The organism is Rhizobium leguminosarum, from assembly GCF_010668065.1.
In the GTDB taxonomy this organism is placed as follows: domain Bacteria; phylum Pseudomonadota; class Alphaproteobacteria; order Rhizobiales; family Rhizobiaceae; genus Rhizobium; species Rhizobium leguminosarum_S.
The window spans coordinates 401,435-458,522 of sequence record NZ_WUEN01000005.1 but is presented as its reverse complement, the minus strand read 5'-3'; the positions used below and the strand labels follow the sequence as shown (position 1 = coordinate 458,522).

The 57,088-nt window shown below is 61.6% G+C and carries 53 protein-coding genes and 1 riboswitch (2 of these 54 cut by a window edge); of the genes, 18 read left to right on the top strand and 35 right to left on the bottom strand.

Going from position 1 to position 57,088, the window contains the following annotated elements; genetic code table 11:
* Positions 1 to 2,710, top strand: partial view of a translocation/assembly module TamB domain-containing protein gene (locus GR198_RS17445; RefSeq protein WP_164069345.1) — the end only. The gene continues 3,392 nt to the left of window position 1, outside the view; 2,710 of the gene's 6,102 nt are visible here — the last part of the coding sequence; the start codon falls outside the window, past its left edge; it ends in the stop codon at positions 2,708 to 2,710.
* Between the two features lie 60 nt (positions 2,711 to 2,770).
* On the opposite strand, the gene GR198_RS17440 is transcribed toward GR198_RS17445, so the two are convergent.
* A complete protein-coding gene (locus GR198_RS17440; RefSeq protein ID WP_011653765.1) occupies positions 2,771 to 3,208 on the bottom strand; it encodes an Lrp/AsnC family transcriptional regulator in 438 nt (145 codons plus the stop codon).
* A gap of 124 nt (positions 3,209 to 3,332) precedes the next feature.
* Here GR198_RS17440 and rocF point away from each other — a divergent pair, with 124 nt between their 5' ends.
* The 4 genes from rocF (at position 3,333) to GR198_RS17420 (ending at position 8,298) form a co-directional block, all read left to right on the top strand.
* Positions 3,333 to 4,268, top strand: coding sequence for an arginase (rocF, locus tag GR198_RS17435; RefSeq protein ID WP_003543425.1), 936 nt, complete (start codon positions 3,333 to 3,335; stop codon positions 4,266 to 4,268).
* A gap of 76 nt (positions 4,269 to 4,344) precedes the next feature.
* Entirely contained in the window at positions 4,345 to 5,544 is a 1,200-nt protein-coding gene (rocD, locus tag GR198_RS17430; protein ID WP_029871017.1) for an ornithine--oxo-acid transaminase, read from the top strand.
* A gap of 225 nt (positions 5,545 to 5,769) precedes the next feature.
* Entirely contained in the window at positions 5,770 to 6,246 is a 477-nt protein-coding gene (locus GR198_RS17425; RefSeq protein WP_003543427.1) for a chemotaxis protein CheW, read from the top strand.
* Between the two features lie 291 nt (positions 6,247 to 6,537).
* The gene (locus GR198_RS17420; protein ID WP_029871016.1) at positions 6,538 to 8,298 is read left to right on the top strand and encodes a methyl-accepting chemotaxis protein; all 1,761 of its coding nucleotides are present in this window, start codon (positions 6,538 to 6,540) and stop codon (positions 8,296 to 8,298) included.
* A 93-nt stretch (positions 8,299 to 8,391) separates the two neighbouring features.
* Here the strand turns inward: GR198_RS17420 and GR198_RS17415 are convergent, their stop codons facing one another.
* The 10 genes from GR198_RS17415 to soxR all read right to left on the bottom strand — a co-directional run bounded on the left by GR198_RS17415 (position 8,392) and on the right by soxR (position 19,373).
* A complete protein-coding gene (locus tag GR198_RS17415; RefSeq protein ID WP_029871015.1) occupies positions 8,392 to 10,050 on the bottom strand; it encodes an OFA family MFS transporter in 1,659 nt (552 codons plus the stop codon).
* Positions 10,051 to 10,154: 104 nt separating this feature from the next.
* On the bottom strand, positions 10,155 to 10,400 hold the full coding sequence (locus GR198_RS17410; RefSeq protein ID WP_029871014.1) for a formate dehydrogenase subunit delta: 246 nt from the start codon (positions 10,398 to 10,400) through the stop codon (positions 10,155 to 10,157).
* Positions 10,390 to 11,214, bottom strand: coding sequence for a formate dehydrogenase accessory sulfurtransferase FdhD (gene fdhD, locus GR198_RS17405; RefSeq protein ID WP_029871012.1), 825 nt, complete (start codon positions 11,212 to 11,214; stop codon positions 10,390 to 10,392). The genes GR198_RS17410 and fdhD overlap by 11 nt, the downstream gene beginning before the upstream one ends.
* A gap of 37 nt (positions 11,215 to 11,251) precedes the next feature.
* Positions 11,252 to 14,131 (bottom strand): formate dehydrogenase subunit alpha, encoded by a 2,880-nt coding sequence (fdhF, locus tag GR198_RS17400; RefSeq protein ID WP_029871011.1) that lies wholly within the window; start codon positions 14,129 to 14,131, stop codon positions 11,252 to 11,254.
* A gap of 201 nt (positions 14,132 to 14,332) precedes the next feature.
* On the bottom strand, positions 14,333 to 15,889 hold the full coding sequence (locus GR198_RS17395; RefSeq protein WP_029871010.1) for a formate dehydrogenase beta subunit: 1,557 nt from the start codon (positions 15,887 to 15,889) through the stop codon (positions 14,333 to 14,335).
* Positions 15,886 to 16,365 carry a formate dehydrogenase subunit gamma gene (locus GR198_RS17390; RefSeq protein ID WP_018069026.1) on the bottom strand — a complete coding sequence of 160 codons (480 nt, stop codon included), beginning with the start codon at positions 16,363 to 16,365 and terminating at the stop codon, positions 15,886 to 15,888. The genes GR198_RS17395 and GR198_RS17390 overlap by 4 nt, the downstream gene beginning before the upstream one ends.
* A gap of 135 nt (positions 16,366 to 16,500) precedes the next feature.
* Entirely contained in the window at positions 16,501 to 17,394 is an 894-nt protein-coding gene (locus tag GR198_RS17385; RefSeq protein WP_017995349.1) for a LysR family transcriptional regulator, read from the bottom strand.
* A gap of 188 nt (positions 17,395 to 17,582) precedes the next feature.
* The gene (locus tag GR198_RS17380; RefSeq protein WP_029871009.1) at positions 17,583 to 17,924 is read right to left on the bottom strand and encodes an ArsR/SmtB family transcription factor; all 342 of its coding nucleotides are present in this window, start codon (positions 17,922 to 17,924) and stop codon (positions 17,583 to 17,585) included.
* Between the two features lie 102 nt (positions 17,925 to 18,026).
* Complete coding sequence (locus GR198_RS17375; RefSeq protein WP_029871008.1) at positions 18,027 to 18,797, bottom strand: SDR family NAD(P)-dependent oxidoreductase; 771 nt, start codon at positions 18,795 to 18,797, stop codon at positions 18,027 to 18,029.
* Positions 18,798 to 18,908: 111 nt separating this feature from the next.
* Complete coding sequence (gene soxR, locus GR198_RS17370; protein WP_029871007.1) at positions 18,909 to 19,373, bottom strand: redox-sensitive transcriptional activator SoxR; 465 nt, start codon at positions 19,371 to 19,373, stop codon at positions 18,909 to 18,911.
* Between the two features lie 83 nt (positions 19,374 to 19,456).
* Here soxR and GR198_RS17365 point away from each other — a divergent pair, with 83 nt between their 5' ends.
* The 7 genes from GR198_RS17365 (at position 19,457) to GR198_RS17335 (ending at position 26,127) form a co-directional block, all read left to right on the top strand.
* Entirely contained in the window at positions 19,457 to 20,053 is a 597-nt protein-coding gene (locus GR198_RS17365) for an NADPH-dependent FMN reductase (protein ID WP_164069316.1), read from the top strand.
* 244 nt (positions 20,054 to 20,297) lie between these two features.
* A riboswitch (TPP riboswitch) is annotated at positions 20,298 to 20,411 on the top strand.
* Positions 20,402 to 21,034: a YkoF family thiamine/hydroxymethylpyrimidine-binding protein gene (locus tag GR198_RS17360; protein WP_164069315.1), complete on the top strand. Its 633-nt coding sequence runs from the start codon at positions 20,402 to 20,404 to the stop codon at positions 21,032 to 21,034. (Overlaps the previous riboswitch by 10 nt.)
* Positions 21,035 to 21,124: 90 nt before the next feature.
* Positions 21,125 to 21,931 carry an ABC transporter permease gene (locus tag GR198_RS17355; RefSeq protein ID WP_029871004.1) on the top strand — a complete coding sequence of 269 codons (807 nt, stop codon included), beginning with the start codon at positions 21,125 to 21,127 and terminating at the stop codon, positions 21,929 to 21,931.
* Positions 21,928 to 22,740 (top strand): ABC transporter ATP-binding protein, encoded by an 813-nt coding sequence (locus GR198_RS17350; RefSeq protein ID WP_164069314.1) that lies wholly within the window; start codon positions 21,928 to 21,930, stop codon positions 22,738 to 22,740. Before GR198_RS17355 ends, GR198_RS17350 begins: the two co-directional genes overlap by 4 nt.
* A gap of 68 nt (positions 22,741 to 22,808) precedes the next feature.
* Positions 22,809 to 23,819, top strand: coding sequence for an ABC transporter substrate-binding protein (locus tag GR198_RS17345; protein WP_164069313.1), 1,011 nt, complete (start codon positions 22,809 to 22,811; stop codon positions 23,817 to 23,819).
* Positions 23,820 to 24,001: 182 nt separating this feature from the next.
* Entirely contained in the window at positions 24,002 to 25,222 is a 1,221-nt protein-coding gene (locus GR198_RS17340; RefSeq protein ID WP_164048645.1) for an acyltransferase family protein, read from the top strand.
* Between the two features lie 167 nt (positions 25,223 to 25,389).
* Entirely contained in the window at positions 25,390 to 26,127 is a 738-nt protein-coding gene (locus tag GR198_RS17335) for a sugar transferase (RefSeq protein WP_164069312.1), read from the top strand.
* Positions 26,128 to 26,339: 212 nt separating this feature from the next.
* Here the strand turns inward: GR198_RS17335 and GR198_RS17330 are convergent, their stop codons facing one another.
* The 13 genes from GR198_RS17330 to GR198_RS17270 form a co-directional block, all read right to left on the bottom strand.
* Positions 26,340 to 26,747 (bottom strand): F0F1 ATP synthase subunit epsilon, encoded by a 408-nt coding sequence (locus tag GR198_RS17330; RefSeq protein WP_012759246.1) that lies wholly within the window; start codon positions 26,745 to 26,747, stop codon positions 26,340 to 26,342.
* Complete coding sequence (locus GR198_RS17325) at positions 26,747 to 26,986, bottom strand: hypothetical protein (RefSeq protein ID WP_003543462.1); 240 nt, start codon at positions 26,984 to 26,986, stop codon at positions 26,747 to 26,749. Before GR198_RS17325 ends, GR198_RS17330 begins: the two co-directional genes overlap by 1 nt.
* Complete coding sequence (atpD, locus tag GR198_RS17320) at positions 26,986 to 28,422, bottom strand: F0F1 ATP synthase subunit beta (protein ID WP_012759248.1); 1,437 nt, start codon at positions 28,420 to 28,422, stop codon at positions 26,986 to 26,988. The genes GR198_RS17325 and atpD overlap by 1 nt, the downstream gene beginning before the upstream one ends.
* 23 nt (positions 28,423 to 28,445) lie before the next feature.
* The gene (locus GR198_RS17315) at positions 28,446 to 29,330 is read right to left on the bottom strand and encodes a F0F1 ATP synthase subunit gamma (RefSeq protein ID WP_164069311.1); all 885 of its coding nucleotides are present in this window, start codon (positions 29,328 to 29,330) and stop codon (positions 28,446 to 28,448) included.
* A gap of 28 nt (positions 29,331 to 29,358) precedes the next feature.
* The gene (gene atpA, locus GR198_RS17310; RefSeq protein ID WP_012759250.1) at positions 29,359 to 30,888 is read right to left on the bottom strand and encodes a F0F1 ATP synthase subunit alpha; all 1,530 of its coding nucleotides are present in this window, start codon (positions 30,886 to 30,888) and stop codon (positions 29,359 to 29,361) included.
* The gene (locus tag GR198_RS17305; protein WP_312876454.1) at positions 30,888 to 31,454 is read right to left on the bottom strand and encodes a F0F1 ATP synthase subunit delta; all 567 of its coding nucleotides are present in this window, start codon (positions 31,452 to 31,454) and stop codon (positions 30,888 to 30,890) included. Before GR198_RS17305 ends, atpA begins: the two co-directional genes overlap by 1 nt.
* Before the next feature lie 255 nt (positions 31,455 to 31,709).
* Complete coding sequence (locus GR198_RS17300) at positions 31,710 to 32,099, bottom strand: AGROH133_08824 family phage infection protein (RefSeq protein ID WP_003543471.1); 390 nt, start codon at positions 32,097 to 32,099, stop codon at positions 31,710 to 31,712.
* A gap of 80 nt (positions 32,100 to 32,179) precedes the next feature.
* A complete protein-coding gene (locus GR198_RS17295) occupies positions 32,180 to 34,396 on the bottom strand; it encodes a primosomal protein N' (protein WP_164069310.1) in 2,217 nt (738 codons plus the stop codon).
* Positions 34,397 to 34,502: 106 nt separating this feature from the next.
* Complete coding sequence (locus GR198_RS17290; protein WP_164069309.1) at positions 34,503 to 35,393, bottom strand: ABC transporter ATP-binding protein; 891 nt, start codon at positions 35,391 to 35,393, stop codon at positions 34,503 to 34,505.
* A complete protein-coding gene (locus tag GR198_RS17285) occupies positions 35,390 to 36,424 on the bottom strand; it encodes an ABC transporter ATP-binding protein (RefSeq protein WP_131663225.1) in 1,035 nt (344 codons plus the stop codon). Before GR198_RS17285 ends, GR198_RS17290 begins: the two co-directional genes overlap by 4 nt.
* 4 nt (positions 36,425 to 36,428) lie before the next feature.
* Positions 36,429 to 37,286 (bottom strand): ABC transporter permease, encoded by an 858-nt coding sequence (locus GR198_RS17280; RefSeq protein ID WP_077977821.1) that lies wholly within the window; start codon positions 37,284 to 37,286, stop codon positions 36,429 to 36,431.
* Positions 37,287 to 37,292: 6 nt separating this feature from the next.
* Positions 37,293 to 38,297, bottom strand: coding sequence for an ABC transporter permease (locus GR198_RS17275; protein WP_029870994.1), 1,005 nt, complete (start codon positions 38,295 to 38,297; stop codon positions 37,293 to 37,295).
* Between the two features lie 67 nt (positions 38,298 to 38,364).
* Positions 38,365 to 40,266, bottom strand: coding sequence for an ABC transporter substrate-binding protein (locus tag GR198_RS17270; RefSeq protein ID WP_164069308.1), 1,902 nt, complete (start codon positions 40,264 to 40,266; stop codon positions 38,365 to 38,367).
* Between the two features lie 352 nt (positions 40,267 to 40,618).
* Here GR198_RS17270 and GR198_RS17265 point away from each other — a divergent pair, with 352 nt between their 5' ends.
* On the top strand, positions 40,619 to 42,247 hold the full coding sequence (locus GR198_RS17265) for a GH39 family glycosyl hydrolase (protein WP_164069307.1): 1,629 nt from the start codon (positions 40,619 to 40,621) through the stop codon (positions 42,245 to 42,247).
* 56 nt (positions 42,248 to 42,303) lie between these two features.
* On the opposite strand, the gene GR198_RS17260 is transcribed toward GR198_RS17265, so the two are convergent.
* Both GR198_RS17260 and GR198_RS17255 read right to left on the bottom strand, forming a co-directional pair.
* Entirely contained in the window at positions 42,304 to 42,975 is a 672-nt protein-coding gene (locus tag GR198_RS17260; protein ID WP_017962371.1) for a GntR family transcriptional regulator, read from the bottom strand.
* Positions 42,976 to 43,096: 121 nt separating this feature from the next.
* Positions 43,097 to 44,122 carry a Gfo/Idh/MocA family protein gene (locus GR198_RS17255; protein ID WP_164025503.1) on the bottom strand — a complete coding sequence of 342 codons (1,026 nt, stop codon included), beginning with the start codon at positions 44,120 to 44,122 and terminating at the stop codon, positions 43,097 to 43,099.
* Between the two features lie 237 nt (positions 44,123 to 44,359).
* Between GR198_RS17255 and GR198_RS17250 the strand changes: the two genes are divergently transcribed.
* The 3 genes from GR198_RS17250 to GR198_RS17240 are packed head-to-tail and all read left to right on the top strand — an operon-like array spanning position 44,360 to position 47,888.
* Positions 44,360 to 46,072: an IlvD/Edd family dehydratase gene (locus GR198_RS17250; RefSeq protein ID WP_164069306.1), complete on the top strand. Its 1,713-nt coding sequence runs from the start codon at positions 44,360 to 44,362 to the stop codon at positions 46,070 to 46,072.
* Positions 46,069 to 46,941: an amidohydrolase family protein gene (locus GR198_RS17245; protein WP_029870988.1), complete on the top strand. Its 873-nt coding sequence runs from the start codon at positions 46,069 to 46,071 to the stop codon at positions 46,939 to 46,941. Before GR198_RS17250 ends, GR198_RS17245 begins: the two co-directional genes overlap by 4 nt.
* A 14-nt stretch (positions 46,942 to 46,955) precedes the next feature.
* Entirely contained in the window at positions 46,956 to 47,888 is a 933-nt protein-coding gene (locus GR198_RS17240) for a dihydrodipicolinate synthase family protein (RefSeq protein ID WP_164025498.1), read from the top strand.
* Here GR198_RS17240 and GR198_RS17235 read toward each other — a convergent pair.
* Together GR198_RS17235 and GR198_RS17230 are read right to left on the bottom strand one after the other, a co-directional pair.
* Entirely contained in the window at positions 47,869 to 48,366 is a 498-nt protein-coding gene (locus tag GR198_RS17235) for a GNAT family N-acetyltransferase (protein ID WP_029870986.1), read from the bottom strand. The genes GR198_RS17240 and GR198_RS17235 overlap by 20 nt on opposite strands.
* A gap of 14 nt (positions 48,367 to 48,380) precedes the next feature.
* On the bottom strand, positions 48,381 to 49,331 hold the full coding sequence (locus GR198_RS17230; RefSeq protein ID WP_029870985.1) for a GNAT family N-acetyltransferase: 951 nt from the start codon (positions 49,329 to 49,331) through the stop codon (positions 48,381 to 48,383).
* Positions 49,332 to 49,470: 139 nt separating this feature from the next.
* Here GR198_RS17230 and GR198_RS17225 point away from each other — a divergent pair, with 139 nt between their 5' ends.
* Together GR198_RS17225 and GR198_RS17220 are read left to right on the top strand one after the other, a co-directional pair.
* Positions 49,471 to 50,406, top strand: a complete 936-nt coding sequence (locus GR198_RS17225; RefSeq protein WP_029870984.1) for a tyrosine recombinase XerC — start codon at positions 49,471 to 49,473, stop codon at positions 50,404 to 50,406.
* Between the two features lie 191 nt (positions 50,407 to 50,597).
* Entirely contained in the window at positions 50,598 to 51,674 is a 1,077-nt protein-coding gene (locus GR198_RS17220; RefSeq protein WP_029870982.1) for a TraB/GumN family protein, read from the top strand.
* Between the two features lie 129 nt (positions 51,675 to 51,803).
* Here GR198_RS17220 and lpdA read toward each other — a convergent pair whose 3' ends face one another.
* From lpdA to GR198_RS17185, 7 genes are all read right to left on the bottom strand, one after another.
* Entirely contained in the window at positions 51,804 to 53,210 is a 1,407-nt protein-coding gene (gene lpdA / locus GR198_RS17215) for a dihydrolipoyl dehydrogenase (protein WP_029870981.1), read from the bottom strand.
* Between the two features lie 98 nt (positions 53,211 to 53,308).
* Positions 53,309 to 54,061, bottom strand: coding sequence for an SDR family oxidoreductase (locus GR198_RS17210; RefSeq protein ID WP_164069305.1), 753 nt, complete (start codon positions 54,059 to 54,061; stop codon positions 53,309 to 53,311).
* Positions 54,058 to 54,588, bottom strand: a complete 531-nt coding sequence (locus GR198_RS17205; RefSeq protein WP_029870979.1) for a hypothetical protein — start codon at positions 54,586 to 54,588, stop codon at positions 54,058 to 54,060. The genes GR198_RS17210 and GR198_RS17205 overlap by 4 nt, the downstream gene beginning before the upstream one ends.
* Entirely contained in the window at positions 54,585 to 55,328 is a 744-nt protein-coding gene (locus GR198_RS17200; RefSeq protein ID WP_029870978.1) for a DUF4241 domain-containing protein, read from the bottom strand. Before GR198_RS17200 ends, GR198_RS17205 begins: the two co-directional genes overlap by 4 nt.
* Before the next feature lie 13 nt (positions 55,329 to 55,341).
* The gene (gene odhB / locus GR198_RS17195) at positions 55,342 to 56,619 is read right to left on the bottom strand and encodes a 2-oxoglutarate dehydrogenase complex dihydrolipoyllysine-residue succinyltransferase (RefSeq protein ID WP_029870977.1); all 1,278 of its coding nucleotides are present in this window, start codon (positions 56,617 to 56,619) and stop codon (positions 55,342 to 55,344) included.
* A gap of 39 nt (positions 56,620 to 56,658) precedes the next feature.
* On the bottom strand, positions 56,659 to 56,967 hold the full coding sequence (locus GR198_RS17190) for a YciI family protein (protein WP_011653809.1): 309 nt from the start codon (positions 56,965 to 56,967) through the stop codon (positions 56,659 to 56,661).
* A gap of 15 nt (positions 56,968 to 56,982) precedes the next feature.
* Positions 56,983 to 57,088, bottom strand: the end of a protein-coding gene (locus tag GR198_RS17185; protein WP_029870975.1) for a 2-oxoglutarate dehydrogenase E1 component. Its footprint extends 2,879 nt past the window's final position; only the last 106 of its 2,985 coding nucleotides appear in the window; its start codon lies beyond the right edge, outside the window — the gene reads right to left on this strand; its stop codon occupies positions 56,983 to 56,985.

The following is a 57,088-nucleotide window of genomic DNA, read 5'->3' as shown; positions in this document are numbered from 1 at the left end:
CGGCCTTGCCGCGATCGGCGTGACCGCATCGGGAAAATTTGCCGAAAACAAGCTTGATTTCAATGCGGCAGCGAGCGGCGACAAAGACCTCTCGCTGAAGGCCATGGGCAATGTCGCATTGGCCGGTACGGCGATCGACAGCATCAAGGTCGATGCCCAGATCGCCAAGCTTCCGGCCAGTCTCGCAAATGCCTTCGTTCCGGATCTGGCGGCCGGCGGCACGATATCAGGCACCCTGTCCGCCGCCGGCACACCCGCCGCACCGAAAGCCGACTTCAAGCTCGACTGGACGGATGCTGCGACCAGCCAGACCAGAAGCGCTCGCCTCTCGGGCCTCGCACTTGCCGCATCGGGACGCTTCGCCGACAACCGGCTCGATTTCGATGCCAATCTCGGCGGCAAGGACGGCCTCTCGCTGAAGGCCGCCGGCAACGTCGCGATTTCAGGCACGTCGGTCCGCAATCTTGACGTTAAAGCCGATCTCGCCAACCTTCCGGCAGGCCTCGCCAACGGCTTCGTCCCGGGTCTTGCCGCCGAAGGCACTGTCTCGGGAACGGCATCCGCTTCCGGTGCGCTTCCGAAGCCCGCGGTCGATTTCAAGCTCGACTGGAAGAACGCCGCGACCGCCCAGACCAAGAGCAGTGGCCTTTCGGGCCTGAGTGCTGCAGCCTCCGGCAAATTCGCCAATGACAGGGTCGATTTCGACGCCAATCTCGCCGGCAAGGACGGCGTGTTGGCCAAGGCGACGGGCGGCGTGACGATCGCGGGAACGGCCATCCGGGACCTTTCGATCAATGCCGATATTCCCGCGCTGCCGGCAAATATCGCAAATGCCTTCGTTCCCGGTCTCGGCGCCGAAGGCACGCTTTCGGCAAGTGCCGTCACGTCGGGAACGCCGGCAAATCCGATCGTCGATTTCAAGCTCGACTGGAAGGATGCCGCGACCAGCCATACCAAGGCTGCCGGCCTGTCCCGCCTTGCGCTGGCCGCGACGGGAAAATACGCCGGTGACAGGCTGGATTTCGATGCCGCCCTCAACGGCAGCGGCGGCATTGCGCTGAAAGCCACCGGCAATCTCGCCATCGCAGGCACATCGATCAAGTCTCTCGATGTCACGGCAAACACCGCCAATCTTCCGGCCGGCATTGCCAACGGCTTCGTTCCCGGCCTTGCAGCCGAGGGTGCGGTCTCGGCGACCGTAAAGGCCACCGGCGCGCTATCGGCGCCCTCCGTCGACTTCAAGATCGATTGGAAGAACGCAGCGACGAGCCAGACAAAAGGCGCCGGCCTTTCGCCGTTCAGCATCGGCGCATCAGGCAAACTTGCCGGAAACAAGCTGACGGTCGATACCAGTCTTGCCGGGGACGCCGGCATGTCGCTGAAGGGCGGCGGCAGCGTCGTCATCACAGGCAATCGCGCTATGGACATGCGCTTCACAGGCAATCTTCCTTTCGCCGTGCTCGGCGCCCCGCTTGCGCAACAGGGCCTCGTCGCGGACGGCGTCGCCACCGTCAATCTCCAGATCGGCGGAACGGCCGCAGCACCCGTCATCAACGGCACTGTCTCGACCAATGGCGCAAAGCTCGTCGACGTCCGGCGCAATATGGCCGTCAACAATCTGACGGCGACCGTGACCTTCAATGGCAGCCAGGCGGTGATATCGCGCCTCACCGGCAACCTTGGCGGCGGCGGCACGATTTCGGCCAGCGGCACCATCGGCATCCAGCCGGCCGGAGGCTTTCCCGCCGACATTTCGATCAAGCTCGACAAGGCGGTCTATGTCGATGGAACCCTTGTCGTCTCGACAGTCAATGGCACGGTCGGCCTGCGCGGGCCGATCACCAATACGACGCTGAGCGGCAAGCTTCGGCTGGACAAGACCTCGATCACGGTCCCGGAAAAATTGCCCACCTCGCTGAGAGAAATCGACATTCGGCATAAGAACGCGCCGCGGGCTGTACTTGCGCAGTTGCGGGATGACGGCGAGCAGAAACCCGGAGAGAAATCCTCCGTGATCACGCTGGATCTCGAAATCGACGCGCCCTCGCATATCTTCGTGCGCGGCCGCGGCATCGATGCCGAGCTTGGCGGCTTGGTGACGATCCGCGGAACGGCGGCAGCACCCATCGTGACCGGTGGGTTCACCATGCGCCGCGGCCGCATGACCATTCTCAACCGCCGCCTGGATTTCTCCGACAAGAGCCGGATCACCTTTGCCGGCGACATGACGCCGGCGCTCGATATGGAAGCGACCTCGGCCTCCGGCTCGACGACGCTGACGGTCGACGTCGCCGGCCTCGCCACAGACCCCGCGATCACCTTTTCCTCGTCCCCCGAGCTGCCACAGGACGAAGTGCTGGCGCAGCTGATCTTCGGCCAGTCGATGTCGAAGCTCTCGCCGGTGCAGATCGCCCAGCTTGCCGACGCCGTCAGTCAGCTGGCCGGCAACCGCTCGACATCGCTTTTCGAAGGCCTGCGCAACCAGCTCGGCGTCGACGATTTCGACGTCAGCACCGATTCCAAGGGCCAGACGAGCGTCAGCGTCGGCCGCTATCTTAACGATCGCACCTATTTCGAATTGCAGCAGGGCGGTTCGGCCGGCGCCAAGGCGGTGATCAACCTCGATGTCGGCCGCGGCGTCAAGCTGCGCGGAGGGGCCGGTGGCAACGGTGAGGGCGAAGCCGGGATTGTCTACGAACGGGAATACTGATGCATCTCGCCCGAAGCTGTGCAGCCGTTTGAGGACAGCATGCACAGACTTTAAGCCGGCTTAGAAACCGGTTTTGCTAGTCTTGAGAAGGATGTTGGTCTCGGTCGAATTGATGCCGTTGATCAGCCGGATGCGGCGCAGCGTCTCGTCGAAGGCGGCAAGGTCGCGGTCCTCGAGTTCGGCGACGAAATCCCATTTGCCGTTGGTGCTGTGAAGCGCGCGCACCTGCGGCAGGCCCCTCAACTGATCGGCCACCCTGTCGGCGAGCTTGCCGAGCACCTCGATCATCACGATGGCGCGCACGCCGGCGGAGCGCGTCTCATGGCCGGTGCGGATGGTGAAGCCGACGATGGTGCCGCTGGCCACCAGCCGGTCGATACGGGTGGCAACCGTTGCCCGCGATGCGCCGGTCATCGCTGCAAGCGAGGAGACGGAAATCCGGGCGTTATGACGAAGTGCACTCAGAAGTTCGGTGTCGAGATCGTCCACGCTGATCACTTTGTCAAAATAGGTTTATCAATCTGCGCAATCATAGTCCATTTCTGACACTTTTCCATCTTTTTGCCGCCAGCCCTTTATCCCACTATCGGCCGAAACAGGCCTCAACACGGAGCCCTCCAAAATGAATGCGCAATCGCGATCTGTCACCCTCATCGGCGCGCCGCTGGAAGAAGGCTCCGGCCGCAGAGGGGCTGCCATGGGGCCTGCGGCCCTGCGCATTGCCGGCGTCGACCAGACGCTGATCGAGCTTGGCCATGACGTCGCCGATATCGGCGATCTCAGGATCGTGCCGGCGATGGACCTGCCGAACCACCCGAAGGCCCACAATCTGAGGATCGTCGGCGCCTTCACGCGCGCCCTCGAAAGCAGCGTCCACGACGTCGCCGCCTCCGGCCGTTTCCCGCTGATTCTCGGCGGCGACCACAGCCTTTCCATGGGCAGCGTTTCCGGCATGGCCCGCTATGCCGCCAGCAAAGGCCGCCCGCTCTTCGTGCTCTGGCTCGATGCCCATGCCGATTTCAACTCTCCGGCCACGTCGCCCTCCGGCAACATCCACGGCATGCCCGTCGCCTTCTTCTGCGGCGAGGCCGAGTTCGCCGAGATCCTGCCGAAGGACCGTCCGTTCGTCGATCCGAAGAATGTCTTCCAGGTCGGCATCCGTTCGGTCGATGCGCGCGAGCGCGAGGAAATCCACGAGCACGGCGTCAACGTCTTCGACATGCGCGCGATCGACGAGCAAGGCATCGGCGCCATCATGCGTGAGATCCTCGATGTCGTCACCAAGGCGAACGGCCTGCTGCATGTCAGCCTCGACCTCGATTTCCTCGATCCCGAGATTGCCCCCGGCGTCGGCACAACGGTTCCGGGCGGTGCGACCTTTCGCGAGGCGCATCTGGTCATGGAAATGCTTTCGGACAGCGGCCTCGTCTCGTCGCTCGATCTTGTCGAGCTCAATCCGTTTCTCGACGATCGCGGCAAGAGCGCCCGCATCCTCGTCGAGCTGACGGCAAGCCTCTTCGGCCGCCGCATCTTCGATCGCCCGACACGCGCCGCATAAGAGCATGTCGAGCAAAAGTGTGCAGCGGTTTTGCGATAACGACATGCTTTGAAATAAGATTAGAGGGAGAACGGCCATGAACACTTCGGAAAAACTGATCGCCACGGAACAACGGCTCGGCGCCCATAACTACAAGCCGCTCGACGTGGTGCTGACGCGTGGCGAAGGTGTTTATGTCTGGGATACCGACGGCAACCGTTATCTCGATTGCCTCTCGGCCTATTCCGCCGTCAACCAGGGCCATTGTCATCCGAAGATCCTCGCCGCCATGGTCGAGCAGGCGGGCAGGCTGACGCTCACCTCCCGCGCCTTCCGCAACGATCAGCTCGCCTATCTCTACGAAGAGCTCGCGGCTCTCACCGGATCGCACAAGATCCTGCCGATGAATTCCGGTGCCGAAGCGGTGGAGACCGCCATCAAGGCGGTGCGCAAATGGGGCTACGAGGTTAAGGGCGTGCCGGAGGGCAAGGCGGAGATCATTGTCTGCGCCGATAATTTCCATGGCCGGACGCTGAGCATCATCAGCTTCTCGACGGATCCCGACGCCCGCAGCGGTTTCGGCCCCTACACGTCAGGTTTCCGCATCATTCCCTTCGGCGATGCCGAGGCTTTTGCCGCCGCAATCAATGCCAATACCGTGGCCGCCCTGATCGAGCCGATCCAGGGGGAGGCCGGCGTCATCATCCCGCCGGCGGGCTATTTCACCCGCATCCGCGAGCTTTGCACGGCAAACAACGTCACCCTCATCCTCGACGAAATCCAGACCGGCCTCGGCCGTACCGGCAAGCTGCTGGCCGAGGAGCACGAAGGCATCGAGGCCGACGTGACGCTGATCGGCAAGGCTCTATCAGGCGGTTTCTATCCGGTGTCGGCCGTGCTTTCGAATTCCGAAGTTCTGGGCGTGCTGAAACCCGGCCAGCACGGCTCGACCTTCGGCGGCAATCCGCTCGCCTGCGCGGTGGCGCGCGCAGCACTCAAGGTGCTGACGGAAGAGGGCATGATCGAGAACGCCGCTGTTATGGGCGACTACTTCCTCGAAGGCTTGAGGTCGATCCGCTCGAACATCGTCAGGGACGTGCGCGGCCGCGGCCTGATGGTGGCCATCGAGCTGGAACCCGAAGCCGGCGGCGCACGGCAATATTGCCATGCGCTGAAGGAGCGCGGTCTTCTCGCCAAGGACACCCACGACCACACGATTCGCCTCGCTCCACCATTGGTCATATCAAGAGAGCAGGTCGATTGGGCGGTTTCGCAGATTGAAAAGACGATAAGCTGAGTAGATCGGCAGCAAAACTGCCTCGCCTTCACCCGAGCTTAAAAACCTTCTCAATCTCGTCTTTCAATTTAGATTTGGGCAACACTCTTTCGCTAAAGTCATCGATAACCGTAACGATGCTTCGCCGAGCGCAAAGCCATCGCGTGGTACGAAGGCAAAGCTTGTCCGCGCCAATGGTGGCGCATCCGCTTCTGCCCTGGCTTACGATAGTTGGGAAGAATTCTAATGGCCACGATCAATTCGACTAACTTCAGCGGCGATACGCTCGAAATTATTGCCTTCCGCCTGCATGACCAGGAATTCTGCGTCAAGACCACGACCATCCGCGAAATCCGCGGCTGGGCGCCGTCGACGCCGATCCCGCATGCACCGGCCGATGTCATCGGTGTCATGAACCTGCGCGGCTCGGTGATCCCGATCATCGATCTTGCTTTCAAGCTCGGCATGAAGAGCACGGTCGCCAATGAGCGCAGCGCTATCGTCGTCGCCGAGGTTCACAGCATGGTCATCGGCATGCTGGTCGACCGCGTCTCGGATATCCTCACCATCTCCTCCAGCCAGGTCCAGCCGGTGCCTGAGGTGACCGCCTCCTTCGACCGGGCCTATTGCGAAGGCATCATCGCCTCGGAAAATGGCATGATCTGCTTCCTGAACCTCGCCAAGATGTTCAAGGAAAACGAGACGGATGAACTGGCCGCCTGATTTTGAAGAATCACCGATTTATTGAAAAACCGCCCTCCGGGGCGGTTTTTTATTGTGTGAGATACACGGCTAAGCTGCGACTTTCATCCTGGCACCACAAGATTAGCAACAGCTTTTATACGCAATATTAACCACGTCCCGTCAGCATGGTTGTGAAGCGTTCGGATGACACGTTTGCGGCACATTGGGATTGCGAACCGGTCAACGGTGCGTCCCGGAACCGGCACTCCTCGTCGACCCTTGCGTCTACCAGCCTAAGCAGCAAAAGCTGCGCATCTCAAAGGGACAGGAATGTTTGGTCTAAGCTCCGATTCGAAATACATTCTTGATGCCATCTCCAAATCGCAGGCGATCATAGAATTCGATCTCAAAGGAAATATCCTCAAGGCGAACGAAAATTTCTGCAACGCGCTTGGATACAGCCTGAGCGAGATCGTTGGTAAGCATCACGGCATGTTCTGCGAGCGGGCCTATACGGCAACCGCGGAGTATCGCGAATTCTGGGCGCGGCTCGGACGCGGCGAATATGACGCCGGCGCCTACAAGCGCTTTGCCAAGGGCAATCGGGAAATATGGATCCAGGCGTCCTACAATCCGGTTTTCAAAGGGGGCAAACCATACAAGGTGGTGAAATTCGCGGCCGACATCACCGCAGCCAAAAAGAAGGCGGTGGAGGATTCCGGCAAGCTGGAGGCGATCTCGCGCTCGCAGGCGGTGATCGAATTTACCCCGGCGGGTGAAATCTTGACCGCCAACGAGAATTTCTGCAACGCCATGGGATATTCGCTCGCCGAGATCACCGGCAAGCACCACAGCATGTTCTGCGATCGTGCCTATACCGACACGGCCGACTACACCAACTTCTGGAAGCGGTTGGCGCACGGCGAGTTCATCGCCAACGAATTTGTCCGGTTCGGCAAGGGTGGCCGGCAAATCTGGATACAGGCGGCCTACAACCCGATCCTCGATGCCGATGGCAAGGTCTACAAGGTCGTGAAGTTCGCGACCGACGTTACCCAGCGCATGAGCGCCATTTCCCTTCTCGGCACCGCCTTGCGCAATCTTTCCGAAGGCGATCTGACACGAACGGTGGACACGCCTTTCGTTCCATCGATGGAGCAGCTGCGGCACGATTTCAACACCGCTGTCAAAGGCCTTTCCGAGACCATGAAGACGATCGGTGAGAATGCCACTGCGATCGCCGCAGGGTCGAGCGAGATCGGCGCAGCGGCCGACTCCTTCTCCAAGCGAACGGAACAGCAGGCAGCATCGATCGAAGAGACGGCCGCCGCGCTGGAGGAGATCACCACGACGGTCAACGATTCCAGCCGTCGTGCCGATGAGGCGGGTCGTCTCGTCGCCATCACCAAGCAGGGCGCCGAACATTCCGGCGTCGTGGTCCGTAATGCCGTCGCCGCCATGGGTCAGATCGAACAGTCCTCCCGCGAGATCACCAACATCATCGGCGTCATCGACGATATCGCCTTCCAGACCAACCTGCTGGCATTGAATGCCGGCGTCGAGGCCGCCCGCGCCGGTGAAGCCGGCAAGGGCTTTGCGGTCGTGGCTCAGGAGGTGCGGGAGCTCGCCCAGCGCTCCGCCAAAGCCGCCAAGGAGATCAAGGCGCTGATCAACACATCGGGCGAGCATGTCAAGAACGGCGTCGGCCTCGTCGGCGAGACCGGCAAGGCGCTCGAGGCAATCGTCGCACAGGTCGACGATATCAACGGCAATGTCGTCGCCATCGTCGAAGCCTCCAGGGAACAGGCAACCGGCCTCAAGGAAATCAACCAGGCGGTCAATACGCTGGATCAGGCAACCCAGCAAAATGCCGCGATGGTCGAGGAAAGTACTGCCGCCAGCCACAGCCTTGCGAGAGAAGCCGAAACGCTGCGTGTCCTGCTGGCGAGGTTCCGCCTACCGGGTCGAACGCAGTCCATCGGCGGAGCTGGGCCAAGACAGACGGGCTCGCCGGCGCTGCACCTCGTTTCACGTGTCGCAAAGGTGAATAGTGCCGGCGCAGCGACCGCCCAAAGCTGGGAAGAGTTCTGAACCATGCCGGTGCAGGCGGCACCTTGACCGGATTGCGCTGTATACGTCGATAAAAGCGCGCCGCATGAAACCCATGCGACGCGCTCTGATGGCTTAGCCGAACAGCGCGAAGGTTGCCCTCAGCGTCACCCACACACCCCACAGCAGCGGAATGCCGACGACGGCCCAGGCAAGCATCGCCTTGGCATCCAGTCCGCCTGTGCCGATGCCGAAGGAACCCGTCGGCCCGGCATTGACGGCTGCCGACTTCGCCTGCAGCGCAGCAACCTCGTCATCCGACATGAACCATTTGTCCGAAAGCGGCCTGATCAGCGCATTGGCGATGAGCCCGAGCGCCAGCATGCCGGCGAGGATATACATGGTGCCGGTATAGAGGGTTGGCCCGGGCGCAACGCCGGCGGCGATCTGCGCTTCGCGGATATAGTTGACGACGACGGGCCCGACGATGCCGGCCGTTGCCCAGGCCGTCAGCAGCCGACCGTGGATGGCGCCGACGAACTGCGTGCCGAAAATATCGGCAAGATAGGCCGGGATCGTCGCGAAGCCGCCGCCGTACATCGACAGGATGATGCCGAAGGAGAGAACGAACAGCGCCTTGTTGCCCATGCCTGCGAAAGTGGGCGCCAGCGCATAGAGCACGATGCCGAGGACGAAGAAGCAATAATAGGTATTCTTGCGGCCGATCTTGTCGGACAGCGACGCCCAGAAGAACCGCCCGCCGATGTTGAAGAGCGACAGCAAGCCGGCGAAACCGGCGGCGATCGTGGCGATCGATGCCTTCTGCCCGGCGTCGAGCTGGGCGAAGCCGACATCCGGTAGGCCGATCAGCGAGCCGGCGAAGATTTCCTGCAGCATCGGCGAGGCCATGCCGAGCACGCCGATACCGGCCGAAACGTTGAGGCAAAGCACCGCCCAGATCAGCCAGAACTGTTTGGTCCTGTGGGCATTGCTGAGGTGTACATGTTTGGTGGTAATCATCGTGCTCTTGGCTGCAGGCGGCGTCCAACCCTCGGGACGCCACCCGGCCGGCGGAATGCGATAGCCGAAGGCGCCGCCCATCATGAAGACGAAATAGATCACCGCCATGACGATGAAGGTCTGCCAGACGCCGACCGAACTGTCGGTCTTGAAGCTATTCATCAACAGGTTGGCCAATGGGGCGCCGATCATCGCACCGCCGCCGAAGCCCATGATCGCCATGCCGGTCGCCATGCCGCGCCGGTCGGGAAACCATTTGATCAGTGTCGAGACCGGCGAGATGTAACCGAGGCCGAGACCGATGCCGCCGATGACGCCGGCGCCCAGCCACATCATCCAGAGCTGATGGGTGATGACGCCGATCGCGGCAAGAATGATGCCGCCGCACCAGCAGCAGGCGGAAACGACGCCCGCCTTGCGCGGACCGGCCCGCTCGAGCCAGCCGCCCCAGATGGCGGCGGACGAACCAAGCAAAACGAAGAACAACGTATAGATCCAGCCGAGGTCGGCAACGCGCCAGTCGCAGGTCGTGGTGAACAGCGCCGAGGCAAGTGTCAGATCGGGGCAGGCCGTCGAGGCCGTGATCCCGAGCGACTTGGAAAGCGGCAGCCAGAAGACGCTGAAACCATAAGCCATGCCGATGCAGAGATGAATGGCGAGCGCTGCCGGCGGCACCAGCCACCGATTGAAGCCGGGCCTTGCGACGATCCTTTCACGATCGAGCAGGCCTACCCCCGCCAACGCCCCGTCTGTACGTGTTCCCGCTGCTGTCATGAACAACTCCTCCTTGATTCGGACCTGGCTTGATTCAGACTTATTGTAACCGGCGCATACGCAGGCAGCTTGCTCCTGCCCCTCCCGCATTGGCCTGATGCTGGCTATGGAGCCTGGTATGTCACCGGCTCCGGCTTTCGGATCAGAGGAACGGCCTGAAGCACGAGCGCGTCCAGGCCATTCTCCTCATTCTCCAGAATTTCGAACAATTGCCGCCGCATGCGCGGGTCCCAGAATTTATTGATATGGGTGGCGACCCCCTGCGCGGCCTCGCTTTGCGGCTGGCTCTTGAAAAAGGTGGCGATCTGGTTTGCCATATAGACGAGCTTGGTCTTGGTATCATGCGACATCGGCAATGCTTCCGGGCGAGATGCGGTGCGGGTGGGTAAAAATCTCGAAATCCTCGCCGCGCACCAGCGCGACGAGCGTCATGCCGGCTTCTTCGGCCGTGCGGATGGCGAGAGCCGTCGGCGCCGATATGGCGATGAGCACTGGGCTGCCGAGGATCGCCGCCTTCTGCACCATCTCGACGGAAAGCCTGCTGGTGACGACGACGGCGCCGTCCCCGCCTCTTTCGCTGGCGCCGATGACGGCGCCGCAGAGCTTGTCCAACGCATTGTGCCGGCCGACATCTTCGCGCACGGCAATCAGCCCCCTGCCGGGAAGATAGAACCCGGCGCCATGCACCGCCCGCGTCTCACGATGCAGCGGCTGCGCCTCGTTCAGAAGCGAAACGGCGCGGACGATATCCGCATGCGACAGCGCTAGCGGCGATGTCGAAACATCGGGCACCGGCCGTATCGCCTGTTCGATCGATTCGATGCCGCAGAGCCCGCAGCCGACCGGTCCCGCCATGCTGCGGCGTCGTGCCCGCAACCGATCGGCGACATCATCGACCAGGCTCACCTGCACATCGATCCCCTGCTCACCCTCGACCACCTCGATGCCCGATATCTCTGCCGGCCCGGTGATGATCCCTTCGGTCAGGCTGAATCCGACGGCAAAATCCGCGAGATCATCAGGCGTTGCCATCATCACCGCATGCGAACTGCCGCCATAGGAAAAGGCGATCGGCACTTCTTCCGGCACGATGCGCGAACCGGTCTGGAGGATGCCGTTGCGGCGGGCGGTTTCGGGCGCACGGGCGGTGACGGTGAAGGTCATGATGCGCGTTCCTGCCTAAAGAGCCGCCCCCGCATCGTCACTCCGCAGCCTCGAGTTTGCCGGCGATGCGGCGCGATTGCCGCGCCTGCTCGTCATATTCGAGTTGCCATTCGCTCGGCCCGTTGGAGGGCGAGACCTGCACCGCCGTCACCTTGTATTCCGGGCAGTTCGTCGCCCAGTCGGAGAAATCGGTGGTGATGACGTTCGCCTGCGTCGTGGGATGATGGAAGGTCGTATAGACGACACCCGGCGCGACGCGATCGGTGATCAGCGCCCTGAGCGTCGTGTCGCCGGAGCGGCTGCCGAGCTTCACCCAGTCGCCGTCGCGAACGCCGCGCTGCTCGGCATCGTGCGGATGGATTTCCAGCCGGTCTTCCGCATGCCAGACGACATTCTCGGTTCGCCGTGTCTGCGCCCCGACATTGTACTGGCTGAGGATGCGGCCGGTTGTCAGCAGCAGCGGGAAGCGCGGACCGGTGCGCTCGTCGGTCGCCACATATTCGGTGCGGATGAACTTGCCCTTGCCGCGCACGAAGCCATTGACATGCATGATCGGCGAGCCGAGCGGGTTCTTCTCGTTGCAGGGCCACTGCACCGAACCCATTTTGTCGAGATAGTCGTAGGAGACCATCGCAAAACTCGGCGTCGTCGCGGCGATCTCGTCCATGATCTCCGACGGATGGGTGTAATTCCAGTCGAGCCCCATCGCCTGGGCAAGCTTCTGCGTCACTTCCCAATCGCCATAGCCGTTGCGCGGCGACATCACCTTGCGCACGCGGTTGATACGGCGCTCGGCATTGGTGAAGGTGCCATCCTTCTCGAGGAAGGTCGAGCCCGGCAGGAAGACATGGGCGTAATTGGCGGTCTCGTTGAGGAACAGGTCCTGCACGACGACGCATTCCATCGCCGCAAGCCCGGCCGCGACATGTTTGGTATCGGGATCGGACTGGAGGATATCTTCGCCCTGGATGTAGATGCCCTTGAAAGTGCCGTCGACTGCTGCATCCAGCATGTTCGGAATACGCAGGCCCGGCTCGTTGTTGAGCTTCACGCCCCAGAGCTTTTCGAAGATATCGCGCGTCGCATCGTCGGAAATGTGCCGGTAGCCCGGCAATTCGTGCGGGAACGAGCCCATGTCGCAGGAGCCCTGCACATTGTTCTGGCCGCGCAGCGGATTCACGCCGACGCCGGGACGGCCGATATTGCCGGTCGCCATTGCCAGGTTGGCGATGGCGATGACCGTGGTCGAGCCCTGGCTGTGTTCGGTAACGCCGAGGCCATAATAGATCGCGCCATTGCCGCCCTTGGCATAGAGCCTTGCCGCGCCGCGCAGATCCGCCGCCGGCACGCCGGTGAAGATCTCGGTCTCTTCGGGACTGTGCTGCGGTTCGGCGACGAAGGCGGCCCAGTCCTCGAACTCCGACCAGTCGCAGCGCTCGCGGATGAACGCCTCGTCAAAGAGGCCTTCGGTGACGATCACATGCGCCAGCGCCGTCATGACCGCGACATTGGTGCCGGGCTTCAGCGGCAGGTGATAGGAGGCCTCGATATGCGGCGAGCGGACGATATCGGTGCGGCGCGGATCGATGACGATGAGCTTGGCGCCCTGGCGCAGCCGCTTCTTCAGCCGCGAGCCGAACACCGGATGCCCGTCGGTCGGATTCGCGCCGATGACGATGACGACGTCGGAATGCTCGACGCTGTCGAAATCCTGCGTGCCCGCCGACGTGCCGAAGGTCTGGCCGAGGCCGTAACCCGTCGGCGAATGGCAGACGCGGGCGCAGGTGTCGACATTGTTGTTGCCGAAGCCGGCGCGGATCAGCTTCTGCACCAGATACGTTTCCTCATTGGTGCAGCGCGACGAGGTGATGCCGCCAATTGCCTCGCGGCCGTATTGATACTGGATGCGGCGGAATTCCGTCGCCACATGCGCGAAGGCCTCGTCCCAGCTCACCTCCCGCCAGGGATCGCTGACCTTTTCCCGGATCATCGGATTGAGGATGCGGTCCTTATGGGTGGAGTAGCCATAGGCGAAGCGGCCCTTGACGCAGGAATGGCCGCGATTGGCCTGACCGTCCTTCCACGGCACCATGCGCACCAGTTCCTCGCCGCGCATTTCCGCCTTGAAGGAACAGCCGACGCCGCAATAGGCGCAGGTGGTGACAGCCGAATGCTCGGGCTGGCCGATCTGGATCACCGACTTCTCCGTCAGCGTCGCCGTCGGGCAGGCCTGGACGCAGGCGCCGCAGGAGACACATTCGGAATCGATGAAATGCTCGTGCATGCCGGGTGAAACACGGGAGCCGAAGCCGCGGCCCTCGATCGTCAGCGCGAAGGTGCCCTGCACTTCCTCGCAGGCGCGCACGCAGCGCGAACAGACGATGCACTTGGAGGGATCATAGGTGAAATAGGGATTGGATTCGTCCTTCGGCATCCATTTCAGATTGATGTCGCCATTGCTGCGCGCCTTGACGTGATTGTCGCCCTCATAGCCGTAGCGCACGTCGCGCAGGCCGACGGCGCCTGCCATGTCCTGCAATTCGCAATCGCCGTTGGCCGCGCAGGTGAGACAGTCGAGCGGATGGTCGGAAATATAGAGTTCCATCACGCCGCGGCGGATATCCTTCAATCGCCCCGTCTGCGTGTGCACCACCATGTTTGCCGCCACCGGCGTCGTGCAGGAGGAGGGCGTGCCGTTGCGGCCCTCGATCTCGACGAGGCAGAGCCGGCAGGAGCCGAAAGCATCGACCATATCGGTGGCGCAGAGCTTCGGCACCTTGATGCCGGCCTCCATCGAGGCGCGCATGATCGAGGTGCCCTCCGGCACGCTGATCTGCTGTCCGTCGATGGTGAGCGTCACCATGGCCTCGGATTTGGAAGCCGGGGTCCCGTAGTCGATTTCATGGATGAGAGACATGGTTTGCTCCTCCGATAGATTTCCTTGTCGGCCGCCTCGGGGCAGGCCCCTCATCCGCCTGCCGGCACCTTCTCCCCGCTCGCGGGGAGAAGGGGATACGCCGCGACCTCTCCGTTCCCCGCCACGTCTCGCATGGCACGTCCCCTCTCCCCGCAAGCGGGGAGAGGGTTAGGGTGAGGGGCAAAGTTGAAGAAAAACGCGTCATTCCGCCGCCTCCACCAGAGGTGCCGGCGAAAAATCCTCCGGGAAATGCGTCATGGCGCTCATCACAGGATAGGGCGTGAACCCACCCAGCGCACAGAGCGAGCCGAACTTCATCGTGTTGCAGAGATCGGCAAGCAGCGCCCGGTTCTTCTCCGGCTCGATGCCGCGAGCGATCTTGTCGGCCGTCTCCACGCCGCGCGTCGAGCCGATGCGGCAGGGCGTGCACTTTCCGCAGCTTTCGACGGCGCAGAATTCCATCGCGAAACGCGCCTGCTTCAGCATATCGGCCGTGTCGTCGAAGACGACGATGCCGGCATGGCCGATCAGCCCGTCCTTGGCGGCGAAAGATTCGTAGTCGAACGGCGTGTCGAACAGCGCTCGCGGGAAATAGGCGCCGAGCGGTCCGCCGACCTGCACGGCCTTGACCGGCCGTCCCGTCACTGTACCGCCACCGATCCTGTCGACGATATCTCCGAGCGAAAGACCGAAGGCCGTCTCAAAGAGGCCGCCATATCTGACATTGCCGGCAATCTGCAGCGGGATGGTGCCGCGTGAGCGGCCCATGCCGAAATCGCGGTAGAAGGCCGCACCCTTTTCCATGATGACCGGCACCGAAGCCAGCGAGATCACATTATTGATGACGGTAGGACAGTTAAACAGCCCCTTATGCGCCGGCAGTGGCGGCTTGGCACGCACGATGCCACGCTTGCCTTCGAGACTGTTGAGCAGCGCCGTCTCCTCGCCGCAGACATAGGCGCCGGCGCCGGTGCGCACCTCGATATCGAAGGCGCGGCCGGATCCGAGCACCGATGGTCCGAGAATGCCGGCCTGGCGCGCAATGCCGACGGCCTCGGTCATGACAGCGATCGCATGCGGATATTCCGAACGCGTATAGACGAAACCCTTGGTCGCCCCGGTGGCGAGCCCTGATATCGCCATGCCCTCGATCAACACGAAGGGATCGCCCTCCATGATCATCCGGTCGGCAAAGGTGCCGCTGTCGCCCTCATCGGCATTGCAGACGATATATTTGCGTTCGCCGGCGGCCTCGAGAACGGTCTTCCACTTGATGCCGGTGGGAAAGCCGGCGCCGCCGCGTCCGCGCAAGCCGGAATCGGTGATTTCCTTGACGATATCGACTGGTGTCATCGAAACGGCGCGGCGAAGGCCGGCAAGACCGCCATGCGCCTCGTAATCGCCAAGCGAAAGCGGATCGGTGACGCCGCAGCGGGCGAAGGTCAGGCGGGTCTGTTCCTTGAGGAACGGGAGGTCTTCAACCTCCCCGAGACAGAGCCGATGCTTGCCTCCATCAATCATCCCGGCATCGAACAGATCAGGCACATCCTTCGCCTTCACCGACCCGTAGCCGATGCGCTTGCCGGCAACCTCGACCTCGACCAGCGGTTCCAGCCAGAACATTCCGCGCGAGCCGTTGCGCACGATCTTGGCATCGAAGCCGCGGGCGACGATCTCCTGGGCAATCGCCTTTGCCACCTTTTCGGCCCCGAGCGCCAGCGCTGCGGCATCGCGCGGAACATATATCCTGACCGTCATCGGCGTGCCTCCGCGACAAGTTCCGCCGCCGTCTGATCGTCGACCCGGCCATAGACCTCGCCGTCGAGCATCGCCGCCGGCGCACAGGCGCAGAGCCCGAGACAGTAGACCGGCTCCAGCGTGACGCCGCCATCGAGCGTCGTCTGATGAAAATCGATGCCGAGCAGCGCCTTGACACGTTCGGCCAGCGCATCGCCGCCCATCGACTGACAGGCTTCGGCGCGACAGAGCTTCAGCACGTGTCGGCCGGCGGGATGGTCGCGATAATCGTGATAGAAGGTCACCACGCCATGCACCTCGGCGCGCGAGAGGTTCAATTCCTCCGCGATAACAGGCATGGCTTCCTGCGGCACATAGCCGAATTCCTGCTGAACCTCGTGCAGAATGGGAAGCAGCGGCCCTTCGAGAAAGCGAAGATCGGCGACGATGGCTCGGGTGCGTGCTGCAATATCGCCTTCGGCGATATGAATGGTCATAAGGCAGCCCTCCCAGCGGCTTGCTCGTTGCGAAATAGCGGGCCTCCCCCAGCCGAGTGCTATTCCGCAACCACCATCTCAGGGAAGCAGCCGGCGATCAATAAAGCTATCTCGTTGCTTGATAGGTTTTTTCTATCAAAGTTCTTCATCTTGCACGAGCACTCTTGCCTCATGCAGCAAGGCCGAGACAAGCGGCGTGAACGGCTCGCGATAAGGCGCAACAAGGCCGACCAGATGATGCGCCTCCGGCTCGACGATCGGGATCATGCGGATTTCCACTGGAAACCCGAAGGATTTGGCGACGTTGCGCGGCATGATGCTCGCCCAGCGTCCGGTCCTGACATGCGAGAACAGCACGATCATCGAGTTGGATTCGAGCGTCGGATGCGCTGTAGCACCTGCTTCCGTCAAGTGGCGGTTGATGATCCGGCGGTTCTGCATGTCGGCAGTCAATAGACAAAGCCGAAGATCGCCGATCTCCCGCCAGGTCACCTTGTCGCGATCAGATAGCGGGCTGCCGGCAGCCGTGATCAGATTATAGCGCTCGGCATAGAGGGGAACGGTCGTGACGCGGCCGAGCGGCTCGTTTTCGAGGTAGGTGATGCCGGCATCGATTTCGAGGTTTTCGAGCATGCTCAGCACCTGCAGCGAATTCCGCGAGACGATCGAGAAGGTCACGCCGGGATGCCGCTCCTGAAAGGGCGTGGTGATGCGCGACAGCATGGCAAGCGCGGTCGGAATGGCGGCGAGGCGGATGTGGCCGGAAAGGCCGCGGCGCGCGGCGCGCATCTCCTCGCGCATGGTGCGGGCATCGCCGACGATGCGCCGGGCCCATTCGAGCACGCGCTGCCCCTCCGGCGTCAGCCCCTGGAACCGCGAACCGCGCTGCACCAGCATGACGCCGAGCTGATCCTCGAGCTGCCGGATGGCAGCCGAAAGCGTCGGCTGCGAGATCCCGCACTCCTCCGCAGCACGGCCAAAATGCTTTTCATTGGCAAGGGCGATGAAGAATTCCAGCTTGTCGATCATCCGGTCTCCCGATCCGGCGTGACATCATCCGGGTCAGTTCATCTTTGACGCAGCAGCCGTGCTCCGCAAGGGCGATCTCTAGATCAGGATGATTTTAGGCCTGATCGGCCTAAAATCTGAATCCTGATCTAAATCAAAGAAATAGAGCATGATGTCGTCCGAAAACCGCGCACACTCGGCATCATGCTCTAACTGTTTTCTGCAGCCGGAAAAAGATCGAACAGCGATTCGAGGAAGGCAAGCACGCTGACATTACCGATGCTGTAATAGACCAGCCTGCCCTGGCGGCGCGTATGGACTAGGCCTTCGAGCCTTAACCGCGCCAGCTGCTGCGAGACCATTGCCTGCTGGATGCCGAGGATATTTTCGATCTCACCCACCGTCCGCTCCTCGTTCGCCAATATGCAGAGGATCAGAAGTCGGGTCGGGTGCGCTAGCGCTTTCAGCAGATCGCTCGCTTCATGGGCTTTTCCAGCGAGTTTGTGCGATTCCTGGCCGGACATCCCCGGCTCGGGTTTGGGCAACGGCATCGGTATCTCGGAAGGGAGGCAATGAGGTAGATCAGCACAATAGCATATTCGCGCAAGCGAATTGGTCAAAAGTGATGAAATGTCAAAAAAGGTCCAAACAAATCAGCAGATAAGCTGACCTCCATTGATCTCGATCACCTGTCCGGTGATGTAGCCCGAGAGCGACGGAGCCGCCAGGAACAGATAGGCGGGAGCACAATCCTCCGCCGTGCCGAGCCGCTGCAGGGGGATGGATTTTCTCGTCTGCTCCAGCTTTTCGCGAGAGGAATAGCGCTCATGGAAATCCGTCTCGATCGTTCCCGGCGACACGCAATTGACGCGGATTCCGTCCGGTGCAAGTTCACGGGCAAGAGCCTTGGAATAGGTCGCAACGAAGGCTTTCGAAGCCGAATAGATCGAGGAACCGGGGCTGCCGCCGGTCAGCGCCGAAATCGAAACCGTGTTGACGATGGCAGCGGCACTAGTCGCCTTCAATGCCGGCAGCAGCGCCCGCGTCAGCGCCACCACCGATGTCTGGTTGAGCCGCACGACCGCCTCATATTCTGCATCGGTGAGTGTGGCAGCGGGAAAACGACCAAGCATGGTGCCGGCATTGTTGACCAGCACGTCGACCTTATCGAAGAAGGCGAGAGTATCCTCGGCAAATTGCGCTGCCCCACCGACTGCAGAGAAATCGGCATTAAGCAGCAGCGCCCGTCTTTCGGATTCAGCCGTCAGCAGGAAATCCGGCAGGTCGCGTCCCGGCTTGCGCCCGGTATGGACGATCACCTTCGCGCCGCAGTCCAGGAACTGCCGGGCCACTTCAAGGCCGATGCCGCGGCCGGCGCCGGTCACCACGACATTGCGATTTTCGAACAGTCTGGGATGGAACACGAAGCCGTCCTCCTCGCGGACATTGCCGCCGGTTGTGTCATTCGCCCTTAACATATGAACGCGCCGACTGAAAGAAAGGCGCGCATCGATCTTTCCCGGCGAAGACCGGGGTTAGTTTTCGGTCTCCAGAAGCCGCGCGCCCGGCCCTTCCTTGCCGAGCCGGTCGCAGGGATTGCGCAACGGACAGCTTTCGATCGACAGGCAGCCGCAGCCGATGCAGCCGGTCAGACGGTCGCGCAGCAGGCTAAGCCGCCTGATTCGCGCGTCAAGATCATCCTTCCACAGCGCCGACAGCGTCTGCCAGTCGGCCACGGTCGGCGTGCGTCCCTGCGGCAGGGACTCGAACGCCGCCTGGATTTCCGAAAGCGGAATGCCGACACGCTGCGCCACCTTGATGATGCCGAGCCGGCGAAGCACATCGCGCCCATAGCGCCGCTGATTGCCGCGGGAGCGGATGCTCGAGATCAGCCCCTTGGTCTCGTAAAAATGCAGCGCCGAGACGGCCAGGCCGCTGCGCTCCGCCACTTCGCCGACCGTCAGGAGCTTGCCGAGCGGCGCTCGCGGAATTGTATCCATCGCCTCTTGACCTCAAGATTAGTTGAGGTTTTATAACCCTTGCTCCTGCAATCGTAAAGTCCAATCGCAGCAAGGAGCGACGCATGCAAACACCCACCAGGCTGGCTGTCATCTACGGGAGCACGAGAGAGGGCCGCATCTGCGACCGGGTGGTCAAATGGCTGACGCAGGAGCTCGTCCGCTTCCCGCAGTTTGATATCGACATCATCGACCCATTGGATTTCGCGCTGCCGGCCAACCGCGATATGGCGCACGCCGAAGTCGACAGGCTCGCTGGACGGCTTGGCATGGCCGACGCCTTCATCATCGTCACGCCGGAATACAATCACAGCTTTACCGCCTCGTTGAAGTCGATCATCGATTTCTTCTTCGAGCCCTGGCAGGGCAAGCCGATCGCCTTCGTTTCCTATGGCGGCATATCCGGCGGCCTGCGCGCCGTCGAACAGCTGCGGCTGGTCTTTGCCGAACTGCACGCCGTCACCATCCGAGATTCGGTGAGCTTTGCCGCACCTTGGAACCGCTTCGATACGCAGGGAAGGCTCGACAATCCCGCCGATGCAATACATTTGCTCGATCGGATGATGGCGAGGCTGGAATGGTGGACGCAGGCGCTCGTCACCGCCCGCAGCAATCGTCCCTATGCCGACATAGAGCGCCGCGCGTCTTTTCAGACGCGCTAAGGACGCTCTATCACTTTGAATCTTCGCATAATCCTTTCCGAAAATCGATGCCGATTTTCGGGGTTATGCGCTAGCCGCCTGAGCCAGAAAGCTCCGGTTCCGTTCCCGGCAGGTACGGAACCATTGGGAACACCCGGGCAGATCCTCCGCCCGGGTGTTTTCCGTCACATCCGGTTCATTCCGACCGCACGGACGGGTTCGCAATTTTGCGGTTGCGGGGAGAAAACCCCGGTGATAGTTTCCGCGCAAATAACAGGGGAGCTCCGTATTGCCGGGGCTGAGATGTGAGGCGCAAGCCTCTGGACCCTTCAAAGCTGATCTGGGTAATGCCAGCGGAGCGAGGTTCAGATGTTCTCAGGCGCACAAGTGTCACTCTATCCGATGTCCGACAATTTCGTCGGCATCATTCTCGATGCCGTCACGGCGCTCGATCCCTATCGCGACCGGCTGCGCATCGAGACCGATGACATTTCCACACTGCTGGTCGGCCCGCCTGACATTCTCTTCGCCGCCATGCACGACCTTTTCGTCGCTGCTGCAAAGACCGGCGAGCATTGCGTGCTGTCCGCTGCGATTTCACGCGGCTGCCCCGGCGAGCCCGACGACGCCATCTGCGGCATCAACCCCTCCCTCGGCCAGGCGGAGCCGCTTGCCGAACGTATAACAGCCGCACTTGCCGCCGTTGAAACCACCACCGAAACCGGACAGCCGACCGCTGCGCAATTCTCGCTCTACGTCATGGGAACCGGTACCCATATGGACGAGATCTACGGCTGCATCGACTTCCTGAAGCGCTCCGGCACCTTCGACCGCGCCAAGAATTTCTGTACCAGGCTCTCTGGCGACGCTGGCGCGGTCTTCGCCACGATTCGTGAGGCCTTCTATCGCTTCGGCGACCCCGAGGGACATGTGACCCTCGACATCACGGTGTCCGTCAATACAGCGCCGCGCGTCTTTTCAGACGCGCAAAGGACGCTGTAGCATCTTAAATTGGCTGCATAATTTTATCCTTAAATCGATTCCGAATTCAGGAATTATGCAGCAGCCGACGAAAGCCTGAAACGAACGCTGATGACACTGCCACAACCATCGGATTCGCGCCTTGCCGCGCTCCGCGCCGCTCTCTACCGGGGCATACCCGCCTTGCTCGCCGGCTGCGCCTTCTTGGCGGCATGGGAACTCTATGTCGATCTCTCCGGCATCAAACCGTCCATCCTGCCGGCGCCGTCGCGTATCGTCATCCAGGGTTGGCTGAACCGCGAGGCGCTGATATCAAACACCTGGCCGACGCTCGGCGCGACACTCGGAGGTTTCGCCCTGTCGCTTGCCTTCGCCTTCGCCGCCTCGATCCTCATGGATTTCGTGCCCTTCATGCGCCGGGCATTGCTGCCGATCTTCATCGCCAGCCAGACCCTGCCGCTGGTGGCGATCGCCCCCCTCGTCGTCCTCTGGTTCGGCTTCGGCCTATTGCCGAAGATCCTGCTGGTGGCGCTCGTCACCTTCTTCCCGCTGCTCGTCGCCTTGCTGCAGGGCTATGAATCGACCGACCGCGACATCGCCGAATTGCTGAATTCGATGAAGGCGAGCCGCTGGCGCATTTTCCGCTTGGCACGGCTTCCCTCCTCGCTGCCCTATTTCTTCGCCGGCCTCAGAATCTCGATCACCTATGCCGTCGTCGGCGCGATCTTTGCCGAATATGCCGGTGCCGCCCGCGGCCTCGGCATCTATATCCTCAACGCTAAGAACAACTTCCGCCCCGATCTCGTGCTCGCCGCCGTCGTCGTCAGCGCCGTGCTGACACTCTGCCTCTTCGGAGCGACGCTATTGATCCAGCGCCTCGTCATGCCCTGGCAACAATCCGGGGAGCAGCGCCGATGAGCGATGCAATGGTTGAACTGCGCAACATCTCGAAGTCCTTCGACGGCATGAAGGTGCTGGGCGACATCTCGCTCACCGTCGCAGACGGCGAGTTCGTTTCGATCGTCGGCCCGTCCGGCTCCGGAAAGTCGACGGTACTGAGGTTGCTGACACAGGCGCTTCGGCCCGATTCCGGCACCATGCTTTTCAAGGGCGCGCCGCTGGAACAGGCGCCACATTCCTTCGCTTTCATGCCGCAGCGCGACGCGCTGATGCCCTGGCGTCGGATCATCGACAATGCCGCACTCGGTCTCGAGGTGAAAGGCATGAGCCGTCGCGCGGCCCGCGCCGCCGTCGCGCCGCTGTTCGAGAGCTTCGGCCTTGCCGGCTTCGAACACCACTATCCCTCCGAACTGTCAGGCGGCATGCGCCAGCGCGCCGCGCTGCTGCGCACTGTCGTCCAGACCCAGGACATGCTGCTGCTCGACGAGCCTTTCGGCGCGCTCGACGCGCTGACGCGTACGCAGATCCAGGAATGGCTGCAGGGCATGTGGACCGAACACCGCTGGACGGCGCTGCTGATCACCCATGATGTTCGCGAGGCCGTGTTCCTCTCCGACCGGATCTACGTGCTTTCGGCCCGTCCGGCGCGTATCATCCGCGAATTCCGCGTTCCCCTGCCCCGTCCGAGAAGCATTGCCGATCTCGGCTCGCCGGCGGCCCAGGCGATCGAAACCGAAATCCTGCAAACCCTGCTTCATCCGCTAGAACAGGATGATTTTAGGCCGGTCGGCCTCAAACCTGAATCCTGTTCTGATTTAAAGAGTTAGAGCATGATGTCGCCCGAAAATCGCTCACGCTTTTCGGCATCATGCTCAAGAGACCTGAGGAGGTCACCATGCTGCTTCTCACCCGTCGCCAGACGATCTTCGCCGCCATCGCGGCAAGCCTCGCCGGCCGCCCCGCCTTCGCCCAATCGGCGCCCGCAAAGGTTCGCATCGCGCTCGACTGGACGCCCAACACCAACCATATCGGCATCTATGTCGCCAAGGCGAAGGGCTTTTATGCCGATGCCGGGCTCGATGTCGAGATTCTCCCCTTCACCGATACCAGCGCCGGAACGCTGGTGTCGAACGGCGTTGCCGATTTCGGCATCAGCAGCGAGATCGAGACCCTCACGCAACGCGCTGGCGGCGGTGACGTGAAGATGGTCTACGGCGTCGTCCAGACGGAAACCGCACGCCTGATCTTCAAGGGCGGACGCGACGATATCAAGAGCCCGAAAGACCTCGACGGCAAGACCTATGGCGGCTTTGGCGGCACCTGGGAGAGCGCGCTGATCTCCGCGATGATCCGCAATGACGGCGGCAAAGGTGACGTCAAGACCGTCACCCTCGGCACCTCCGCTTACGAAGCTCTGGACAATGGCTCGATCGATTTCACGTTGGAGATCTACACCTGGGAAGGCATCGCTGCCGAACTGGAAAACCGGAAGATCGGCCGCTTCCACTATTCCGATTATGGCATTCCCGACGAGCAGACGACGGTCATCGTCTCCAGCGACGCCTATCTCTCCGCACGTCGGGAACACGCCCGCGCCTTCATCCAGGCGACACGAAAGGGTTATGCCTACTCCGTCGACCATCCCGACGAAGCCTGCGACCTGCTGATCTCTGGAAGCAACGGCGCACTGATGAATACGGAACTGGTAAAGGCTTCTCAGAAGGCATTGATCGAGGGGCACTTTCTGAAATCCGAGGCCGGTGTGATCGGTAAGCTCGACCCGGCAAAGGCCGAGGCCCTCGGCAGCTTCCTGATGGAGAATGGCATTCTGGTCGATGCCAATGGCGCCGCACTCAAGGAGAAGCCGGACTTTTCCACCTATTATACCAACGAACTTCTCGACTGAGCCCAACGCCTGCCTTGCCCGTCGCGGCTTTCCGCTGCAAAATCCTAGATACGGATTCAGATCTTAGGCCGGATCGGCTTAAGGTTCGAATCCGTATCTAAATCAAAGAAGTAGAGCATGATGTCGTCCGAAAACCGCTCACACTTTTCGGCATCATGCTCTGGGCAAGGTGGGGAGGCAGGATGCGACAACAGGAGAGACTGGCCGGAGCGGACTTTCTGCGCGCGACGGCCTGTCTGCTGGTGCTCGCCCACCACTTCGCGCTGCGGCTGGATATGCGCAGAATCCCCGACGAACTCGGACCGACCGCAAACATCCTCCGCTTCGGCAATTTCGGCGTCGCCATCTTCTTCGTCCTCAGCGGCTTTCTTCTTGCCCATCCCTTCTGGCGCGCGCTCGACGCGGGCAGCGACATGCCGAACCTCCGGCATTACACGATCCGCAGGATGGCGCGCATCGCTCCGGGCTTCTGGTTCGCCGCCACCATTGGCTTCGCCCTCAGCCTGACGCTGCTTGCCCTGCCGCTGACGCCTGAGCTTGTGCTCCGCTATGTCTCCGGGCTGCTGTTCATGAGCCAGTGGCATTGGCGCACCTTGTTTCCTGTCGAAGCCGACGGGCCGCTCTGGTCCATTCCCTTCGAGGTCACCAGCTATGTGCTCCTGCCGGTCTGCTTTCTCCTGCTGTTTCGTTTGCCATTCCTCAGGCAGCGCCCGTTGCTTGCCCGCTTCGCCTGGCTTTGCGTCATCACGGGCGTACTCCTCGCCCATGTGCTGATCCTGACCCTCTTTCCGCTCGACGACATCGAACGCGGCTGGCAGTACGGCCTGCAGGGCGGGGCGAAGGAATGGATGCCGAGATATAACCCGATCGGCTTCTTTGCCGTCTTCGCGCTCGGCGCGCTTGCCGCCGCCATCGAGATCATGCTGCCAAGAAGGCGCTCCTTCTGGTTCGATGCCGCAGCGCTCCTCGCCCTCACCATTGCCGCCTACCGCCTCGTCATATCGCCCGGCGGCTCTCCCGACGCTTACGGCTGGCTCGAAATCCCCTATGGCTTTCCGGTCTTTCCATTGGCGGTCGCAACGGCGCTCGTTTCGCTCAGCCATTCGCAACGCCTGGGCAGGCTGCTCGACAACGCTCCTGTCCGCTATATCGCAAAGATCTCCTTCGGCATCTATATTTGGCAGGAGATCATCCTGATATTGATCCAGAGGCTCGACCCGGGTTCGTTCGGCGTTTCCTCGGAAAATGTCGTCACCGGCTGGCTGCAGTCTTGCGGATTGGCGGCAGCGCTCATCCTTCTGGTCGCAACCCTCAGCTACGCGCTGCTGGAAAAGCCGGCGATCCATTTCGGAAACCGGCTGACATCTCGTCAACCCAATCGGGCTACTCCTTTCAAAGTATAAATTTCCCGTAAGCGCAACTACAGGCATTAATGTTAACGCGGAATACTCCCATTTTTGGTGTCTTTAGGGTTATCAAATTCTTATTTATACCGATGACAAACGATACGTGACCATGTATTTGTCTCCATGTTGTTCAGTATCGCATCTAAACTTGTGGACCTTGCGTAATGAATGCTTTTACTTCGAAGACGAATCCACGCTTCGATCCGTCTCAGCGTCAGGACAAAACCAAGACCCTGGTTATAGCGAACTCCAACATTCGCCAGCCGGATAGCTTTTCCCTTATCGAAAGAAAGATGGCTGTGCGGCTCAGCGTGAAGCGGTTGATCGACATCGTCGCCTCAGTCAGCGCCCTCATCGTGCTGGCGCCGCTTTTTCTGACAATCGCTCTTTTCATCAAACTCGACGATGGCGGTCCGGTGTTTTTCCGCCAGATCCGCTGGGGGCTGAACGGCCGGAAGATCACGGTCTTCAAGTTCCGGTCGATGCGCGCGGAAGCTTGCGATCCGAGCGGCATTCAACAGACCGTCAAGGGCGACAGCCGGGTGACAGGCATCGGCTCGTTGCTCCGCAAGACCAATATCGACGAGCTGCCGCAGCTTTTCAACGTTCTCAGGGGTGAGATGTCGTTGGTCGGCCCGCGCTGCCACGCCATCAATATGCGGGCAGCCGGTCGGCTCTACGAGGAACTGGTGCCGGACTACCACTACCGCCACATCATGCGCCCCGGCATCACCGGCCTTGCGCAGACGCGCGGCTGGCGCGGCCCGACGGCGCGGCCGCTGGCAGCTCGCGCTCGCATCGCCTGCGATATCTATTATGTCAGGAATTTCAGCCTGCTGCTCGACCTGAAGATCCTGTTCAAGACGGTCGTCATCGAGCTGCGCGGCGGCACCGGCTTCTGAGACGATCTCGGCATCACTGCCAGAGGTAGGCGACCCCTGCAGTGTCACGCGTCTTTTCAGACGCGCAAAGGTCGCATTAGCCCTTTGAATTGCTGCGGCCGCGTCTTAATTTTAACTCGGCCGATAGCGCTGTTTTCCGTACATCGACAGATAAAGGCAGAAACAAAAAAGCGGCCATCGCGGCCGCTTTTCATGGATCTTACCGATTGTAATCAATCCTGTTGAACGACGCCGCGCAGGTGCGTCAGTTCCATGATGAAGTGTTCGAGCTTCGACTTGTGCTCGTGCAGCTCGGCATGTTCGAGTTCCTTACGGGCGGCCTCGATGCGGCGCGTCAGTTCGTCCTTGTGGAGTTCCTCGACCGGAACTGCCGATTCGGCCAGCAATGTGCAGCCTGTCGGCAGGATATCGGCAAAGCCGCCGAACACCACGTAGTCCTGCTTCTTGCCGGAGGCCGAACGCACGCTCACGACACCTGGCTTGATCGTCGTCATCGTCGGCGCATGGTTTGCCATGACCGTCATCTCGCCTTCAGTCGCGGGGATGACGACCTCGGTCACCATCTCCGACAGCAGCAGACGCTCCGGCGAAACGAGCTCAAAGTTGAAATTGTCAGCCATCAGTGACTTACCTTCTCGGCTATGGCTTTCGCATCTTGCAATTTAGTCCCGCAGAACGGGCAGTGCATTATCGCTTGGTCGAGATAACCGAGGCCTTCCTCGCTCTGGACCAGCCCCACCACCATCATCAGCACGCCATTATCGGCGCGATAGACGGTCGGCGCTGCCGGTTCCGGAAGATCCGCCACGACCCCTTTCAGGGAGTCGCAGCAGAATATCTCGTCTAGCGCATCGCTCATTAAGCAGCTGCGAGTTTCTTGGCCTTTTCGACCGCTTCTTCCATCGAGCCGACCATGTAGAAGGCAGCTTCCGGCAGGTGATCATATTCGCCGTTGACGAGGCCCTTGAAGCCCTTGATCGTGTCTTCGAGAGCAACCAGCTTGCCCGGCGAGCCGGTGAAGACTTCGGCGACGAAGAACGGCTGCGACAGGAAACGCTCGATCTTGCGGGCGCGGGCGACAGCAATCTTGTCCTCTTCGGACAGTTCGTCCATGCCAAGGATCGCGATGATGTCCTGCAGGGCCTTGTAGCGCTGCAGCGTCGACTGGACCTTACGAGCGACGTCGTAATGTTCTTCGCCGACGACCATCGGGTCGAGCATGCGCGACGTGGAGTCGAGCGGATCGACCGCCGGGTAGATGCCCTTTTCAGCGATCGAGCGCGACAGAACCGTCGTTGCGTCAAGGTGAGCAAACGAGGTCGCCGGCGCCGGGTCGGTCAAGTCGTCGGCCGGAACGTAAATGGCCTGAACCGAGGTGATCGAGCCGGTCGTCGTCGTGGTGATGCGCTCCTGCATCTGGCCCATGTCGGTTGCGAGCGTCGGCTGATAACCGACGGCCGACGGGATGCGGCCGAGCAGAGCCGACACTTCGGAACCTGCCTGCGTGAAGCGGAAGATGTTGTCGACGAAGAACAGAACGTCCTGGCCCTGGTCGCGGAAGTGTTCGGCGACCGTCAGGCCGGTCAGGGCGACGCGGGCGCGCGCGCCCGGCGGTTCGTTCATCTGACCGTAAACAAGTGCCGCCTTCGAGCCTTCGCCGCCGCCATGCTTGTTGACGTTCGATTCGATCATTTCGTGGTAAAGGTCGTTGCCTTCGCGGGTGCGTTCACCGACACCTGCAAAAACCGAGTAACCACCATGCGCCTTGGCGACGTTGTTGATCAGTTCCATGATCAGAACGGTCTTGCCGACGCCGGCGCCGCCGAAGAGGCCGATCTTGCCGCCGCGTGCATAGGGAGCCAGAAGATCGACGACCTTGATGCCGGTGACCAGAATCTGCGATTCCGTCGACTGCTCGACATAGGACGGCGCCTCCTGGTGGATGGAGCGCTTGTGAGCGGTGACCAACGGACCGGCTTCGTCGACCGGCTCACCGATGACGTTCATGATGCGGCCGAGCGTCTCGTTGCCGACCGGAACCATGATCGGAGCGCCGGTATCGGCGACTTCCTGGCCGCGAACGAGACCTTCGCTCGAGTCCATCGCGATGGTACGGACGACGTTTTCGCCAAGGTGCTGCGCAACTTCGAGAACCAGGCGGTTGCCGTTGTTGCTGGTTTCCAGCGCGTTCAGGATCTTCGGCAGTTCGCCTTCGAAAGCAACGTCGACGACGGCGCCGATAACCTGGGTGACTCTGCCGACAGAGCCGATCTTGGGGGTAGCTGCCTCAGCCATTTTCTGACCCTCTTTTCCTAGCCTCAGAGCGCTTCCGCGCCCGAAATGATTTCAATGAGTTCCTTGGTGATCTGCGCCTGACGCTGGCGGTTGTAGCTCAGCGTCAGCTTGTTGATCATCTCACCGGCATTACGCGTCGCATTGTCCATAGCGCTCATCTTGGCGCCCATCTCGCCTGCGACGTTCTCAAGGAGCGCGCGGAAGATCTGGACGGAGATGTTGCGCGGGATCAGATCTTCGAGGATCGATGCCGGATCCGGCTCGTATTCGTAGACGGCGCCTGCATGTGCGGCATCTTCGGTCTGCACAGCTCCCGTTGAAGCCGGGATGAGCTGCTGCGCCGTCGGAATCTGACTGATCACCGACTTGAACTCGGAATAGAACAGCGTGCAGACGTCGAACTCGCCGGCAGCATACATCTCGATGACGCGCTTGCCGATCTGATCCGCATTCTCGAAGCCGACGCGCTTGACGTCGCGCAATTCCTTGCGCTCGATGATGAGCGAGGCGAATTCGCGGCGAAGGATATCGTGACCCTTCTTGCCGACGGTGAAGATCTTCACCGTCTTGCCTTCGGCAAGCAGCTTGCGGACCTGTTCGCGTGCAAAGCGTGCGATCTGCGAGTTGAAACCGCCGCAAAGCCCACGTTCGGCCGTGCAGACCACCAGCAGATGGACCTTGTCCTGGCCAGTGCCGGTCATCAGCGTCGGCGCGCCATCGGCATCGGTGACGGCCTTGGCGATGTTCGCCAGAACTACACCCATGCGCTCAGAATAAGGCCGGGCGGCCTCGGCCGCCTCCTGCGCACGCCGAAGCTTCGCCGCGGCGACCATTTTCATCGCCTTGGTGATCTTCTGCGTCGCCTTGACGGAGGCGATCCGGTTTTTCAGATCCTTAAGTGAAGGCATCCGTGATCCGTCCTAACTTAGGGCCTGATTACGAGAAAGACTTTGCGAAGCTATCGAGAGCAGCGTTGAGCTTGCCCTTGGTATCGTCGCTGATTGCCTTTTCCGTGCGGATCGCGTCGAGGATGGCGGAGCCTTCCGAACGCAGATATGAGAGGAAGCCCTGCTCGAACTTGCCGACAGAAGCGACCGGCAGCTTGTCGAGATAGCCGTTGACGCCTGCAAAGATCACGGCGACCTGCTCTTCCGTCTTCAGCGGCGAGAACTGCGGCTGCTTCAGGAGTTCAGTCAAGCGTGCACCACGGTTCAGCAGGCGCTGCGTCGCAGCGTCGAGGTCCGAACCGAACTGGGCGAAGGCGGCCATTTCGCGATACTGGGCAAGTTCGCCCTTGATCGAGCCGGCGACCTGCTTCATCGCCTTGATCTGAGCCGACGAGCCGACGCGGGAAACCGACAGACCGACGTTCACGGCCGGGCGGATACCCTGATAGAACAGGTCGGTTTCAAGGAAGATCTGGCCGTCGGTGATCGAGATCACGTTGGTCGGAATGAAGGCCGACACGTCGTTGCCCTGCGTTTCGATGACCGGCAGAGCGGTCAGCGAACCGGCGCCCTTGTCGTCGTTCATCTTCGCAGCACGCTCGAGCAGGCGCGAGTGCAGGTAGAAAACGTCGCCCGGATAGGCTTCGCGGCCTGGCGGGCGGCGCAGCAGCAGCGACATCTGGCGGTAGGACACGGCCTGCTTGGACAGGTCGTCGTAACCGATCAGCGCATGCATGCCGTTGTCACGGAAATATTCGCCCATGGCGCAGCCGGCAAACGGAGCCAGGAACTGCATCGGCGCCGGATCGGAAGCAGTGGCGGCAACGATGATCGAATACTTCAGCGCGCCGCGCTCTTCGAGCACCTTGACGAACTGGGCGACGGTCGAACGCTTCTGGCCGACGGCGACGTAGACGCAGTAAAGCTTTTCGCCTTCCGGACCGTTGTCGTGAATGGCCTTCTGGTTGAGGAAGGCATCGAGAAGGATCGCGGTCTTGCCGGTCTGGCGGTCACCGATGACCAGCTCGCGCTGGCCGCGGCCGACCGGGATCAGCGCGTCGATGGCCTTGAGGCCGGTCGACATCGGCTCATGAACCGACTTGCGCGGAATGATGCCGGGAGCCTTGACGTCGACGCGCGAACGGCGCGTCGCGTTGATCGGGCCCTTGCCGTCGATCGGATTGCCGAGCGCGTCGACGACGCGGCCAAGCAGTTCCGGACCAACCGGAACGTCAACGATGGCGCCGGTCCGCTTGACGGTGTCGCCTTCCTTGATGTCGCGGTCGGAGCCGAAGATGACGACGCCGACATTGTCGGATTCGAGATTCAGCGCCATGCCACGGATGCCGCCCGGGAACTCGACCATTTCACCGGCCTGGACATTGTCCAGACCATAGACACGAGCGATACCGTCACCGACGGAGAGAACCTGGCCGACTTCCGAGACTTCTGCCTCTTTGCCGAAATTTTTAATCTGGTCTTTGAGAATTGCGGAAATTTCCGCGGCGCGGATATCCATCAGCCAACCTCTTTCAATGCGAGCTTAAGGGTAGAGAGTTTGGTACGAAGAGACGTATCAATCTGACGGGACCCGACCTTCACGATCAGACCACCAAGAATTGACGGATCAACCGTGACGGCAATCGTCACGTCTTTGCCGGTAACGCTCTTGAGTGCCACCTTCAATTCGGTTTCCTGCGCTTGCGAAAGCGCATGCGCCGAGGTGACCTCGGCGGAGATTTCACCGCGATGGTTCGCGGCGATGATGCGGAAGGCCTTGATCATGCCCGGCAGAGCAAACAGGCGGCGGTTGCGCGCCACGACCTTCAGGAAATTGGCGAAGAAACCGCTGATGCCGGCCTTCTCGCTGATGGCGACGATCGCCTTCAGCTGGTCTTCAGCGGAAAAAACCGGGCTTGCGACGAAACGCTTCAGATCGGCGCTCTCATCCAGCATCGCCTGGAAATGATCAAGATCGGCGGTGACGCTATCGACGGCGCCCTGCTCGAGCGCCAGTTCGAAAAGCGACCAGGCATAGCGTTCTGCAACACCAGAAGTAAGCTGGGACGTGTCTGCCACTGGCACAAATTTCCCTGATTTCAACCCAAAATCCGGCTCTCGGCGGGCGCCGAACCTATGATCTTGAATTCGTTTTGATTTCCCCCAGAAATCACAAGAGAAGCCTCTTGCTTCTTCCGAAATTCGGGGTCCGTCTAACATAGGATGTTCGGACTCGCAACACGCGTAATGCCCGAATACGCCTTTCACATGAATTTCTGTCTGCAAAATCGCGCAATGGCCTGAAAGCAGGCCGAACAAGCCGTCTGCCGGCAGCGAGAGTCACGTCTGGGTGAAGCCGAAAACGTAGAGCAGCGGTAGCGCGGCCAAAGCGATCTGCACAACCAGGAGTAAATAGTTGACGAGATTACTCCCCTTATCGGACAGGATCGAGATAACACGGGCAAAGGCAGCCATCGCGAAGGAGGCGCCGAGCGCCATATAGATCCAGTCCTGGGCGAGCATGATCGCCGACAGCCCGAAGCCGAGATAGAAACCGCCCATCGAGCGCCCCTCGCCGAAGCCTTCCGGCCGCCCCTCCTGCGCCTGCAGACCGAGAAGACGGAAAGTCTGGCCCGGCGCGAACATCATGATGAAGCCGGCGAGCGCCGTGAAAGCGGCGGAGCAAAAGGCAAGCTGCTCGCCAAACTCGGTCGGAAAGTAAAACTCCATGCATCAGCCCCAAATCACCCGGATGAATCAGTGTTTTATGGCATGTGCCGAAAAAGGAGGGAATGGCGACGGCATTTGATTTAGAGAAAACTCTGCGGATCGATATCCAGCTGCACCTGCACCGATCCGCGCTCTTTGGGCGATTGCGACAGCATCGCCCGCAGGAACCCCTGCATGTCCGAGTTCCGCCGGCCGTGGACCAAAAGACGGAAGCGGTGGCGGCCGCGCACCAACGCAAGCGGCGCTTCGGCCGGGCCGAGTACCGAGATGCCCGACACCTGCGGTGCGGCGTTGCGCATGCCGCGCGCATGGTTTTCGGCGTCGTGGCGGGTTTCAGCCGAAACGATGATCGAGGCGAGCCTGCCGAAGGGTGGCAATAGGGCGCGTTCGCGTTCGGTGATCTCGCGCTCGTAGAAGGCGTCGGAATCGCCGGAGACGATCGCCTGCATGACAGGATGCTGCGGCTGGTAGGTCTGCAGCAGCCCATGGCTCTTGAGGCCGGTGCGCCCGGCCCGGCCCGTCACCTGCGACAACAGCTGGAAGGTGCGCTCGGCGGCGCGCGGGTCGCCATTGGCAAGGCCGAGATCGGCATCGACGATGCCGACCAGCGTCATCAGTGGAAAATTGTGGCCCTTGGCGACGAGCTGGGTGCCGATGACGATATCGGCCTCGCCCTTGGCGATCGCTTCCAGCTCCAGCCGCAGCCGCTTCACCCCGCCCATGATATCCGAGGAGAGAACGATCGTCCGCGCCTCCGGAAAATGCCGTTCCACCTCCTCGGCGATGCGCTCGACGCCTGGCCCGCAGGCGACGAGATGGTCGAGCGTGCCGCATTCCGGGCAGGCCTCTGGGGTGCGCTCGGCATGGCCGCATTGATGGCATTGCAGCTGCTTGCGGAAGCGATGCTCCACCAGCCAGCTCGAGCATTGCGGGCATTGGAACCGGTGGCCGCAGACCCGGCAGAGCGTCAGCGGCGCATAACCGCGCCGATTGAGAAAGAGCAGCGCCTGTTCGCGCTTTTCCACCGTCTTGCCGATCGCCCGGATCAGCACCGGCGACAGGAAGCCGCCCCGCTCCGGCGCGTGCCTGCGCATATCGACCAGATGCAGGTCCGGCATCGCCGCATCGCCGAAACGCGTCGGCAGGTGGACGGTGCTGTAGCGCCCGCTCTGGCCGTTGACCTGGCTTTCGACCGACGGTGTCGCCGACACCAGAATGACGGGGAAATCGCCGATGCGGCCGCGCACGACGGCCATGTCGCGAGCATTGTAGAAGACGCGATCCTCCTGCTTGTAGGCGGGATCGTGTTCCTCGTCGACGATGATCAGGCCGAGATCCTCGAAGGGCAGGAAGAGCGCCGAGCGAGCGCCCGCCACGACGCGCACTTGGCCGGTCACCGCCTGGCGCCAAACCTTTTCACGCATGCGCGGCGCAAGATCGGAATGCCATTCGGCCGGCTTTGCCCCGAAGCGGTCCTGAAAGCGCTCCATGAAACTGGCCGTCAGCGCGATCTCCGGCAGCAGGATCAGCACCTGCTTGCCACGTTTCAGCGTCTCGGCAATCGCCTCGAAATAGACCTCGGTCTTGCCGGAGCCGGTCACCCCGTCGATCAGCGACACCGAAAATTCGCCCTTGCGAACATCGGAAACGATCTCTTCAGCCGCCTGCTTCTGCGGCCCTTCGAGACGTGCGGCGGCAAAGTCCGGATCCGGCATCGCAACGACCGGCGGCGGCGGCAGGAATATCGCCTCAAAAATGCCGAGCGTGACCAGCCCGTCGACGACACTCGTCGAGACACCCGCCGCATGGGCAAGGCCGCTGCGCGTCCAGGAAAAACCGTCGGAGGCCGTATCGAGGACCCGGGCGCGCGCCGGCGTCATCCGCTCCGGTTCGCCGCCGACGAGCTTCAATCCTTCCACCATCGGTTCCGGTTCGAAGGCGTTCGGCGCCCGCAGCGCCATGCGCGCGACGAGGCCGGGCGGCGAGAGCGTATAGATCGCCACCCAATCGATGAAATCCCGCATCTCCCTGGAAAGCGGCGGGCAGTCGAAGACATGGCTGATCGGCCGAAGCTTCTTCGGATCGACGCCGTCCTCGCCGCCGTCCCAGACGACGCCGATCACCTGCCGCGGACCGAGCGGCACCTGCACGACCGAGCCGGGCTCGACCGCCATGCCATCCGGCACCGAATAGGAATAGGGTTTCGGCGCCGGCATCGGCACCAGCACGGGAACCGTTCGGTTCGCAGGCGGTGCCTCGAAAAGCGCGCCAAAGAGATCGGACGAATCTGTGCTCATCGCGCGAGACCATGCCCGCAAATCGATGGAATTGGAACCGCAAAGACGGAGCGACGCGTTCCGGGTCGTCGCGACGATTTAAACAGTGAAGCTCAGAAATTGCGCTTCACCTGGCAAGACGATCGCCACTGCCGGAAGTGGCTTCACTTGTCTCGGCATTGCGTTGCCGCAAGCGCAGGATCGCCGACGCCTCGCGCGGGTTGGGCGGCAGAACGGCGTTCTTCAACGCGATCGAATAGGCGTGTTTCGGATGTTCCAGCACGTCCCTGGCATCGCCGCTCTCCACCACCACGCCCTTGCGCATGATCACCACGCGGTCGGAAATGTAATAGGCGGTCGCAAGGTCATGGGTAATGTAGACGATCGAGACGTTAAGCGCATCGCGCAGATCGCGGAAGAGATTGACGATCGACATTCGAAGCGATGCGTCGACCATCGAGACCGGCTCGTCCGCCACGATCAGCTTCGGCTCGGGTATCAGCGCACGGGCGACGGCGATGCGCTGCAATTGGCCGCCTGAAAGCTCGTGCGAGAAGCGGCCTTTTATCTCCGCCATCGACAGGCCGACACGTTGGAGGGCAACGTCGGCAAGCGCCTCTTTCTCGGCGCGGCTCTTTGCTCCCTTGAAGCGATGGGCGGTGGCCAACAGATACTCGTCAATCCGCGTCAGCGGATTGAAAGCTTCGAACGGATTTTGAAAGACCGGCTGGACCTTGGCCATGAAAGCCTCGCGATCCCTGCGGGAACGCACCGCCTTCACATCCGTACCGTCGAAATGAATGCTGCCCCGATCGGCCTTTTCGCTGCCGAGGATCATCTTCGCCAGCGTCGATTTTCCGGAGCCCGATTCGCCGACGATCGTGAATATCTCGGGCTTGTCTGCGCTGAGGGCAAAGCTGACATCGTCGACCGCCTTCATCTTCTCGCGCGAGAAGAAACCGCCGATCGGAAAGAGCTTGGTCACATGGTCGAGTTCGAGAAGGAAGTGGCTGCTCATTGGATCTGGTACTCCCCAGCTCGGAAGCATGCGACCCGCCCTCCCGTCGCGCTCGGCAGCATGGCCGGCACTTCACGTGCGCATTTGTCGATCGCGATCGGACAGCGCGGATGGAAACGGCATCCCGAAGGCGGATCCGAAAGTGCCGGCGGCTTGCCCCTGAGGCTCTTTCGCGTCGAGACATCACCGATGCGCGGCAGGCTGCCGATCAGGTGGACGGTGTAGGGATGCTGGGGATTGTCGAAGATTGCCTGCGTCGGCCCCTCCTCCGCCAGCCGTCCCGCATACATGATGGCCAGCCGGTCGGTGATGGCGGCATGCACCGACATGTCGTGGGTCACGAAGATGACCGAGGACTGCAGGCGGGCCTGCACTTCCTTGATCAGCGCCAGAACGTCCTGCTGCACGAGCACGTCGAGCGCCGTCGTCGGCTCGTCGGCGATGATGAATTCCGGCTCGCAGACAGTGGCCAGAGCAATCGTCAGACGCTGGCGCATGCCGCCCGAAAGCTGATGCGGAAAGGCCTCGAGCACATGCGGATCGAGATGCAGTCTGGCAAGATGCGCCTCGACGCGCGCCCGGAAGGCGGCGGGATCGAGGTTCATATGGCGGGAGGCGAAATCGGTGAAGGCGTGTTTGACCCTTCTGACCGGGTTCAGCACGTTCATCGAACCCTGCATGATGTAGGAAAGGTGACGCCAGCGTGCCGCCTTCATCTTCGCCGGCTCGCCGTAGACATCGATCGGCCCGTCGGCAAAATTGAATTTCACCGTTCCGCCGACGACGCGCATCGGCGGGCGGATGGCGCCGGCCAGCGTCTTGATCAGCGATGTCTTGCCGCTCGAGGATTCGCCGGCAATCCCGTAGATCTCGTTCCTGCGGATGGTCAGGCTGATATCGTCGACTGCGCGGATTTCCCGCCGCACGCCGAAATAGTCATTGACGTAATAGCATTTCAGCCCGTCGATCGTCAGTGCGTCCGTGGCGTTCTCGGCAAGGGTCAAAGGCTGCGTCCTCATCAGGTTCTGCATCTCCTCAAGCTCCCATGCGGGCGAGCCGCGAGCGCGGGTCGATATATTCGTTCACCGACATGGCGAGCATGAACAGACCAAGGAACAGGATGACGACGAAGAGCATCGGAAAGGCGACCCACCACCATATGCCCGATACCATCGCGGAATGCGCATTGGCCCAGTAGATCATGCCGCCGATCGTCGGCCGGTTGATGTCGGAAAATCCAAGCACCGAGAGCGTCACCTCGAGACCGATCGCCCAGATCATATTGTTCATCGTCGTGAAGAAGACGATTGGCATGACATAGGGCAGGTGTTCGCGGATGAGGATCTGCGGTGTGCGCATGCCCGAAAAGACCGCGTGCCGGGTGAATTCCCGCTGACGGAGAGACAGGGCGACGGAACGGATCAGACGGCTGTCATGCGTCCATCCGAGCAGCGCTGCGGTGATCGCCAGCATGAACCACGTCATCTGGTCGCGGAGCACGAAGACCAGAAGCAGCAGGATCGGAATGTTCGGCAGGGCGCCGAGCGTATCGTTGACCGCCATGATGATCTGGTCGGTTCGCCCGCCGATATAGCCGGAGATCAGCCCGACGGCGATGGCGATGATACGGCTGACGAAGGCGACGATGATGCCGAAGAACAGCGTATTGCGCATCGAGGCGGCGATCTGCCAGAAAACCTCCTGGCCGCGCGAAGTGGTGCCGAGCCAGAATTCGGCCGAAGGCGGCATGTCGGGCGCGACGACATAGATGGCATTCTCGTCATAGGGCGAGAAGAACGACGCCACGATCAGCGCCAGGATGATAGCGATCAGGATGGTTCCGAGCAGGAACTCCTTGTTGTAGCGCAGCAGGTCTCTGAGGACTTTGAACATCACGGATTACCCCAGTTTCACGCGTGGATCGATCAGCGGATAGATGATGTCGATCACGAAGACCGCTGCAGCAACCGCGATGATGGCGATAGTGGTGACACCGAGCACGAGGCTGTAATCGCCGGAATAGATGCCGGAGATCAGAAGCTTGCCGATCCCTGGATAATTGAAGACGAACTCGACGATGACGGCGCCGCCGAAGACGTTTCCGAGACTGAGTGCCAGGCCGGTGACCTGCGGCAGCATGGCGTTGCGCGCCACATATTGCGAAAAGATGCTGCGCGAGCGCACGCCGCCAAGTTCGGCATAGACGACGTGGTCGTCGGTGACGATGTTGGAAACCAGCGAGCGCATCGAGATGAACCAGCCGCCGATGCCGACGAGCACGAGGGTCAGGGCTGGCAGGATGCCGTGTTCGATCACCGAGCTGATGAAGGCCCAGTTGAAGGCCGGCGCCAGATTGACCTGCGCGCCGTCGCTGATCGGCAGGATCGGCCAAATGAAACCAAAGAGGATCACCAGGCTGAGACCGATGATGTAGGTCGGGATCGGCTGCAGCGCCATGATGACGATGCCGGCGACCTTCAGCAGCTTACTGCTACGGAAATAGCCGGCAAGCGCGCCGAGAAAATTGCCGATGATCCAGGAAATGATCGTTGCGAGCGTCAGAAGCCCGACCGTCCAGGGCAGTGCACGGCCGATGACGGTCATGACGGGGGTCGGGAAAGAGGAGAGAGACGGGCCGAAATCACCGGTCAGGACGCGGCCCCAGAAGGTGAAATACTGGTCGAGCAGCGGTCCGCCGGTTCCGTAGAGCTCGCGCAGAGATTCGCGAAGGATTTCGACGGCCTGCGGATCGGTGGAGCCGAAGCTCGTCAATAGCGATACGGTCTGCTCGATCGGATCGACCGGCGAAAAATGCGCGATCAGGAAGGCCAGCGTGATGCCGGTGAAGACCACGAAGAGAAATTGCAGAAAGCGTTTTGCCGCATAGATCAGAAAGCCGTTCATGACATCGACCCTTCAATAGCAGAACGGAAACAGCCGGCAGCCGGCTGTTTCCTTTGTTGTGCCTCGATCAAGGCTTCGGCGCATCCGGATTGGCCTTCAGCCCGACCACCATGTAGCGAATGTTCGACCAGTTCGGACCCGAGGCCGAATAGGGATTGTCAGCGCTCGGATAGTTGGTCCAGTAGGTCGTATCGAGCGGTGCGAACTTGTTGTAGGCCATCAGCGGGATCATCGGCATTTCCTCGACGGCAAGCTTCAGGAAGTCCTGGCCGAGCTTGGCGACATCGGGCGAATCGAAGGCGATCGACCGATTGCGCTCGATCAACTGGTCGAGACGCGGATCCTGCCAGCGCTGCAGATTGCGCGGCGGCTGGATCTGCCCGACCGGCTTGATGAACTCCGAATGATAGCTGTCGAGGAAGAAGGAGAGGTCAGGATGACCGCCCCAGGTCTCGATGCTCCAGTAGATCGCCGTCTCGAAATCGCCGGTGCTGAGGCGCTGGCCATTGGTCGGGCCGGCGACATCGACCTTGGTGGCGATGCCGGCTTGCGACCATTGCTGGGCGATCACCGTGCCGGCGCGGGCAAGCGTCGGGATGGCATCGCCTTCCACCTGCAGGCGGATCGTAAAGGGCGTCCCGTCAGGCTTCACCCACTGGCGGCCGCTTTTCTTGAAGCCTGCCTTCTGCAGCAGCTCGGTCGCAGCCTCAACGTCCTTCTTCCACCAGCCGAAGCCGAATGTCCGCTGCAGCTTGGCCGGATCGGTCGGGATCTGATCGGCCCATTGGCCGCGCACCATATTGGCGATCTGTGCCGAGATGTTCGGATCGTAGGGCTTGATCTTGCGGGATCCGGTGTCGAGCTCGAAATTCGTCAGCCAGTCCTGCATCGGTGCGTAATAATCGTCTGGGGCAGAACCCGTCGGCGGCGTGGCAAGGGCGGCGATATTCGCCGCGCCGCGGTAGGAGCCGAGCGCCACTTCACGGATATCGATCAGCAGGGCGAGAGCCCAGCGCACGTCCTTATTGTCGAAGGGCGCCTTCTTCGTATTGAAGAGAACGGAAGGCAGCGTCGGGTCCGGATGCGCAAACGGGAAGCCCTTCAGCCAGGAGGCTGTGGTCTTGCTGTCACGCATGATCGAGAACATGCCCTCGGGCGCCATGTCGTTGATGACGTCGAGATTGTGGTTGCGCTGTTCGATGACGCGAGCTTCCGGATTACCGGCCGCACGATAGACGACGTATTTGACCTCGGGCGGCTGTGCCGCAGCCAGGCCGATCGACGTGCGCTGCCAGTCGTCACGCAGCTTCCAGATCGTCCAGTTGCCGCCCTTGTCATAGCTTTGCAGCTGGTAGGGCCCGAGCGAAACCGGCGGATTGTTGTTGAAAGACAGCGGATCTGCGGCCTTCTCGAAGACGTGCTTCGGCATGATCCAGGCGGCATTCCAGCGCACCGTGAAAAGCGTATGGAAGCGCGAGTTCGGCTTCTTCAGATGGAAGACGACCGTCTGCGGATCCGGATTTTCGATGCTCGCGACATTGACGGTGAACGGCGCGCTCCAGGCCATGCCGGGATGATCGATCTGAGTCTGCACGGTATAGACCACGTCGTCGCTGGTGAATTCGATGCCGTCGCTCCAGAAGATGCCCTTGCGCAATTTCACCGTCATCTCGGTGAAATCGGCGTTGTAGCTCGGCGGTTCGCTGGCCAGTGCATTCTGCCAGGCATCCTTGCCGCCCTCGGGATTGATGAACCACAGCGTATCGGTGGTCAGCTGCTGCAGGCCGTTGAGGTTTGCCGCCGCCCCGCCGCCCGGAGCCCAGACGTTGAACCAATCGGCATTCTGCTGCGGCGTGCCCTGGATGATCAGCGTTTCGTTGCGCGGTATGCCGGCAATGAAATCCTGCGCAAATGCCGGAAGGGCCATGAGCGACAATAAGGCAATGGCTGCATATTTACGGAACTTCATCGGATGTTCCTCCTCCTCAACTCGCCACGGCGAGCGCTTCCCGTAATCAATTGACGATAGCGTCCAGCGAACCCCTGCCTGCACGTGCCGCAGGGACACATGCACTCCTCGGCGGCGGGCGAACTCACGCCATAGTTATCGACAATTTTTTGAGAAACGGCAACTGATAATTTTGTCAGTCGTAAAAAATAGCGCATTTTCAGGCTTTTTTGCCGCACCGCAACGAGTCCATTTTTTATATTATTGACAAAGTATGCATTTCGCTTAGCTTTTGCGGCGAGCGCGGCGCCCTCCCAAGAGGCCGTACTTCATCACAAAACAGGTCGGCTGGCTTTCGGGAGGAGGCTCCAGCGTGACCGTTCAAGAGGACACCACGATGAGCAGCCCTTATGACGTGACAATCTCCGTTCACGCCAACCGGCCAACTGGCAAATACGAACCCTTGTGGAATTGGTTCGGTTATGACGAGCCGAACTACACTTACTCCCCGCATGGCAGGAAGTTGCTCAAGGAACTCACCGAGCTCAGCCCCGAGCCGCCCCGCATCCGCGCGCACAATCTTCTGACCAGCGGCGATGGCCTGCCTGCCCTCAAATGGGGTTCGACCAATGCCTATACCGAGGATGCGAACGGCAATCCGGTCTACGACTGGACGATCATCGACAAGATCTTCGACACCTATGTCGAAGCTGGCAACATTCCGCTGATTCAGATCGGTTTCACGCCCGAAGCGCTCTCCGACTTCGACGGCCCTTATCGCCACCAATGGGAGCCGGCCGACAAATACGCAACGATCACCACCGGCTGGACGGCCCCGCCGACGGACCTGAAGAAGTGGGGCGACCTGATCGAAGCATGGGCGCGCCATCTGGCCGAACGATACGGTGAGGACGTCGTTTCAAGCTGGCCATGGGAAGTGTGGAACGAGCCGGACGGCCACTATTGGACCGGCACCATCCCGCAATTTTGCGAGATGTATGACGTCAGCGCCAAGGCCTTGAAGCTCGCGCTTCCGAAGGCCCGCGTCGGCGGGCCGCACACCTGCGGCGCCTTTGCCAACGAAAAAGCCCAGACCTTTCTGCGCGCCTTCCTCAAGCACGTGGTCGACAACAAGTCGCCGATCGATTTCCTCGCCTTCCACGCCAAGGGCAATCCCGTGATCTACGAGGGTCACGTGCGGATGGGCCTGCACAAGCAGCTCCGCGACATCGAGACGAACCTTGCCATCATCAATGAATTTCCGGAACTCCGCCACCTGCCCGTGGTGATCGGTGAATCCGATCCGGAAGGCTGTGCTGCCTGCTCTGCACGCGTCCATCCGCAGAACGGCTATCGCAACGGCCCGCTCTACGGCGTCTATGTCGTCGAAAGCATGATCCGCACCTATGAGCTTGCAAGACGCGCCAACATCCATATCGAAGGCGCCGTCACCTGGGCCTTCCTCTTCGACGACCAGCCCTATTTCGACGGCTTCCGCGATCTTGCCACCAACGGCGTCGACAAGGCTGTCCTCAACGGCTTCCGCATGCTCGGCAAACTCGGCGGCGAATGGCTGGAATCGGAAAGCGATTATCGCCGTGATATCGAAGATATCATGAGCCACGGCGTTCGCGGCAAGCCCGATGTCAATGTCGTGGCAACCCGCGACGACAAGGGCGTTTCCATTCTCGTCTGGCACTACCACGACGATGATGAAGCCGGGCCGTCCGCAGACATCACGGTCAATCTCGACGGCTGGGGCGACAAGTCCGCCTCGCTCAAGCATTTCAGGATGGACGAGGAGCATTCCAACGCCTTCGGCGTCTGGAAAGCGATGGGCAAGCCGCAGAATCCGGCCGGTGAAGACTATGCCAGGCTGGAAGCCTCGGGAAAGCTCGCCGAGATCGACGGTCAGGCGTCGGTCAAGATCGACGACGGCAAGATCGCCCTCAAGATCTCCCTACCGCGTCAGGGCGTGTCTCTCCTGCGCCTCGATTGGTGAGCCGGTAGGCGAAGGGAGCGCAATCGAAAGTTTGCGCTCCCTTTCAAACGACCGGGTCAATTCTCGCTGACATAGGCGAGATAACGTTTCTTGCTCGGCTGCAGATGGTCGACGCAGAGCTGGGCGAGAACCCAGTTATCCCCACCGCGCAGCATCTCGATCATCAGCCGGTGGTGCTCATGCGAGATGCGCAGCGACTCCTTGCTCGACATCGAATTGGCGCGCACCGGCAGGCTGAGCCGCATATAGAGCTCGATCGATTGCACCAGATGGGCATTGCCGCAGGCGCCGAAGAGCGTCAGATGGAATTTGTCGTTGGCCTCGTGCACACCCCTCAGATAGCCGGATTCGATATGGCGGCCATGCTCCTCGTGCAGCGCCAGCAGTTCCTCGATCAATGCCTCGGGCGCCGGCAGTTTTATCCACAATGCTGCCTGCCGTTGCAGCAATTCCCGAACGTCGTAGATTTCCTGGACCTGGCGAGCCGTCAGCGAACGGACCGTCGCCCCCTTGTTGCGCTCCCGAACCACGATGCCCATGGTCTCGAGCTGCACGATCGCCTGCCGGGCGAAATGGCGCGTGACGTGAAAGCGGGCAAGAAGCGTGTCTTCGGTCAGACGGGTTCCGGGCGCAAGCCGCCCGAAAATGATGTCTTCCTCCAGCGCGCGGGCAATACTTAAATCATCATGCTCGATGCCGTCTTCGCGGCTTTCGTTGAGCGTCTGCAAATGTCATCTCCTCTGAAGCATAACCCCGAAAATCGAAGTCGATTTTCGGAAAAGGATTATGCGCCAATTTAATGTGGTAGAGCGTCCTGTCGGACGCGCGGCGCTCTAACGGCGGGCCATGTTACAGTGGATTGCGTTCCGGGTCGAACCGGCTCAGGCGATAGATATCCTCGACGAGAGCAAGCGTTTTGATGTTATCGCCCGGCGATGTCTCCATCGCGACCTTTCCATCGAGGCTGTCGAGGAAATGCGCAATGGTCGCGTCATAGGCGCCCTGGTAGGTCTCGTCAGGATCGAAGCTTTCCCGGCGCTGCTGCGCACCCTCAGCCGAGAGCAGATTGCCGTTGAGTTCGAGCGTGCCGCACGCCCCGAAGATGCGTAGGTGATCGCGCGGCGCCGGCGGCGCGCCATGCACGGCGAGATTGGCATTGACGGTGACGAGAACGCCATCGCTCGTCCGGCGCAGGACGACGCTTGCGACATCCTCCGCGACAATATCGCGATTGCTCCTCTCAAGCCGGGCACTGACCACCTCCATCTCGCCCAGAAGATATCTCAGCGTATCGAGATGATGGATCATGACCTCCATGACCAGCAATCGCTGCTGCGTCCGGAAGAACGGCTGGCGCACCAGCGCCGGCCTCTTTCCCTCCGCATCCGCGATCATGCCGCTGGACAGGAATTCGAACTGCACCTGCCGGATCTCGCCGGCAAGCCCCTCGTCGAGCCACGCCTTCAGCCGCCGATAATATGCGCGGAACCGCCAGTTCTCGTGGATCATCAGCCTGCCCCTGCCGGAAAGGCTTGCCAGCAGATCGACCGCCTCGCCGTAGGAGGGTGCGAGCGGCTTCTGGCAGATGATGTCGAGGCCCTTTGCCGCCGCCAGCCGGACCAGTTCGACATGGAACTCCCGCGGCGCGCAGATATCAACGGCATCGAGCTGCTCGGCATCCAGCATCGCCTGAACGCTCGCATAGCTGCGCGCGATATCGAAGTCGGCAAGCCGGGCTTCGATGGCGCTCGGCGACGGGTCGGCAATCGCCACGACCTCAGCTCTTTCCGATTGCCGCATCCATGCAGGCAGATGGTAGGCACTGACCCAGCCGGCACCGATAATGCCGATACGCCGTCGTCCCGTTCCCATCATCGCGCTTCCTCTGTATCCAATTCCATTTTATCAATAATCTATCCTACTTCTTCGCAAAAGCCAATCGGTCGACTGTCGAACGAAAGCACTAATTGCGGAGATTCCCATTGTATTTTATGGTGATCGCCGAAGAAATCCAAAAATACGATACAGTGACACCATCTTATTTATTGACAATCCTCCGTATCCCTCTACGCTGACAGCACGGCCGGGCAATTTGGCGAGGGAGGAACAGGTTTGTCGAACGGTCTTCGCCGCAAGCTGACGAGTTATGGCGATCAGGGATTCTCCCTTTTCCTGCGCAAAGCATTCATCAAGGCCATGGGCTATTCGGACGATGCGCTCGACCGTCCGATCGTCGGCATCGCCAATACCTACAGTGATTTCAATCCCTGTCACGGCAATGTGCCGCAACTCATCGAGGCAACCAAACGCGGCGTGATGCTGGCGGGTGCGATGCCCATGGTGTTTCCGACGATCTCGATCCACGAGAGCTTTGCCTCGCCGACCTCGATGTATCTGCGCAATCTGATGGCGATGGAAACGGAAGAGATGATCCGCGCCCAGCCGATGGATGCCGTCGTCCTGATCGGCGGCTGCGACAAGACCCTGCCGGCCCAGATCATGGCGGCCGCCAGCAGCGAGATACCGGCGATCTTCCTGCCGACCGGGCCGATGGCCGTCGGCCACCACAAGGGCGAACGGCTTGGCGCCTGTACGGATTGCCGCCGCTTCTGGGGACGCTTCCGCGCCGGAGAGATCGACGAGGCCGAGATCGCCGAGGTCAACAACAAGCTGGCCAGCTCGATCGGCACCTGCACGGTGATGGGCACAGCGAGCACCATGGCGAACCTCACCGAAGTCATGGGTCTCTGCCTCCCTCGCGCCGGTTCGGCGCCCGCCGTCGAATCCGAACGGGTCCGCCTTGCCGAGGAGACGGGCCGTGTCGCCGCGCGTCTCGCCATGGATGAGGCTTCCCCAATCGTGCGCGATATCCTGACGCCGCAGGCAATCCGCAACGGTCTCGTTGCGCTGCAGGCGATGGGCGGCTCGACCAATGCCGTCGTCCATCTTGCCGCAATCACCGGCCGCCTCGGCCTGCGCCTCGACATGGCCGAACTCGACCGGCTGGGCCGAAGCATTCCCCTGCTCGTCGACCTGCAGCCCTCCGGCCAGCATTATATGGAGCAGTTCCACGAGGCGGGCGGCGTCCCGGCTCTGCTGAAGGCGGTGCGCCATGAAATCGACGGCAGCGCCCCGACGGTCTACGGCAGAACGATCGGCGAAATCATCGACGATGTCATCGACGAACCGGGCCAGACCATCATCCGCACCGTCGAGAAACCGTTGAAGCCGATCGGAACGATCGCCGTCCTGTACGGCAATCTTGCGCCGCGCGGCGCCGTCATCAAACAATCGGCTGCCTCCAAGGAACTGCTCCAGCATATCGGACGCGCCGTGGTCTTCGATTCGGTCGAGGATATGACGCTGCGCATCGACAGCGACGATCTCGACGTCCATGCCGATGACGTTTTGGTTCTGCGCAATGCCGGACCAAAGGGTGCGCCCGGCATGCCGGAAGCCGGCTACCTACCCATCCCCCGCAAGCTGGCGCGGCAGGGCGTGAAGGACATGGTGCGGATTTCCGATGCTCGCATGAGCGGCACGGCCTTCGGCACGATCATCCTCCATATCGCGCCCGAGGCGGCCGATGGCGGCCCTCTGGCGATCGTACGCACCGGCGATCGCATTCGCCTCGACGTCGAGGGCCGGCGCATCGATCTCGATATCGACCAGGCGGAATTCGATCGCCGAATGCTTGAAGTCGTCAACCGGCCTTCCCCTGCCCCGTCGCGCGGCTATGCCAAGCTCTACCAGGAGCGCGTGCTCCAGGCTGACGAAGGCGCCGATTTCGACTTCCTGCAAAGCGAGGAGCTCGACGCGCGATGAGCGCCGCTGATATGGAGGCACCGCTTTGCCTGCCCCGCCGGCCGCTGACCCGGCTGCCGCGGGCGGCACTGCCGCAAGGCACGGTCGATACGCATTTCCACGTCTTTCGCGCCGGCGCTCCGCTCAACACCCCACGCAGCTACACGCCTGACATCGCGACGATTGCCGACTGGATCGAATTCTCCGGCAGCCTCGGCATCGCCAGGGGCGTATTGGTGCAGCCAAGCGTCTATGGCCTCGACAACAGGGTGCTGCTCGAGGCGCTGGCCGCCTATCCAGATCGTCTGCGCGGCATCGTCGTCATCAATCCCGAAACCGCAGAGACCGAGATGGAGCGGCTCGACCGGCTCGGCGTACGCGGCGTGCGGATCAATACGCGCAACAAGGGCGGCCTCCCGCTCGCCGCCGCCAGGACACTGGCGGAAAGCATTGCCCCTCTCGGCTGGTCGCTGCAATTGCAGATCAATCCTGAACAACTTTCCGATATTGCGGCAACGCTGTCCGGCATCCGCCTGCCCATCGTCCTCGACCATCTCGGCTTCATTCCGCTTGCCAGAGAGACGAGATCATTGCATGTCGATGCGCTGAAAAGACTGATGGACAGAGCCGAGGCCTACGTCAAAGTAACCGCGCCCTATCGTCTGACGAAGGACGTGAATTACGACGGTTTTGCCGAGGTCGGCCGCGCCCTTGCCACCAGCCATGCGGAAAGGCTGCTCTGGGGCAGCGATTGGCCGCACACCGAATTGTGGGACGGCATGCCCGATGACACTGAGCTGGTAGAGACCATGCAGGCCGCCATCGACGACCCCGCGGTTGCTGAAAAGATTTTTGTTCGAAATGCCGAAGCGCTGTTCTTCGGCCGCTGAATTGGAGAGCACCAATGGCCAGACTGACTGAAGATGCCAAGGGCGTCTATGTGATCGCCGTAACCCCCTTCACCGATGACGGCGCGCTCGATCTCGCCAGCATAGACAGCATGGTCGATTTCTACGAGGGCGCCGGCGTTACCGGCCTGACCGTGCTTGGTCAGCTCGGCGAGGCGCCGAAGCTGACGGCGGAAGAATCGCGAATCGTGGTCGAGCGGGTGCTGAAGCGCCTCGACGGGCGCCTCCCCGTCGTCGTCGGCGTGTCGGCGCCTGGGCTTGCGCCGATGAGCGAACTTGCCGAAGCCGTCATGGATCAAGGCGCTGCCGGTGTCATGGTCGCCCCGCCCTGGACCGTCAAGACCGACGACCAGGCCTTCGCCTTCTACCAGTCGGTTGGCGAAGCCTTGGGCAATACGCCCTTCGTGCTGCAGGATTATCCGCTCACCACCAATGTGACGATCGCGCCCAAGGTCATCGAGCGCATCGTCAACGAGGTGCCGAACTGCGTCATGCTCAAGCATGAGGATTGGCCGGGCCTTTCGAAAATTACCGCGCTTCGCGCCGCCAGCGACAAGGGCACCATGCGGCGCATCTCCATCCTCTGCGGCAATGGCGGGCTTTTCCTGCCCGAAGAGATGGGCCGCGGCGCCGATGGCGCTATGACCGGCTTTTGTTATCCCGAGATGATGGTTGGCGTCGTCGAGGCCTATGCGGCCGGAAATCCCGATCGCGCCCATGCGATCTTCGATGCCTATCTGCCGCTCGCCCGCTACGAACAGCAGCAGGGGATCGGTCTTGCCTCGCGCAAATATGTGCTTGCCAAGCGCGGTGTGATCAAGTCCGCCACCCTGCGCAAGCCGGGCGCCAAGCTCTCCGCGCTCGATATTGCCGATGTCGAGCGCTTGCTGGCGCGCCAAGCCATCCGCCTCAAGGAGATCGGGGCGTAACACACCGGTGCAAATTCGAAGCCGCCGGATCATCGCTATGGTGCTGCAGTGCGAACAGATGGGTATGTCCATCTCGTCCGTCAGGCTGAAACCCGAGCGACTCCCAGAACCTCGCCGCACCATCGTTTCCCGCATGAACGGTGACGACGATGCAGAAGGAACGCGCATGGTCAAGCAGAGCCAGGGCAAGCATCCGGCCGATGCCGCGCCCGCGCATTGCGGGACGAATGTAGAAACGCCGCATCCGCAGCGCCCCTGACATGGCCGTTTCGACAGTCATGCCGCCGATGCCGGCGAGCTCCCCATCGACATAGGCACCAAGCAGCCTTTCGCCGTCACGATCGAACCTGTTGTCGCCGATCGACCATTCATCGATAAGGCGGGCGACATGGCGATGGCCCTCCCGCCGGGCCTCGCTTTCAAGATCTGCGATCTCCTGCGGCAATCGATCGCGGATCCGGCGGATATCGATCGTCATGGCGATGCCGGTGGTTAGATTGCAGGAACCGGAATCTCGCGGCGCGTCGCCGCAACCGGCAGGCCAACCGGCACGAAACTCGCGTCACCATCGACTGCCATGTCATACACCGTATGTTTCTCCAGCGCCTTCGTCACCTCGTTGAGGTCGCCGTCCAGCTGTTCGGCCGGAATAAGATTGCCGATGACGAAATCGAAGCGGTCGCCGCGTTTGTTCAGCAGTTCGTGGAACACGGTCATGTCGCGAAGCTCCGTCGACCATTTCGCCAGCCAGTAGAACAGGCCGGAATTGCGTGCCGTCATATGGACGGGAAGGATCGGCAGATTGTATTTGCGCGCCAGCCCGACGGCCGAGGTCTTCCACGGACGTTCATTCAGCCGGCCGTTCGCCCAATAGGCGATGCGGCCTGAGGGAAAGAGCACTGTCGCCTTGCCTTCCTTCACCGCATGGTTGGTCAGTTGCAGCGTTTCGCGCGCTTTCAGCTTGCTCTTGTGCTCCTCCCGCCATTCGACGGGAATGATCATCTCGGCAAAGCGCGGGTTGACGCGGATGGCATCGCGATTGGCAAAGAACATCATGTCCGGCCGTCGCGTTTTCAAAAGATCGAACACGGCAACGCCGTCGGCGATGCCGGTCGGATGGTTGCTGACGAGGATGAAGCCGCCGGTATCGGGAATGCGTTCGCCATTGGTGATGCCGATGTCGAGTTTCAGCACGTCGCTCAGATATTCGAACGACTGGAAGCCCGGCATTTTGGCGACCGCATTGGCGAATTCGAGCGCCTTGTTGTAGCGCAGCAGCGTATAGAGGAACGGCCGCATGACCGGCCAGAGCGGATTTTTCACGATCCTCTGGCCGCGTTCGGCAATCAGCGTATCGACGATATGACCGGGCTTTCCGTGTGAAATGAGAGCGATCGCTTCCGCGAGCTGTCCGAAAGCCGTCATGGAATCGCGCCGTGCCATGAAAGATCCTGTCTATGGGGTATAAGCTATCGCAGTTGAATATGATCGAAGGATGACAAAGACTTGGCCGGCATTATCAATTCCATAACTGTTCCTGCTCCAAATTGGCGGACTTGAAGGCAAAATCAAGGCCCGCAACGTGAACGAACTGCTTGTTATCGCCGATCAGCGCCTGATGGCGGAACGGGCCGCGTGGCTCGAAAACCTCAGCCACGAGCGCCGTCTTTCCGAGCACACGCTCGACGCCTACGAGCGCGATACCCGCCAGTTTCTGACCTTTCTGACCGGCCATCTTGCCGGCCCGGCGACGCTCCGCGATATCAGGGAGTTGCGCCCCGCCGATTTCCGCGCCTTCCTGGCGGCCCGGCGCAAGCAGGGGTCCGGCGCCCGATCGCTCGGTCGCAATCTCGCCGGTCTTCGCTCGCTGCTGCGCCATCTCGAAAAGAAGGGCCTGGTCAATGCCGCCGGTGCTGCCGCGGTGCGCTCGCCGAAACAGCCGAAATCGCTGCCCAAGCCGTTGTCGGACACCCAGGCGATCACGGTCGTCAGCGATGAGGCCCAGCTCCATGACGAACCCTGGATTGCGGCGCGCGACGCGGCTGTCATGACGCTGCTCTACGGCTGCGGCCTGCGCATCTCCGAAGCGCTGGATCTTACTCCCGCCGACCTGCAGAAGGGCGCAACGACTCTCCGCATCACCGGCAAGGGCAACAAGACGCGGCTGGTGCCGCTGCTGTCTGTGGTCTTCGATGCCGTCGAGAAATACCGAGCGCTCTGCCCATACCATCTGGAAAGTGGAGAACCGCTGTTTCGCGGCGCCCGCGGCGGCAAGCTGCAGGCGGCGATCATCCAGCGCACCATGCAGAAGATGCGCAGCGCCTTCGGCCTGCCGGAGACGGCGACACCGCATGCACTGCGCCACTCCTTCGCCACCCACCTGCTTGCCGGCGGCGGTGATCTGCGCACCATCCAGGAATTGCTCGGCCATGCCAGCCTTTCCACAACGCAGGTCTATACCGGCGTCGATGCATCGCGGCTGCTCGAGGTGTATGATCGGGCGCATCCGCGAGCGTAATGGATGTCGCCCAAAAGTGCGCAGCGGTTTTGGGGCAATGACATGCATAAACGATAGGCTTAAAGCGCATCGCATGGATGCGATTGAATGTGAGGCGCTTTAAGCTCTCGTTAAGGCATTCTCTTAAAGGAATATGCGCAAGCCGGGCGTAGAGCATGAAGCCTATAGAGCATGTGATCGGAACACCCATCATGACGACATCAATCGGCCGCCGGACGTCTTACCTCGCAGTGCCGGCCAATCTGTTGCTCTGGCTGATCGCAGCCTTTCACATTCTGCTTCTTACCGCCCTGTTTGCCGCCTTCCTGACGGCAAGGCCGGCAGCGGCCGAAGACGTCGCATGCACCGGCCGCAATCTGATGGTCGAGCTGCAGCAGAACGACCCTGCCCGCTACGCAGAGGCGCTGAAGGAAGCCGACGCCACGCCGAACGGCAAGGGCATCTTCTGGAAGATCGAGAAGCCGGGGCTTGTACCCTCGTGGCTGCTCGGCAGCATGCATGTCACCGATCCGCGCGTGCTGGCCCTGCCGCCGCGCGCCCAGGCAGCCCACGACGCCGCCGACACGATCATCATCGAATCCGACGAGATCCTCGATGAGCGGAAGGCGACCGCCGCCCTGCTCGCAAAGCCGGAACTGACGATGTTCACCGACGGCACGACGATCGACAAGCTGCTTTCCCCCGAGGACTACAAGCGTCTCGAAACCGGCCTCAAGCAGCGCGGTATCCCGATCAGCGCCGTTTCCCGGATGCGGCCCTGGATGATTTCCAGCGCCGTCGCCCTGCCGGCCTGCGAAATCGCCCGCAAGGCAAAAGGCGCGCAGTTCCTCGACCAGAAGATCGCCACCGATGCCATTGCCGAAGGCAAGCAGGTCAAGGGGCTGGAAACCCTTGCCGAGCAGATCCAGGCCATGGCCGATCTGCCGATAGAATTCCATCTGAAATCGCTGATCCAGACGCTGGAACTCGGCGACAAGATGAGCGACGTCGTCGAGACGATGACCGACCTCTACCTCTCCGGCGACATCGGCATGACCATGCCGATGCTGAAAACCGTGACACCGGAGGAGGAAGGCGAAAACAGCGATTATGCCGCCTTCGAGCAGCGCGTCATCCTTGACCGCAACAAGGTGATGGCCGAGCGCGCAGCGCCCATCCTCGACAGCGGCAACGTCTTCATGGCCGTCGGTGCCCTGCATCTGCCCGGCAAGGACGGTGTCATCGAACTGCTGCGCCAGCAGGGCTTCACGGTGACGGCGGTGAACTGAGGCCGCCGGCGGTCAGCTGGTCGTCATTCGACTGAGCACGCTGCTTTCCGACAGCGCCGATACGCACCCAATAAAACAGCCGCCTGCCTCACGGCAAGCGGCTGCATGCGTTGTTACGAATAGGTAAGATCACATATGGATCGGCTTGAAGAAGGTTGCGAGCGCAGCCTCTTTCACCGCTTCCGACATGGTCGGATGCGCGTGGCAGGTACGGCCGAGATCTTCCGACGAACCGCCGAACTCCATCAGCACGGCGATCTCGTGGATCATCTCGCCGGCGCCGAAGCCGACGATATGGCCGCCGAGCACCCGGTCGGTTTCCTTGTCGGCAAGGATCTTGACGAAGCCGTCGGTCGCCAGCATCGCACGTGCCCGGCCGTTCGCCGTGAAGGGGAACTTACCGACCTTGTAGGCGACGCCTGCCGCCTTCAGCTCTTCCTCGGTCTTGCCGACGGAAGCGATTTCCGGCTGGGTGTAGACGACGCTCGGAATGACCTCGTAGTTCACATGGCCATGCTGTCCGGCGAGGATTTCGGCAAGCGCCACACCTTCGTCTTCCGCCTTGTGCGCCAGCATCGGCCCCTTGACCACATCGCCGATCGCATAGATGCCGTCGACATTGGTCTTGTAGTGGCCGTCGATCTCGACACGGCCGCGATTGTCGAGCGTAACACCGGCCTCTTCGAGGCCGAGACCCGCCGTATAGGGCTTGCGGCCGGTGGCGATCAGCACGACCTCGGCGTCGAGTGTCACCTTGTCGCCGCCCTTGACCGGCTCGAAGGTGACCTTGGCGCCCTTGTCGGACTTTTCGACGCCGGTGACCTTGGCGCTGAGATTGAAATCGATACCCTGCTTGGCGAGCATGCGCTGGAATTGCTTGGAGACTTCGCCGTCCATGCCGCCAAGGATGGTGTCGAGATATTCGACGACGGTGACTTTGGCGCCGAGGCGCGACCAGACGGAACCGAGCTCGAGCCCGATGACGCCGCCGCCGACGACGATCAGCGTTTCCGGCACCTTCTCCAGCGCGATGCCGCCGGTGGACGAGATGATGGTCTTTTCGTCGATTTCGACCTGCACGCCGGGAATGCCGGCGACGTCGGAGCCGGTGGCGATGACGATGTTCTTGCCCTCGATCTCCTGCACCTTGCCGTCATCGGCGGTGACGGAGACCTTGCCGGCCGAGACGATCTTGCCGGTGCCCTGGAAGGCATCGATCTTGTTCTTCTTGAAGAGGAAGGCGACGCCGTCGACATTCGACTTCACCGTCGCATCCTTGTGGGCCATCATATTACCGAGATTGAGCGTCGGCGCCGGAACGTCGATACCGAGCGCGCTCATCCCGTGGCCGGCCTGATGGAACATTTCGGAGGCATGCAGCAGCGCCTTCGACGGAATGCAGCCGACGTTCAGGCAGGTGCCGCCATAGGTTGCCCGCTTTTCGATGACGGCGACCTTAAGGCCAAGCTGGGCCGCCTTGACGGCGCAGACATAGCCACCGGGGCCGGTTCCGATAATGATCACATCGTAGGACATTGCTTCTTTCCCTTTGGATTTTTCGTTTAATCGGCCGCGCGCGAGATCAGGCCGAGGAATTTGAGAATATATTGCAGGCTGTTTTTCGCCCTGTCGTTCTAGCGACCGCCGCTCACATTGAGGATCGCGCCGGTTACATAGGAAGCCGAAGGTGACAGAAGATAGAGGATCGCATCCGCCACCTCCTCGGGCGTGCCGGCGCGCTGCATCGGGATCGACGGCGCCAGTTCCCGCGGCCGATCCGGCAGGCCGCCGGAGGCATGAAGGTCGGTTTCGATGACGCCGGGCCTTATCGCATTCACGCGGATACCCTCGGCTGCGACCTCGCGCGCCAGCCCGACGGTGAATGTGTCGATCGCCGCCTTCGAGGCGGCATAATCGACATACTGCGTCGCCGAACCGAGGACCGCCGCCATCGACGAGATGTTGACGATCACCCCGCCATTCCCGCCATGCCGGCTTGACATACGGCGTATGGCCTCTGCCGCGCAGAGTATCGACCCGGTCACATTGACGCGCAGCATGCGCTCGATGCGCTCTACCGACATCTCGTCGACGCGCTGAGGATAATCGACGATGCCGGCATTGTTGACGAGCCCGTCGAGCCGGCCGAAATGCCGATCGACTGCCGTGAACATCGAGACAATATCCGCAGCCTTGCCGACATCGCCCTGGATCGCCACAGCCTCGCCGCCATCCTCGATAATCGCAGCCACGACGGCATCCGCGGCTTGACGGTTGGCGGCGTAGTTCACCGCGACACGCCAGCCCTGGCGCGCGGCGAGCCGTGAAGCCGCAGCGCCGATACCTCGGCTTCCGCCGGTAATGAGAACCACTGGTGCATCGCTCATGTCGCACACTCCTTGAATGTCAGCACGTCCCACGGTGCCACCACGGCCTTGCCCTCGCCCCAGGCGCTGGATTCGCGGATGGCGGGACCAAGGCCGGGAAGCACGAGCTTTTCAGCCGCTTCAGCGCCTTCGGGTTGCAGATTGTCCATCTCGCCCTCGGCATCCATGCCATAGACGGCGCCCTGCCAGACCGTGCAGGCATTGAGATCGGCGCCGGTCGCATCACCCTCGGGGCAGTTGAACATCAGGATGCCGATGGCGCGCACCGGATCTTCCGACGGCATGACATAACCTTCCATCACGACAGGTGTCTTCAGCGCGCTGACCTTGAACTGGTTGCTGGCGGCCGCCGATGGAGAATTCAGCGGTGCAAAGCGCAATTCATAGGCACCATCGCGATCGACATAGACGGCCTGCTCCTGCTTGCATGCGGCACCGAAGGTGGACGCCGGAACGGCGAAAAACGCGGCAGCTGCGATTGCAGCCACGCCTGTCCGTCTCGTCGTGATCCCGGTCCTTCCGCTCATTGCAGCTTCGGCTCCCTCCGCCCGTCGGCGTTCTCGACAACGCTGAAATCCGTCAGCAGCACCAGCGCACGGCCATCCCTGTCAAGCCCCCAGAAAACCGGATAGAAACCGTCGCCCCAGCCGCTCCAGAACACCGCGACATTGCCCTTCTTGCCGGCGACCGGCCGGTGCAGCGCATAGATGCCCTTGTTGGCGTCGAGATCCGACGCCAGCACGTCGTCGTAATAGTTGACGTCGGAGCCCGCTTTCTGCACCTGCGCCTCGCGCTCTCCGATCAAATCAAGCGTATCGGCATCCATGTAGCAGCCGAGGCCGGCATCGACGGGGTAGCCGAAGATCTCGCCGTCCTTCAGCGTCGCCGGGTCCTGCCCTGGCAGGACCGCAAGCTCCCAACGATCCGGCTTGCCCTCGGCAAACCGCATGCTGGCAGCGGCGATGCGCCCGAAGGCCTGGTAGAGCGTCACCGGATACTCGCCAGGCGCAACCGTTCTTGCCAGTGCCGGACGGTCGGGCTGGGCGAGCGGATCGGCGGCAACGATGCGCCCTGAGGTCAGTTCGACATTGCCCATATGGATCGCGCCGATCGACCGGCCGGAGAGTTCGGCATCGCTGAGTGCCACCAGCTCAAAATTGCTGCTTGCCTTGCTGATATCCCAGCCGGCAGCCGATGCGGAGACCGGAATATGCGCGGCGGCAGCGCAAAGAAGAAGGCGCGCCGCTCGCATGATCCGGTTCCGCATCGAAAGCGCTCCCTTAGAGATCGAGAACCAGACGTTCCGGATCTTCCAGGCTTTCCTTGACGCGCACGAGGAAGGTGACCGCTTCCTTGCCGTCGACCATGCGGTGATCGTAGGACAGCGCCAGATACATCATCGGACGGATGACCACCTGACCGCCGATCGCAACCGGCCGCTCCTGGATCTTGTGCATGCCGAGAATGCCGGACTGCGGCGCGTTGAGGATCGGCGAAGACATCAGCGAACCATAAACGCCGCCATTGGTGATGGTGAAGGTGCCGCCCTGCATGTCGGCCATGGAGAGCGAGCCATCACGGGCTGCCTTGGCAAGACGGCCGAGCTCCTTTTCGATTTCGGCGATCGACATCTGGTCGGCGTCGCGGATGACGGGAACGACGAGACCTTTGTCCGTGCCGACGGCCATGCCGACATGGCAGTAGTTCTTGTAGATGACGTCGGTGCCGTCGATTTCGGCGTTGACGGCCGGCAGTTCCTTCAGCGCATGCGTCACCGCCTTGGTGAAGAAGCCCATGAAGCCGAGCTTGACGCCGTGCTTCTTCTCGAAAATGTCCTTGTACTTGTTGCGCAGGTCCATGACCGCCTTCATGTCCACCTCATTGTAGGTGGTCAGCATGGCGGCGGTGTTCTGCGCATCCTTGAGGCGCTTGGCGATCGTCTGACGCAGGCGCGTCATCTTCACGCGCTCTTCGCGCGAGGCATCCTCGACCGTCGACGGGCCGCGCGCCGCGGCAGGCGTCGCCGCAGGTGCGGCCGCCGGAGCGGAAATGCCCTTGGCGACGGCGGCGATGACGTCGCCCTTCAGCACCTGGCCGCGCTTGCCGCTACCGTCGACCTGATCGGCGGAAAGATTGTTTTCGGCAAGCATCTTCGAAGCCGCAGGCGCCGGCGGCATGGTGGAGACGGAGGCGCTCGAGGACGACGCAGCGGCGGCGGCAACTGCCGGCTGGGCCGGAGCAACAGCGGCCGGTTGGGCGGCAGCCGGAGCAGCAGGCGCGGCGGCCGGTGCAGCAGCAGCCGGCGCGGCAGCAGCGGCGGCACCTTCGGCGATCTGGCCGAGAAGCGCGCCGAGGCCGACTGTTTCGCCGGCAGCAACGACGATTTCCGAAAGCGTGCCGGAGGCGGGTGCTGGGACTTCGATGGTCACCTTGTCGGTTTCAAGCTCGAGAATCGGCTCGTCGGCCTTGATGGCATCGCCGACCTTCTTGAACCAGGTGCCGACGGTTGCCTCGCTGACGGATTCACCGAGAGTTGGAACGCGGATTTCTGTGGCCATTGTTGAGATCCTGATTTCGTGTGTTTTCGTTTATGCGTTTCAGACGGCGGGCGGCCGCGAGATGATCGAGGGCATCGGCAGGATATCGAAGCGGAAACCGAAACCGGAAGCGATGATCGGATCGCCGTCGGCAAGAACCTGCGCCGCCGCCTGATCCTCGACCTCGACGATCGCCATGCCCCAGGCGCCTTCACCCTCGAAGACGGGGCCGACGATGATCGCCGATCCCGCAAGAGCGTTCCGATGCCAGTATTCGGCATGGCGTTTCATCGCCGCCATTTCCTCCCCGGTCCCGTCATGCGGGAAAGTGGGGCGCGGCGGCTGCAGTCTCAGAAAGAAATAAGCCATTGCGCCCCCCTTGTTTTAACCGCCCAATGCATCCTCGAGGAATGCGGCGAGCTGCGACAGATGCTTGGACATCAGGCCCGTCGCCGGTGAGGCGGCAGCCGGACGGCCGGTATAGCGGACG

What these genes read in the sequence shown, in the direction of transcription:
- rocF (WP_003543425.1), top strand. Translation starts at nt 3,333, where the DNA reads ATGAATGCGCAATCGCGATCTGTCACCCTCATCGGCGCGCCGCTGGAA.
- rocD (WP_029871017.1), top strand. Translation starts at nt 4,345, where the DNA reads ATGAACACTTCGGAAAAACTGATCGCCACGGAACAACGGCTCGGCGCC.
- GR198_RS17425 (WP_003543427.1), top strand. Translation starts at nt 5,770, where the DNA reads ATGGCCACGATCAATTCGACTAACTTCAGCGGCGATACGCTCGAAATT.
- GR198_RS17420 (WP_029871016.1), top strand. Translation starts at nt 6,538, where the DNA reads ATGTTTGGTCTAAGCTCCGATTCGAAATACATTCTTGATGCCATCTCC.
- GR198_RS17415 (WP_029871015.1), bottom strand. Translation starts at nt 10,050, where the DNA reads ATGACAGCAGCGGGAACACGTACAGACGGGGCGTTGGCGGGGGTAGGC.
- GR198_RS17410 (WP_029871014.1), bottom strand. Translation starts at nt 10,400, where the DNA reads ATGTCGCATGATACCAAGACCAAGCTCGTCTATATGGCAAACCAGATC.
- fdhD (WP_029871012.1), bottom strand. Translation starts at nt 11,214, where the DNA reads ATGACCTTCACCGTCACCGCCCGTGCGCCCGAAACCGCCCGCCGCAAC.
- fdhF (WP_029871011.1), bottom strand. Translation starts at nt 14,131, where the DNA reads ATGTCTCTCATCCATGAAATCGACTACGGGACCCCGGCTTCCAAATCC.
- GR198_RS17395 (WP_029871010.1), bottom strand. Translation starts at nt 15,889, where the DNA reads ATGACGGTCAGGATATATGTTCCGCGCGATGCCGCAGCGCTGGCGCTC.
- GR198_RS17390 (WP_018069026.1), bottom strand. Translation starts at nt 16,365, where the DNA reads ATGACCATTCATATCGCCGAAGGCGATATTGCAGCACGCACCCGAGCC.
- GR198_RS17385 (WP_017995349.1), bottom strand. Translation starts at nt 17,394, where the DNA reads ATGATCGACAAGCTGGAATTCTTCATCGCCCTTGCCAATGAAAAGCAT.
- GR198_RS17380 (WP_029871009.1), bottom strand. Translation starts at nt 17,924, where the DNA reads ATGCCGTTGCCCAAACCCGAGCCGGGGATGTCCGGCCAGGAATCGCAC.
- soxR (WP_029871007.1), bottom strand. Translation starts at nt 19,373, where the DNA reads ATGGATACAATTCCGCGAGCGCCGCTCGGCAAGCTCCTGACGGTCGGC.
- GR198_RS17365 (WP_164069316.1), top strand. Translation starts at nt 19,457, where the DNA reads ATGCAAACACCCACCAGGCTGGCTGTCATCTACGGGAGCACGAGAGAG.
- GR198_RS17360 (WP_164069315.1), top strand. Translation starts at nt 20,402, where the DNA reads ATGTTCTCAGGCGCACAAGTGTCACTCTATCCGATGTCCGACAATTTC.
- GR198_RS17355 (WP_029871004.1), top strand. Translation starts at nt 21,125, where the DNA reads ATGACACTGCCACAACCATCGGATTCGCGCCTTGCCGCGCTCCGCGCC.
- GR198_RS17350 (WP_164069314.1), top strand. Translation starts at nt 21,928, where the DNA reads ATGAGCGATGCAATGGTTGAACTGCGCAACATCTCGAAGTCCTTCGAC.
- GR198_RS17345 (WP_164069313.1), top strand. Translation starts at nt 22,809, where the DNA reads ATGCTGCTTCTCACCCGTCGCCAGACGATCTTCGCCGCCATCGCGGCA.
- GR198_RS17340 (WP_164048645.1), top strand. Translation starts at nt 24,002, where the DNA reads ATGCGACAACAGGAGAGACTGGCCGGAGCGGACTTTCTGCGCGCGACG.
- GR198_RS17335 (WP_164069312.1), top strand. Translation starts at nt 25,390, where the DNA reads ATGAATGCTTTTACTTCGAAGACGAATCCACGCTTCGATCCGTCTCAG.
- GR198_RS17330 (WP_012759246.1), bottom strand. Translation starts at nt 26,747, where the DNA reads ATGGCTGACAATTTCAACTTTGAGCTCGTTTCGCCGGAGCGTCTGCTG.
- GR198_RS17325 (WP_003543462.1), bottom strand. Translation starts at nt 26,986, where the DNA reads ATGAGCGATGCGCTAGACGAGATATTCTGCTGCGACTCCCTGAAAGGG.
- atpD (WP_012759248.1), bottom strand. Translation starts at nt 28,422, where the DNA reads ATGGCTGAGGCAGCTACCCCCAAGATCGGCTCTGTCGGCAGAGTCACC.
- GR198_RS17315 (WP_164069311.1), bottom strand. Translation starts at nt 29,330, where the DNA reads ATGCCTTCACTTAAGGATCTGAAAAACCGGATCGCCTCCGTCAAGGCG.
- atpA (WP_012759250.1), bottom strand. Translation starts at nt 30,888, where the DNA reads ATGGATATCCGCGCCGCGGAAATTTCCGCAATTCTCAAAGACCAGATT.
- GR198_RS17300 (WP_003543471.1), bottom strand. Translation starts at nt 32,099, where the DNA reads ATGGAGTTTTACTTTCCGACCGAGTTTGGCGAGCAGCTTGCCTTTTGC.
- GR198_RS17295 (WP_164069310.1), bottom strand. Translation starts at nt 34,396, where the DNA reads ATGAGCACAGATTCGTCCGATCTCTTTGGCGCGCTTTTCGAGGCACCG.
- GR198_RS17290 (WP_164069309.1), bottom strand. Translation starts at nt 35,393, where the DNA reads ATGAGCAGCCACTTCCTTCTCGAACTCGACCATGTGACCAAGCTCTTT.
- GR198_RS17285 (WP_131663225.1), bottom strand. Translation starts at nt 36,424, where the DNA reads ATGCAGAACCTGATGAGGACGCAGCCTTTGACCCTTGCCGAGAACGCC.
- GR198_RS17280 (WP_077977821.1), bottom strand. Translation starts at nt 37,286, where the DNA reads ATGTTCAAAGTCCTCAGAGACCTGCTGCGCTACAACAAGGAGTTCCTG.
- GR198_RS17275 (WP_029870994.1), bottom strand. Translation starts at nt 38,297, where the DNA reads ATGAACGGCTTTCTGATCTATGCGGCAAAACGCTTTCTGCAATTTCTC.
- GR198_RS17270 (WP_164069308.1), bottom strand. Translation starts at nt 40,266, where the DNA reads ATGAAGTTCCGTAAATATGCAGCCATTGCCTTATTGTCGCTCATGGCC.
- GR198_RS17255 (WP_164025503.1), bottom strand. Translation starts at nt 44,122, where the DNA reads ATGATGGGAACGGGACGACGGCGTATCGGCATTATCGGTGCCGGCTGG.
- GR198_RS17245 (WP_029870988.1), top strand. Translation starts at nt 46,069, where the DNA reads ATGAGCGCCGCTGATATGGAGGCACCGCTTTGCCTGCCCCGCCGGCCG.
- GR198_RS17240 (WP_164025498.1), top strand. Translation starts at nt 46,956, where the DNA reads ATGGCCAGACTGACTGAAGATGCCAAGGGCGTCTATGTGATCGCCGTA.
- GR198_RS17235 (WP_029870986.1), bottom strand. Translation starts at nt 48,366, where the DNA reads ATGACGATCGATATCCGCCGGATCCGCGATCGATTGCCGCAGGAGATC.
- GR198_RS17230 (WP_029870985.1), bottom strand. Translation starts at nt 49,331, where the DNA reads ATGGCACGGCGCGATTCCATGACGGCTTTCGGACAGCTCGCGGAAGCG.
- GR198_RS17220 (WP_029870982.1), top strand. Translation starts at nt 50,598, where the DNA reads ATGACGACATCAATCGGCCGCCGGACGTCTTACCTCGCAGTGCCGGCC.
- lpdA (WP_029870981.1), bottom strand. Translation starts at nt 53,210, where the DNA reads ATGTCCTACGATGTGATCATTATCGGAACCGGCCCCGGTGGCTATGTC.
- GR198_RS17210 (WP_164069305.1), bottom strand. Translation starts at nt 54,061, where the DNA reads ATGAGCGATGCACCAGTGGTTCTCATTACCGGCGGAAGCCGAGGTATC.
- GR198_RS17205 (WP_029870979.1), bottom strand. Translation starts at nt 54,588, where the DNA reads ATGAGCGGAAGGACCGGGATCACGACGAGACGGACAGGCGTGGCTGCA.
- GR198_RS17200 (WP_029870978.1), bottom strand. Translation starts at nt 55,328, where the DNA reads ATGCGGAACCGGATCATGCGAGCGGCGCGCCTTCTTCTTTGCGCTGCC.
- odhB (WP_029870977.1), bottom strand. Translation starts at nt 56,619, where the DNA reads ATGGCCACAGAAATCCGCGTTCCAACTCTCGGTGAATCCGTCAGCGAG.
- GR198_RS17190 (WP_011653809.1), bottom strand. Translation starts at nt 56,967, where the DNA reads ATGGCTTATTTCTTTCTGAGACTGCAGCCGCCGCGCCCCACTTTCCCG.